This window comes from Burkholderia sp. ABCPW 111 (genome assembly GCF_000773065.1).
Classification (GTDB): Bacteria; Pseudomonadota; Gammaproteobacteria; order Burkholderiales; family Burkholderiaceae; genus Burkholderia; species Burkholderia savannae.
In genome coordinates this window covers 1-56,981 of sequence record NZ_JPWT01000003.1, presented here as the reverse complement: position 1 = coordinate 56,981, position 56,981 = coordinate 1, and the positions used below count along the sequence as shown (strand labels likewise).

Genomic DNA, 56,981 nt, shown 5'->3' with positions numbered 1-56,981 from the left:
GCGGATGCGGTCCGTTCGCCCAGCTCGTCGCCGCCTGAACGACGATCAGTGATGCAAACGGCCATTTGAGCGGGAGCGACAACTTATTCATACGCTGACAACGACATCGGCAACAAAGGGCGCCACTATATCAGCCGATGCGCCGAGCACCGCGAATGTCCCTGCGCGCGCTGCGCGAGCGTAAAGATGTCGGAAACCGAAACGTCTTTCGGGTCTCGCGCGAGCAAACGGGCTGCCGCGCGGATGCGGCGTCGATCTCGCGGATCGCGCGGATCTCGTCAATCTCGTCGATCTCGCCGGGTCGCCGGGACGATTGAGCGCGCGCGCCCGATGTGATTCCATTCGGATGCGGGCGACCGCACGCGCTCACCCGTCGAACACGACAACACTTCACTTCCGAGGACACAGCAGATGGAGACGATCGCCGTAATCGGCAGCAACATGGTCGACCTCGTGACCTACGTCACGCGGATGCCGGCCGACGGAGAAACGCTCGAAGCGCCGAACTTCGAGCTCGGCTGCGGCGGCAAGGGCGCGAACCAGGCGGTCGCCGCGTCGAAGCTGGGCGCGCGCGTCGTGATGGTGTCGAAGGTCGGCGACGACCTGTTCGCCGACAACACGCTGCGCAACTTCGAGCGCGCCGGCATCGACACCGAGCACGTGCGCCGCGTGCCCGGCGTGTCGAGCGGCGTCGCGCCGATCTTCGTGAGCCCCGATTCACGCAACCGCATCCTGATCGTCAAGGGCGCGAACCGGCATCTGAAGCCGGCCGACATCGACGCGGCCGCCGCGAAGATCGAGGCGAGCCGCCTCGTCGTGCTGCAACTCGAGATCGACATCGATACGGTTTACTACGCGATCGACTTCGCCGCCGCGCGCGGCATCCCGGTGCTGCTCAATCCCGCGCCGGGCGCGCCCGGCCTCGACTTCGCGCGGCTCGCGAAGCTCGAGTTCCTCGTGCCGAACGAAACCGAGCTCGCGCTCGTGTCGGGCATGCCGACCGACTCTCCCGACGCGATCGAGCGCGCGGCGGAATCGCTCGTCGAGCGCGGGCTGAAGAACGTGATCGTCACGCTCGGCGACAAAGGCTCGCTCCTCGTGTCGCGCACGGGCGTCGTGCGCGTGCCGCCCGTTGCCGCCGACGCGCGCGACACGACGGGCGCGGGCGACGCATACATCGGCTGCTTCGCGCGCCACTACGTCGCGACGGGCGACGCGCCCGCCGCGATGCGGCTCGCGTCCGCGTACGCCGCGCATTCGGTGACGGGCCTCGGCACGCAGAAGTCCTACGCGGACGCGGCGACGTTCGAGCGCTTCCTGCAGACGATCGGCTTCGACGCCTGACGGACCGCGGGCGGCGCGGGCGGCGCGGGTGGCGCGCGGCCCGTCAGCCGACGAGCGTCTTCCGATAGAGCGCGAGCATCGCGTCCGCGTCGACGCCGACGCACACGTCGCGCGGCGGCCGGCCGTCCCAGTCCGGCGCGGGCACGGTCATCGTCGACGGCTTCTGGATCGTCTCGCCGGCCGCGATGCCGCTCGTCAGCACGCGCACGGGGCCCGTGCGCGTCTTGTACAGCTGCGGCGCGACCACGTACGCAACCGCCGACGAATCGTGCACGTAGATGCCCGCGAGCCCCGCGCTCGCGCGATGAAACGCCTCGTAATGGCGCGACACGTCCCAGACGAAGCGGCCCGCGTCGCCCGCGTCGTCGCGCAGCGCGGCGAGATAGTCGGTCGTCATGATCGTGGCCTGCGTGACGTCGAGCCCGACGACCGCGAGCGGCCACGACGCCGACATCACGATGTCCGCCGCGTCCGGATCGCCCGCGATGTTCGCCTCGGCGGCGGGCGACACGTTGCCGAGCACGCCCGCGGTGCCGAATGCGCCGCCCATGATGACGACCTGCTTGACGAGCGTCGCGACCTCGGGGGCCTCGGCAAGCACGTGCGCGAGATTCGTCAGCGGGCCGACCGCGAGCAGCGTGACTTCGTGCGGATGCGCGCGCACCGTGTCGATGATGAAGCGATGCGCGGGCCGCGCGTCGAGGTTCGGCGCGCGCGCGACGTCCACGGGCTGGCTGAGGCCCGTGTTGCCGAGGCCGTCGTCGCCGTGGATGCCGCCGAGCGGCTCGGGCGCGGGCCGCCGCAGCGGCGCGGCCGCGCCGCACGCGACGGGCACGCCGGGCGCGAAGCGGCCCGCGAGATAGAGCGCGTTGCGGGTCGTCGTGTCGATCGTCGCATTGCCGAACACGCTCGTCACGCCGAGCAGTTCGATGTCCGGATGAAGCACCTGGAACACGAGCGCCATCGAATCGTCGACGCCCGGGTCCGTATCGTAGATGATCTTGTGCAGGCTCATGGGTATCTCGTCGTGGGCGCGACAGGAAACCGCCGCGCGATGGTGGGAAGCGTCGAATGATACCCGTGCTGTCGTCTTGGACGCGCGAATACAACGAATTAACAACCCAGCAAATCATTGTGTTGGGGCAACACTGATTTGATCGCTCGCAGCCCCGCAAACCCTTGTCGGGTCGTGCTCAGTAGCGTGAATCTGGTCTTTAATCAGCGTTTCCTTGGGGCTTTTTGCGGCGCGCCGGCTTTGCGCTGCGCCGCGCGCCGCCCGCGATCGCTCGGCGCATCGGCGATGCGAGCGACGTCGTGCGTGATCCGGAGCGTGGAATCGGCGAGGCGTTCGGAAGCGCTCTGAGGCACGTCTTTTGCCTGCGGGTCCGGCCGGATGCGGCGGGAAAGCGAATCGCCCGAATCGCCTCGACTCGACTCGCCGTATCGAGCCGTATCGAGCCGTATCGAGCGGTATCAAGCGGTGTCGAATCCCGTTCAGGTTCGGTCGCGCATTCGTCCGCCGAGCGAATCGCGCCGCTTCATGCGATCGCATGCGCGGGCGTCGCGCGCGCCGATCGAACCGGCGCGCCTCACACACCTCACGCACGCTCAGACGCACACTCTCGCTCCGGCCGCGGCAGGCCGAGATGGTCGCGCAACGTCGTTCCTTCGTATTCGGTGCGAAAGAGGCCGCGCCGCTGCAGGATCGGCACCACGCCGTCGACGAAATCCTGCAGGCCGCCCGGCAGCACGTCCGGCATCAGGTTGAAGCCGTCGGCCGCGCCGGCTTCGAACCAGTGCGCGATGTCGTCGGCGATCTGCTCGGGCGTGCCGACGATCACCCGGTGCCCCCCGCCGCCCGCCATCTCGCGCAACAGCTCGCGCACCGTGTAGCGATGCCGCCGCGCGCTCGCAAGCGTCGCGTGAAAGAATGTGTGGTTGCCGTTGCCGCCGTCGGGCAGCGCGAGATCGTCCGGCAGCGGCGCATCGGGCGCGAGCCGCTCGACCGGCACGCCGAGCGTGCCCGCGAGCCGGTTCAGCCCGTAGCGCAGCGGGATCAGGTCGACGAGCGCGTCGCGGCGGCGCAGCGCGTCGGCCTCGGTCGCGCCGATGATCGTCGTCAAGCCCGGCAGCACCTTCACGTCGCCGCGACCGAGCCCGGCGGCGGCCGCCTTCAGCTCGCGCGCGTAGCCGAGCGCCTCGTCGAACGATTGCGATGCGCAGAACACCGCCTCCGCGTGCCGCGCGGCGAACGCGCGCCCGTCGGCCGAGCCGCCCGCCTGCACGAGCACCGGATGCCCTTGCGGCGGACGCGGCAGATTCAGCGGCCCCCGCACGCGGAAATGCGCGCCGCGATGCGCGATCGGCCGCACCTTGGCCGTATCGACGAAAACGCCGCTCGCCTTGTCGGCGACGAGCGCGTCGTCGTCCCAGCTGTCCCACAGCGCCTTCACGATTTCGACGAACTCGGCCGCGCGCGCATAGCGCTGCGCATGATCGGGCACCGCGTCGAGGCCGAAGTTGCGCGCGGAGCCGGGATCGGCCGTCGTCACGATGTTCCAGCCGGCGCGCCCGGCGCTCGCGTGATCGAGCGACGCGAAGCGGCGCGCGAGATTGAACGGCTCGTTGTAGCTCGTCGACGCCGTGCCGATGAGGCCGATGCGCGTCGTCGCGCCGGCGATCGTCGCGAGCAGGATCGTCGGCTCGAGCGCGGTGATCGGACGGAAGTCGATCTGATCGACGATCGACGCGTTGTCCGCGAGAAACACCGCGTCGAACTTAGCGGCTTCGGCAATCCGCGCGACGCGCACGTAGTGCGCGACGTCGACGAACGCGCGCGGATCGGCGTCGTCCACCCGCCATGCGGACGGCACGAAGCCCGAATGCAGGATGTTGACGTTCAGATGCAGCTGGCGGCGCGACGGCTGTTTGAGGATCGGCGTCATCGATGAAGTCGGGCGGCGGCGAATCGGCAATGCGGCGGCGGCATGCGCGGGCCGATGCCGCGCCGGGCCGCGGGCAAGGCGACCGAGGCCGCGTCGGCATCCGGCCGCCGGGCCGCTCAGTGCAGTTTCGGAAAACCGTGCCGCTCGGCGAGCAGCTCCAGGATGCGGCGCGAATCGGTGACGAAGCGCTTGTCGCCGAGCGCGAGCGCGTCGTCGGGCGGCGGCGCGTCGTCGCCCAACACGAGCACGGGCAGGCCCTGATGCTCGGCGTCGAGCGCGGCGATCGCCGCCTCGCGCGGCCGCGCGAACGGCAGCCGGCGAATGTCGAGGCGCGCCTGCCTCGACGGATCGCTCGCGAGCAGCCCTTCGATCGGCACGCTGCCGGGACAGACGAAACGCTCGCCCGGGTGTTGGGGATCGGCGAATCCGGGTTCCAGCAGGAGCAACAGATCTCGGCTCATCGGCGGTCGGCCTCGCTCGCGAGGCATGTCGTTGGGAATGCCGGCGATTCTGTGCCGATCGGATGCGCGTCGCCACGAATTTATCCGCAAATCGTTATGCGCGGCGGCGCTAAGCGGGCGGCGGCGATGTCGCCGGTGCGCGGGCACCTCGCGCGGCGCAACAAGAGGCCGCACGACGCGCGGCGGCGCGCCGCGGCGGCGCGCCTTGCCGCATCGCAATATGACTCAACGCGGCGCGGCGTGCCGGGATGCGTCGCGCCGCGCGGCGATGCGGCGATGCACAACGCATCCGGCGCACGCGGATCTCCGCGCTCCGCCGGCTTCGCGTTTCCCCTCCCCCCCAACCGCCCGCCCGCGCCCGGCTTGTCTTATCGCGTCGCCCGGCACGCCTCAATCAATACATTGAACAATGACTCAGTTGACAACGATCAAATCGCGGCGTAGCGTTCATTCCATAACGATCGTTATTTAAAGAGCCGCCGCATTGCGTCGAACGGAACGCGGACGGCTCGACCGCTCGCGTCCGCCCGTGATCGCTCAATCGATGCGGACGCGCCGCTGATTCGCAAAACATGGAGAGACCCGATGTCAGCCATAATCCGCCGTGACGTTCGCTTCGCCCTCCCGCCCGATCGCATCGGCGATTGGCACGTGAACGGCGTGGCCAACACGCACTACTTCAACGCGCTGTCGCTGATGTTTCCCGCGGGAGAGCGCTTTTTCATCGATTCGGTTCGTCATTACCGGGATCGCATTCAGGACCCCGAACTGCTGGAGCAAGTCCGGGGTTTCATCGGACAGGAGGCGATGCACAGCCGCGAGCACGTCGAGTTCAACGACGTCGCCGAGGCTGCCGGCTATCCCGCGCACCGGCTCGACCGCGGCTTCTGGAAGTTCACGCAGTTGATGTGGAAGATATTGCCGCCTCCGCTGCGGCTCGCGCAGACGATCGCGTTCGAGCACTACACGGCGATCATGACCGACATGCTACTCAGCAACTTCGAGCACTTCCACGACTCGGCCGACGCGTACGCGAACATGTGGCTCTGGCATTCGATGGAAGAGACCGAGCACAAGGCGGTCGCGTTCGACGTGTGGAACGCGGTGATGAAGCCGGGCCCGACGCGCTATCTGATGCGCGTCGGCTCGATGCTGATGACGAGCGCCGTGTTCTGGGGAACGAATTTCTATTTCCACATCGCGTTCATGAACGCGCACCGGCGAATGCACGGCAAGGTCACCGGTAAGTGGGCGTTCGCACGGTTCTTCGTGAAAGGCCTCATCCGTCTGACGCCGAGTACGCTCGCGTACTTCAAGCCCGGCTTCCACCCGTGGCAACACGACAATCGCAGGCACTTCGCGCAACTCGACCGGCTGCTCGAGAACATCGACGCAAGCAACGCGCGATACGCGGCGAATGCCGCGCCGCGACGCATTCCGCTGCATCCGATGACGGCACAAGCAAGCTGAACGCCGCGCGCATCGCCGATGCGTCGCGCATCGGCGATCGGCCCGCGCCTTTTGCAAGCGCGAGCGCTTCGACCGTGCGTCGGCGCGCTCGCGTCGATCAATCTCACACGGACAGTGCATTTCATGCCTTCGACTTCGACCCGGCAGCACGACCGGCCGCAAGCCTCCCCATGGCTCTCGCTGATCACGCGCCTGCTCGGCGCGGCCTTCGTTCTGTTCTTCGGCGCGGCGATCGTCACGATCCTGCTCGGCATCGACCATCAGATCGCGGGCGATCCGATCGGCCTTCTGGTGATGCGCCTCGTGCGCTGGGGCGGCGTGCACGGCGGCGGCGAGCACTACGAACTGATGATCTCCACCGTCTATGTCGTGTGGGGCATTTTCCTGTGGGAAGCCGCGAACGATCCGTTCGAGCACCGGCTGTTTCTCGACTTCACGGTCGTCGCGAATGCCGCCCACTTCGGCCTGATGTTCGTGCAAGGCCTGATGATGCCGGGCGAGCTCATCCATCTCGTCGGCGACGTCGCGCTCGGCTGGTTCGCGCTCGCCCTCTTCGCCGCCACGTGGATTCCCGCGCGGAGCAAGGCGGCGAAGCGGCTGGTTGCGAAGGTCGGTCGTTAGCGGTTTGCGGTTTGCGGTTTGCGGTTTGCGGTTTGCGGTTTGCGGTTTGCGGTTTGCGGTTTGCGGTTTGCGGTTTGCGGTTTGTCGTTTGTCGTTTGTCGTTGCCGGCTTGTGATTTGCGGCTCGTGCACGCGTACGAACGATTACGGGAACTCCGCCGTGTGCGCTTCCATCGCATCGCATCATGCCGTGCGCATCATGCCGTGCGCATCATGCCGTGCGCATCATGCCGTGCGCATCATGCCGTGCGCGCCGTCGCGAGACGCGACGGCAGCGCCGATGCGCATCGCGTCAACCGGCACCGCGTCGATCGCCGCGCGACGCTCGTCGCGCGGCGACGTCGAACGGCGCACGCCGTCGCGCGAACCCGCTCGGCCGCATAAGCATCGCATGAATCGTTTGTTGTCCGGGCGGGCTCGCTCCGTTTAACGTCTTTTTTTGCGCCCACATCCCGCCAGGACCTTCGATGGCCATCTCCACGCCCGATTTCACGCTGCGGCGCGCCGCGACGCCCGCCGCCCGGCAGCACGCCGACACGCCCCACGCCGACACGCACGAACGCGCGACCGCCGACGCCGCCCTCCTGTTCGACGACGATCCGCTGATCCGCCGCTTCGCGCCGGTGTTCGATCGGATCGCGCAGGGCGCGGTCGCGCGCGATCAGCATCGCGACCTGCCGTACGAGCCCGTCGAATGGCTGCGCGACGCGGGCTTCACGAAGCTGCGCGTGCCGAGCGCCGCGGGCGGCGGCGGCATCGGCCTCGCGCCGTTCTTCGCGTTGATCGCGCGGCTCGGCGAAGCCGATTCGAATCTGCCGCAGATCCTGCGCGTGCACGGCGGCTTCGTCGAGATGCTGCACGAGAGCCCCGAAGCCACGCTGCGCGAGCGCTGGTTCGCACGCATCGCACGCGGAACGATCGTCGGCGGCGCGACGGCCGAGCGGAGCGCCGTCACGAGCAACACGGTGCGGCTGTCGCGCGAAAACGGCAGGCTCGTGCTCGACGGCGAGAAGTACTACACGACGGGCACGCTGTATGCAGACTGGATCGACGTGACCGCGAACGATGGCGACACGGACCTGCGCGTGCTCGTGCCGGCCGACACGCCCGGCGTCGAGCGCATCGACGATTGGGACGGCTTCGGCCAGCGCCTGACGGGCAGCGGCACGACGCGCTTCACGCGCGTCGAAGTCGAGCCCGACAACATCTATCGCCGCTTCGACGCGTCGGCGCCGCGCACCAACAGCCTGCTGACCGCGTATTTCCAGACGCTGCACCTAGCGAATCTCGCGGGCATCTCGCGCGCGGTGCTGCGCGACGCGGTAGCGTTCACGCGCGAGCGCACGCGCACGTTCGGCGTGCCGGGCGAATCGAGCCCGCGTCACGATCCGCTCGTGCAGCGCGTGATCGGGCGGCTCGCGAGCCTCGCCTATTCGACTCAGAGCATCGTCGCGGCGATCGCGCGCACGCTCGACGACGTCAGCGCCGCGCGCGCGAACGGCAATGCGACCGACGACGCGTACGTGCGCGTCGACATCCAGGCGTTCCAGGCGCAGCAAATCGTGCTCGCGCAGACGCTCGAGGCCGCGACGCTGCTGTTCGAAGTGGGCGGCGCATCGGCGACGAGCGAGACACGCCGCTTCGACCGCCACTGGCGCAACGCGCGCGTGCTCGCCTCACATAATCCCGCGGCCGCCCGCGAAGCGGTGATCGGCAATTACTATCTGAACGGCGTCGGACACAACGAGCGCTTCGGGGTCGCACGGACGGACGCCGCGCGTTGACGCCCGCGCCGTCGCGCCGCGTCGCATGGCGCGAGCGCGGCGGCCGACATGACAATGGATATCGGTTCGGCGCGCTTCGATCGTTTCAAACAAGACGAACGACGACGATCGAACGCGCGCCGTGTTGATGAAGATACCCGGCCGCGCAGCGCGTCACGGCGATCGAAACCTGCCGCGACGCCGCACGGGCGGCGCACATTCAAACGCACATTGCGCACGAATCGGCGATCGCGTGAGCCGACGATCACAAGAACGTACGACTCGCGAACGCACGAACGCAGACGAGCCACGACGAACCGGCGGCAGCGAATGCCGCGCAACCGGTTCGCCCGCGACCCTCGCCGCGTGCGATCGCAGTAAGCACGCTAATCGATCAGGAACGGATCGCGGTCCTGCCCCGTGATCCACGCCGGGGCTCGACCGCGTCCCGTCCACGTCGCGCCCGTCTCCGGATCGCGATAGCGCGGCTTCGGCAGCAAGTCCTCTTTCTTTGGCCGGCCGAGACGAGGCGGGAACAGGTCCTTTTGCGTGAGGCCGTACTCGTCGATCTTTCTACGCAACTCGACGAGCACATCGGGCAGTTCGACCGCGCGCGCGGTCTTCGCCTGATGCTTCAAATCATCCAATTGGGCAAGCAATTCCTTGTATGTTGCCATTACCATTTCCCCGTATGATTCCACTGCCTCTTTTCGACCGACAATCGAATACCATGTTGTTATGTTGAATAGTGCCGAAGTCAGTTTTCAGCTATCATAGCCCAATTAGGCCAAGGTGGACTATTTGGATTCAGCAGGGAGCATTCGCCCATGCTCCCTTCCATTCATCACCCTCGTTATGTCGTTCTGCGCACGCATCTGCGCGCGTTGAGAAGAGCGGCGGGTCTCACCCAGACGCAATTGGCCGAGCGCCTGAGCATCGACCAGTCCTATCTCTCCAAGATCGAACGCGGGGAACGCTATGTCGATATTCTCCTTTATCTCGATTGGTGTCGTCATTGCGGCGTCGAGCCGAACCTCGCGGTATCCGAATTAATCGACGCCGGCGTCTGAATGAAGGGGGCGGCTTCAGCGCGCCATTTGAAGCGATTTGAATCCCGCGCGGCGTTCGTCGCTTCGTTTGTCGGTGCGCTCGTTCGCATATCTTCCATCTTCCGTCGCATCGCGTATCGCACCCATGAATCGCGCGGGTTCGCAGCATGCATGGCGCGCGAAGTGAGTCGCACGCGGATGTTCTTGCGTCGTTTTCGTCGCGTTCCCATTGCGGCCGGCCGGCATGGCATGCGCCGCCGCGCGCGGAATCGCGCACCAAATCGCTCGCACGCCAGTGCATGCCACATCGCACCTCACGCGGCGAAATCGAAAGCGCCCGCAATACGCGAAACGCGCCCCCATCCGAAGCGGAAAATGAAATTCCAATGGAACCGGCACGTGCCGACGTGACGCGCCGCCACACGCGCTCACGTGCGCACCGGCCCGCCGAATCGACGACGAACGCCCCGCCGCGATCGACGGCAGGCGCACGCAGCCTCTCGTCGTCCGCCGTCGGCCAGCGCCTTGCAGCGCTCAACCGTCCGTCGGCGACGTCATCTGAGCGCGCCGTCCCGCCTGGCTCACGTAGTAGTACACGGTCAGCGCGACGATCCACAGCGGCCCGATCACGAGCGCGACGCGCGTGTCGGGCGAGAACGCCATCAGCACGACGACGAATGCGAGAAACGCAAGCGCGACGAACGACGACGCCGGATAGAGCGGCACGCGCAGCGGCAGCCGCGCAAGGCGCTCCGCCGGCACGCGGCGGCGAAAGCGCAGTTGCGCGATCAGGATCACGCACCACGTCCAGATCGCGCCGAACGTCGACACCGACGTGAGCCACACGAACACCTTCTGCGGCGCATAGTAATTGAGCGCGACGCCGACGAACAGCAGCGCCACCGAAATCAGCACGCCCTGCACCGGCACGCCGCGCCGGTTCACCGACGCGAGCCGCTCGGGCGCCTGCCCCTGCTCGGCGAGATTGAACAGCATCCGCGCGGTGCTGAAGATTCCGCTGTTGCACGACGACAGCGCGGCCGTCAACACGACGAAGTTGATGATGCCGGCCGCGGCCGGGATGCCGAGCCGCGAGAACGTCATGACGAACGGGCTGCCCTGCGTGCCGATCTGGTTCCACGGATAGATCGACATGATCACGAACAGCGCGCCGACGTAGAAGATCACGACGCGCCAGAACACCGAATTCACGGCCTTCGCGAGCGACTTCTCCGGATTGCGCGCCTCGCCCGCCGTCAGCCCGAGCATCTCGACGCCGAGATACGCGAACATCACGATCGGCAGCGCGTCGACGACGCCCGACCAGCCGTTCGGCATGAAGCCGCCGTGCGCCCACAGGTTCGAAATGCCGGTCGGCACGCCGCCGTTGCCCACGCCCGCGACGATCATCAGGCCGCCGCCCGCGATCATCAGCACGATCGTCACGATCTTGATCAGCGCGAACCAGAACTCGAATTCGCCGTACAGCTTCACCGCGATGAAGTTCACCGCGCCCATCACGATCAGCGCGGCGAAGGTCCAGATCCAGTTCGGCACGCCGGGAAACCACATGTGCATGTAGACGCCGACCGCCGTGATTTCGGCCATGCACGTGACGATCCACATGAACCAGTAGGTCCAGCCCGTCAGATAGCCGGCGAGCGGCCCGATGTAGTCCTGCGCGTAGCGGCTGAACGCGCCCGCGACCGGATTGTCGATCGCCATCTCGCCGAGCGCGCGCATGATGAGAAAGATCGCGATGCCGCCGAGGACGTAGGTCAGCAGGATCGCCGGGCCGGCCGCGCGGATCGCGGAGGCGGAGCCGAGAAAGAGCCCGACGCCGATCGTCGCGCCGAGCGCCATCAGGTTGATGTGCCGCTCCTCCAGGCCGCGGTGCAGCCGTTCGTCTTGTGAAGTCACCGATGTCTCCTGGCGGCGCGCGAGTGTGCCGCTGTCATGTTCGTGTCGAGGAAAGACCGTTGCGTGCGCCGCCGCGGGCCGCTGCGCGAAGACGGCGCGACGCGCCGGCTCCGATGAACGCGCACGCGATCCGTGATCCGTGATCGCATCGGCGTCGAAGCCGAATCGCGCCGACGATCGCAACGATGCGGCTCGGCGGTGCGAATCGCTCGCGTATCACGTATCGCTACACGCGCCGGAAGCCGCTTCGGGTCGCGTCGAAGCAATGCGCCGCCGCCGCGCCGCACGCGCATCGACGAACGCGCGTGTCGCACGCGCGCGTTCGCTTTGCTTGAAGCGGGCAATCGACGACGATCGGACAAGCGACGCAAGACGCGCCGACGCCCGGATCGACATTGCACGCCCGGCCGAAATGCAGCGGTAATTATATGAAGAATACGGCGCTCGCCGCCAGCCGTTTGTGCCGCGTGCGAGCGGCAAGGCGGCCATGCGCACGCTGCGCTGCGCGCATGGCCGAGGATGCGGCCGATGCCGCGGCAGACTTGCGGTGCGGCGGCGGCTTGCGGTGCGGCGGCGCACGGCGGCCGGCGCTTGGCGGCCGGCGCTTGGCGGGCCCGCCCCGCCATGTGCGCCATGCGCCGCGCCGCGCCCCGCGCGCGCCGCCGACGCGCGTCGCAAGCGCAATGTGCGCCGGCAGCCCGACCGAGGCCCCGCGCTATTCGCCGCGTCGCCGCCGCAGGCCGCTTGCCGCTCGGCTCACGCGGCCGCCGGCCAGAACACGAGCGCGCGCACCTCGATGCTCCGGCGCGGCGCGGCGGTCGCGGGCGTCGTCGGATCGTCGAACGCGGTGTGCGCGGTGAGGCGCGCGCGCCCGTCGTCGAGCGAATCGTAGATCTTCAGCAGCAGCACCTCGTCGGCGCGCAGCCGCGGAAAGTAGAGCCAGCGATGCGCGGGATTCGCGAGAACCGAATACGTCTCGCCGACCTTGTCGCGATAGACGAGATCGCTCGGCACGAGATCGTCCGGCGCGATCGTGCGCGCGTCGCATAGCGCGAGCGGCAGCCGTTCGACGACGTCGAGCGGACGCCACACGTTGACGATCGCGAAGCGGTGCCGCAAGCGCGCCTCGGCTTCGTCCGCGGGCAGATGATCGCGCACGCGGCGCGGCGCCGATACGAACGTCTGATCGTTGTGCACGCGCCGCACCGGCTCGCGCAGCGCGGCCGTCGCGCGCGAGCCTTGCGCGCTGTCGCGCAGCGTGTGATCGAAGATGACGACCTTCTCGGCGCCCGTCGCCGCGCGCAGGAGCGCGTCGACTTCAGCGTAGTAGCGCGAGCGGATCGCCGCGTTGTCGGCAAAATCCGCGAGCGCGCTGCGATGCGCGACGAGCTCGAAGCCGCTCGCATCGAGCCCGAGCGCGCCCGCCGCCGCGAGCGGCCGCGCGTCGCGAATCTTCACGCGCCGCGGCGCGAGCTCGCCCGTCGCCCACGGCGTGCCGGGCGGCGGCTCGAACGTGTACGCCACCGGGCGCGCGACGCCCTTCGCCAGATAGTTGACTTCCGCTTCGATCTCGCCGCCTTCCTGCACAAGCGGCCGCTGTTCGATGACTGTGCTCATCGCGACTACTCCTCGTCAGAACGCTTCGTTGTACGGACGCAGATCGAGCTCCTGCGTCCACGCACTGCGATGCTGCACGTGCAGTTGCCAGTAACTCTCGGCGATCGCGTCGGGCGACAGCAGCCCGTCGGCGCCCGCTTGCGCGGCGCGCTCGGGCGCGGCGCTGCGCAAGCGCTCGCCATCGATGCCGCCGTCGATCACCGCATGCGCGACGTGAATGCCGCGCGGCCCGAACTCGCGCGCGAGCGTCTGCGCGAGCGCGCGCAGGCCGGCCTTCGCCGACGCGAACGCGGCGAACGGCGGGCGGCCGCGCAACGACGCCGTCGCGCCCGTGAACAGCAGGCTGCGGGGCGCGTCGTTGCTTGCGTCGAGCAACTGTGCAAGCGCGGCCTTCGCGAACAGGAAACCGCCGATCACGTTCGTGCGCCAAGCGTTCTCGAACTGCGCGACGCTCAGTTCGAGCGTCGGCGCGCGCACGGCGTTGCCCGCGTTGAACACCCCCGCCCGCAGCGTGCCGAGCGTGCGCACTTCGACGGCGAGCCGCTCGACGTCGGACTCGCTCGCGATGTCGCCGCTCGCGACGTGCGCGACGCCGCCTTGCGCGCGGATCTCGTCGGCGACGGCCGCGACGCGCTCGTGCGTGCGCCCCGTCAGCACGACCGCGAAGCCCTCGCGCGCGAAGCGCCGGCCGACGGCCGCGCCGAGCCCGGCGCTCGCGCCGACGCCCGCGATCCACGCGAGCGGAATGGAAGTGGATGACACCGTATCGATCGTCATATCGGCGAACCCTATATCGTCTGTCGCGCGTGCGAAACGAAGAAAACGAGATATGTTTATCCGGACGGTTGCGAACGCGCTCGTTGATGGAGCGTTGAGCATAGAGCGTTTTTAAAACCCTGTCGGCCGCGCAGTTTTGCGGGTGTTTTACCGGGGTTTCGCAGCAGTTTCGCAGGGGTTTTGCAGGGGCTTTGCGAATGATCGGCGACCGGGAAGGCGACCGGACGGCGGCGCACGATCGGCGGGAAGAGCGAGCGCGGCGCTCGGCATGTTCGTCGATCGCTGCGCGCCGGCGCGCAGCGTTTCCGATCGCCGTGCGCGGATGGTCGGTCGCATCCGGCGACGAACGCGTTCGTGATGCGCGATGGCGATGCGCGACGCAGCGTTGACGCCGCGCGATCAGGCAGGCGCTTCGTGCGGCAACGTGTGCGCGATCGGCGCAATCGACATGCGTCACGCTCACGCTCCGCACGCCCCCATGCTCGAGCCCATCGCTCGTCACATCGTCGCCATCGTCATCCTTGTCGCTCTCGTCGTCGCCCTTGTCGTCGCCATCGTCGTCGCCGCCGACGCTACCGCTGCGTTCGATTTCGACTTCGCCCTCGTCTTCGCCGCCTCGATCTCCGTCAACGCCGATCGATCCGGCGCGTCACCGAACATCGAACGGCCGCCGTCACTCCGCGTATTGCGCCCGCCGCCGAACGAAGCCGCACATCGCGAGCGCGACGGCCGCGAGCGCCGCGCCCGTGAAGAACGTCGTCGGTGCGCCGTGGCGCTCCCACAGCCAGCCGGCGAGCGCGCTCGCCGCCAGCATCGCGATCCCGCCCGCGAGATTGAACACGCCGAACGCGGTGCCGCGCAGGTCCGGCGGCGCGGTTTCCGCGACGAGCGCCGCCAGCATCCCCTGCGTAAAGCCCATGTGCAATCCCCACACGGCGACGCCTGCGAACAGCGCCGTCAGCGACGCGCTCGCGCCGAGCACCAGATCGGCCGCGACCAAGAGCAGCATGCCGGCCGCGAGCGGCGCGCGCGCGCCGAACCGGTCCGACACGATGCCGACGGGGTACGCGGACGCCGCGTACGCGACGCTCATCACCACCATCACGGCCGGAATCCACGCAACGTCGAGGCCCGCCTGCTGCGCGCGCAGCACGAGAAACGCTTCGCTGAAGCGCGCGAGCGTGAACGCGGTGCCGATCAGCACGACGAACCAGTAGCGCCCCGAAAACGCGCGCAGCGCGCGCCAATGCAGCGGCGAGCGGAACGCCCGCGCGGCGGCGGGCGCGGGCGCCGGCTCGTCGACGCCGAACACGATCAGCGCGACCGCGAGAAACGCCGGCACGACCGCGAACCACAGCACGACGCGAATGTGACCGGCGAACGCGAGCATCAGCGCAATCGCGAGCAGCGGCCCGGCGAACGCGCCGACGGTATCCATCGACTGGCGCAGCCCGAAGCACGCGCCGCGGATCTCGGGCGGCGCGATGTCGGCGACGAGCGCGTCGCGCGGCGCGCCGCGGATGCCCTTGCCCACGCGATCGAGGAGCCGCGCGGCGGCCACCGTCGCCGGGCCGCCCGCAAGCGGGAACAGCGGCTTCGTCAGCGCGGCGAGCCCGTAGCCGAGCAGAAGCAGCGCCTTGCGCCGGCCGAGCCAGTCGCTCAGCGCGCCCGAGAAGATCTTGACGATCATCGCGCTCGCCTCGGCCGCGCCTTCGAGCACGCCGAGCGCCGCGACGCTCATCCCCATCGTCGTCACCAGATAGATCGGCAGCAGCGCATGAATCAGCTCGGACGACACGTCCATGCACAGGCTGACGAAGCCGAGCGCCCAGACGGTGCGCGGAATCGGCGGACGAGCGGAGGAAGCGGGACGCGCGGGCATGGGCGGGTTCGTGATCGGTCGTCGAAATGGAATGCGCGCGAAGCGTCGAAGCGATCCGGCCGGACGATGAAACGGCGCGGCGGCGGCGCGCCGGGCCGCCGCGCTCGCCGCGCGGCTAGTCCGTCACGCCTGCGCGCATCGGAAAGCCGCCGTCGCCCGGCACGACAGGCGGCGCGACGTAGCGCGCCGCGTCGAAATCCGCGGGCAGCGGCTCGACCGGATAGCCGAGCTTCTCCCATGCGTCGAGGCCGCCCTTCAGCGCGAGCGCGTGGCGGATCTGCTTGCGCTGCAGTTGGCTCACGATGCGCTTGGCGGTTGCCTCGTTCGGGCACACGCAGTAGACGACGATCGCACGTGTCGTCAGGTCCGGATGCAACGAATCGGGCGAATCGAGATCGAGCGGATACGCACCCGCGATCCGGTACGCCTCCTTCTCGCGCACCGCGCGCGGCCGCGCGTCGAACACGACGGGCGGCGCGGCCGATTTCAGCATCGCGTCGAGCTGCTGCGGGCTGATGCGGATCTTCGCGAGCCAGCGGCGAAAGCGCACGCGCATCGCCCAGCGGTACAGCAGGAACGTGACGAAGATCGCCGCGAACGCGTCGAACAGCGTGCCGCCGCTCGCGCTCACCCACTGCATCAGCCGCACGATCTCGTCGTGCAGCGCCGCGCCGCCGAAGAGCCACACGCTCGCCCACAGCGACGCGCCCGCGACGTCCCAGAGCAGGAACACCCACACGGCGACGGCCGTCGTGCCGAGCAGCGGCGCGGACACGAGCCCGAGGCCCGGCAGGAATTTCGCGAGCACGAGCAGCGGCGCGCCGTGCTTTTCGAACACCTTGCGCGCGACGCGCAGCGTCGCGTCGAGCGACAGGGAGAAACGCACGAGCGCGTTGAGGAGCCGCCGGCCGCGCGCGCGCCCGGCGAAGAACCACATCGAATCGGCGAGCACCGTCGCGGCGACCGCCGCGCAGAGCATGCTCGCATAGGACGCCTGCCCCATCGCCGCCATCGTGCCGCCGATGATCAGCATCGGCACGGCAGGAACGGGCATGCCGAGTTGCGTGACGAGCACGCTGGCGAACACGGCCCACGGACCGAGCGACGCGGGAATAGCCTGGGGAAAATGCCACACGGGCGCACCTCGAACGCGACGAATGCCGAGCCGGGTGGCGTCGGCGCGCGCGGACCGCCGCGGCGCCGGCCGCGAAGCGAGCGCGGCGTGAATCGGCATCCCGCATTCTAAACGCGTTTCGTGACCCGTTCGCGCGGACGAGCGCGCCCCCGCCCGGCTTCGGAAAACCGGGCGCATCGCGACGGCCGTCGAAGGCGGCGGCGTCCGCGGCGCGCAAGGCCCGCGCGCCGCCCGGCCGCCAGCCTATTCGGACACGTCGATGATGACCTTCAGCGCGCGCGTGTTCGCCGCGTGGCCGAACGTCTCGTACGCCTGTTCGATGTCGGCGAGCGGAAAACGGTGCGTGATCAGTTGCTTCGGATCGAGCCGCCCCGCGCCGACGGTCTTCAGCAGCATCGGCGTGCTCGAGGTGTCGACGAGCCGGGTCGTGATCGTGATGTTGCGGTCCCAGAGCGTCTCGAGATGCAGGTCCGCCTTCACGCCGTGCACGCCGACGTTCGCGATCACGCCGCCCGGCGCGATGATCTGCTGACACAGCTCGAACGACGCGGGAATGCCGACCGCCTCGATCGCGCAATCGACGCCGTCGCCCGTCAACGCCTTCACCTCGGCGATCGCGTCGACCTGGCCGTTGTCGATGCACGCGGTCGCGCCGAAGCGCTTCGCGACCGCGAGCCGGTTCGGGTCGGGATCGATCATCACGATCTGCGCGGGCGAGTAGAACTGCGCGGTCAAGAGCGCCGCGAGCCCGATCGGCCCCGCGCCGACGATCGCGACCGTGCCGCCCGGCTGCACGCGGCCGTTCAGCACGCCGCATTCGAAGCCGGTCGGCAGGATGTCGGACAGCATCACGAGCGCTTCCTCGTCGGCGCCCGGCGCAATCCGGTACAGGCTCGTCTGCGCGTGCGGAATCCGCACGTATTCGGCCTGCGTGCCGTCGATCCGGTTGCCGAGAATCCAGCCGCCCGTCGTGCAGTGCGAATACATCCCGCGCCGGCAGTATTCGCACTGCCCGCACGACGAGATGCACGAGATCAGCACGCGGTCGCCCTCCTTCAGCGTGTTGACCGCAGCGCCCACGCGATGCACGACGCCGACGCCCTCGTGGCCGAGAATGCGCCCCGGCTCGCAGCTCGGCACGTCGCCTTTCAGGATGTGCAAATCGGTGCCGCAGATCGTCGTGCGCGTGACGCGCACGATGACGTCCGTCGGCGCCGCCAACTCCGGCATCGGGCGCTCGTCCAGCGACTTGCCGCCGGGCCCGTGATACACCAGCGCTTTCATGTCGTCTTCTCCGCTCGCGGGGCGTGGGATGCCCCTCGCGCCTCACTCTAGGCGCTTGCCGCGCACGCCGGTTGACGCGCATCAAGCGGCGCGGCCCGCCCGCGTGCGGCGCCCGGGCGCGGGCGGGCGGCCGGACGGGTTTTGATCTGAGTCAAGCGCCCCGCCCGCGCGCTTCATAGACTGGGGGCATACGCACAGACGGCGCCAGGCGCGCCGGTACCAAGGAGAACGAGCGATGAGCTACAAGAGCATCCTGGTCCATCTCGACACGAGCGACCGCGCGCGCACGCGGCTCGAAACCGCGCTGACGCTCGCGCGTCAGTTCGGCGCCCACCTGACGGCGGTCTTCGCGATCTACACGCCCGAGCCCACGTCGTTCTACGTGATGGCGGGCACGGCCGACTACTTCGCCGACCAGGAGAAGCGGCGCGGCGAGAAGCGCGCGGCGCTCGAGCGCCTGTTCCATGCGGAACTCACGCGCGCGAACGTGCAGGGCCAGTGGATCGTCGCCGACGCGCGCGCGAACGACGCGGTGCCGCACTACGCACGCTACGCGGATCTCGTGATCGCCGGCCAGACCGATCCGGACGATCCGGAAACCTACGTCGACGACAGCTTCCCCGATACCCTCGTGCTGTCGGCGGGCCGCCCGGTGCTGCTGCTGCCGTACGCGGGCATGCCGTCCGCGATCGGCACGCGCGTGCTCGCCGCGTGGGACGGCAGCCGCGAGGCGACGCGCGCCGTCCACGACGCCGCGCCGTTCCTCGCGCTCGCGACGAAGACGACGATCGTCACCGTCAACGGCGCCGCGCAGGAGCCGCCCGGTGCGCGGATTCCGGGCGCCGACATCGCGCTCACGCTCGCACGGCATCACGCGAACATCGACGTGCGCGATCTCGAACGCTCGCGCGACTCGTCGATCGGCGACGTGCTGCTGTCGCACGCGTACGAATCGGGCTCGGATCTGCTCGTGATGGGCGCATACGGCCACGCGCGCTGGAAGGAGCTGATTCTCGGCGGCGTGACGCGCACGATCCTGGCGTCGATGACGGTGCCGGTCCTGATGTCGCACTGAGCGGCGCAAGGCGCGCGTTCGCAGCCGCCCGAAGAGGCGCGCGGGCGCAAGGCCGCGCGGGCGCGCATCGCGCGGCCCGCAGTTCGCGCTGGGTAATGGCCGTCCCGGCGCGCGATGCGCGACCGGAAACGGCCGAAAACGAAACGGGTGTTGGGAGACAGACATGTATTCGATCATTCTTGTCGCGCTCGACGGCAGCGAGACGGCATCGCACGCGCTCGACGCGGCGCTGCAGCTCGCGGTCGACACGAACGCGCGGCTCGTGCCCGTCTACGTCGTCGACATGCCGGTGTTCGCGTTCGACACGCCGGGCTACGACCCGTCGATCCTCATCGACGCGTTCCGCGAGGAAGGCCGGCGCGTGCTCGACGACGCGCAGGGCCGGATGACGCGGCGCGGCGTCGCCGGCGCGCCGCGGCTCGTCGAGGTCGAGCCGCCGGGCGAGGACGTCGCCGAGCGCCTCGAGCGCGCGGCGCGCGAGATCGGCGCGAGCCTGATCGTGATGGGCACGCACGGCCGGCGCGGCGTCCGGCGGCTGATGCTCGGCAGCGTCGCCGAGCGATTGCTGCGGCACGCCCGCTGCCCCGTGCTGATGATTCCGGCCCGCAGCGCGCCGGCCGACGACGCGAACGCCATTCATCCGACGGAGGCCGTGAGATGAAATTCAAGACTTTGCTCGTCCATGTCGACGACAGCCGCCAGAGCGACGCGCGCGCCGAGTTCGCGCTCGACCTCGCGCGGCGCTGGGACGCCCACGTGATCGGCCTGTACGTCGTGAGCCAGGATCTGATGCGGCCGCTCTTTCGCAGCGACGAAAGCCTGCGGCTCGCGGCGAACGAGGCGCAGCACGCCGCGCGGCGCGACGCCGCGCAGGCGCGCTTCACCGCCGCGGGCGCGCGCGCGGGCGTCGGCTTCGAATGGCGCGCGCCGGCCGGCCCGCCCACCGACGTCGCGACGCTGCATGCGCGCCACGCGGACCTCGTGGTGCTCGGCCAGCCCGATCCCGGCGACGACGCGGCACACATCGAGCCGCATTTCGTCGACGACGTCGTGATGAGCTGCGGGGTGCCCGCGATCGTGCTGCCGTTCACGGGCGCGATGCGCACGTTCGGCGAGAACGTGCTGGTCGGATGGGACGGCAGCCGCGAAGCCGCGCGCGCGGTCACCGATGCGCTGCCGCTCCTCAAACGCGCGCGCTTCGTGACGGTGGAGAGCGTGCTGCGGCGCCGCAAGACGGGCGCGGATCTCGCGCCCGCCGGCATCGACGTCGCGGCGTACCTCGGACGGCACGGCATCCAGGCGTCGTTCTCGGCGTCGGCGCACGTGCCGGGCGTCGAAACGGGCGCGGCACTGCTCAACCGCGCCGCCGACCTGCATGCGGACCTGCTCGTGACGGGCGCATACGGCCACACGCGCACACACGAGCGCGTGCTGGGCGGCGTGACCCGGACGATGCTCGAATCGATGACGGTGCCGGTGCTGCTGTCGCACTGACGCCGCGCCGTCACGGCGCCGGCGAGCGGCATGGTCACCGGCGCCCCTGCGTCAGGCCGGGCCGGGAGCCCGGCGCCTGAGTTCGCCGATCCGGCGCCGGCCGATATGCGCGAAAAGGCTCGATTTCCGGCCCCGTTTCCGGTTACCGTCCGTTGTCGTTCGTTGCCGTTCGTCCGTTGCCGTTCGTGCGCGGCGGGCGTTGCATAGGTTGCACATCGCATCGCCCGCGCGACTTTCGTCATATGCCGAAGCCGACGATTCGCACGGCCGCCGCGCTCGGCGAATCAGCGGCTTCGCGACCGCGCGCCTTCGCTCGCCGCGCATGCCGTTTCCGCGGCGCACCATCCCAATGCGGCCGATCGCGTCGCGGCGATCCGCGTCACGACGCGAGTTCGTCGTGGCGACGCAGCAGCACCGGCCGGTCCGCCATCCGGAGCAGCGATTCCGCCACGCTGCCGAGCAGCAGCCTGCGTATCCCGTGGCGCCCGCTCGTGCCCATCACGATCAGGTCGGCATCGGATTCGGCGGCCGTGCGCATCAGCACCGCCGCGACATCCTCGCCATACGAATCGATCGCTCGCACCGAGCCCTCGACGTGCTGCTCCGCGAGCCGCCCCTTCGCGTCGGCGAGCACGCGGGTCGCGATGTCGGCCGCCGAGTTGTCGTCCTCCTGCGGCTCGATGTACGCGGCGTTGACGTCGACGAGCTGCGGCTTGTGCTCGACGACGCAAACCGCCGTCACCGTCGCGCCGAACGTCTTGGCGATCTTGATCGCTTCGTCGAGCGCGACGCTCGCGCTGCGGCTGCCGTCGAGCGCCGCGAAGATTTTTTTGTACATGGTCGACACCTCCGGAAAACCTCACTCGAATCGCGTGCGAGCACGCCCTGCGGAGAGTCTCGCGCGCCGCGAGCAGGCCACCGTTGACGAGGATCAAGCGCGCGCTCGGGCACGCGCATGCGCCGGCACATTGCGCGGCGCGCATGCGGCGCTGCCGCATTCGCGGCACGCATTGCGTCAATCCCATTAGCCAAAAGCAATCAAATCGAGCACAATTTCGTCTCAATATTGATGAAATGAGGCTGCGGCACTCTTGCGACTGCGTCCGAGCGTTCGGGACGCCGCGTCGCTGCCCGCCTCGACCGGGGAGGATCTTGACGACCGCTCATACGACGGTTCGAAACGAACGCGCGCACGCCGCGCCCGGCGCCGGTTCGCCCGCGCGGGCACGCGCCGCCGCATTCGCGGCTGCCGACGCCGGCACGCCTGGCGCCGGCCGGGCCACGCGCGCGCCGGCCCGCACGCGCGGCGCGCGGCCGCGCGTGCGCACGACGCCTCGCGCCATCGAAACCGCCGTCCGCCGGCCGCCTTCCCCGATGCAATCGATTCGACAGGAAGATTTCCACCCATGATCAAGGTTCTGATTGCCGACGACCACGCGCTCGTGCGCGACGGCTTGCGCCACATCCTGCAGAACGCATCCGGCTTCGAGGTCGCGGGCGAAGCGTTCGACAGCGCGACGACGATCGCGCTCGTCCGCTCGACGCCCGCGCAGGTGCTCGTGCTCGATCTGTCGATGCCGGGACGCAACGGCGTGGAGCTCATCAAGCAGATCAAGGAAGAAAAGCCCGCGCTGCGCATCCTCGTGCTGACGATGCATGCGGAGCAGCAGTACGCGGTGCGCGCGTTCCGCGCGGGCGCGTCCGGCTATCTGACGAAGGAAAGCGCGAGCTCGGAGCTCGTCGGCGCGGTGACGAAGGTCGCGTCTGGCGGCGTCTACGTGAGCCTCGCGATGGCCGAGCGCTTCGCGCAAAGCCTGAACGAGCCGGCGGAAACGCTGCCGCACCACCGCCTCTCGGACCGCGAATTCGATGTGTTCCGCCGGATCGCGTCGGGGCAGACGCTCACGCAGATCGCCGACGAGCTGTGCGTGAGCGCGAAGACGGTCAGCACGTACAAGACGCGGATTCTCGAGAAGATGCAGATGCCGCACGAAGCGGCGCTCGTGCGCTACGCGCTGCGGCACAAGCTGATCGACGACCCGGACGAGGATTGACGGCCGCCGCCCGGGCCGGCGCGCGGCGTCGATGCGGCGCTTCCACGCGCGACGGAGCCGCGGCACGCGGACGCGCGCCGTGTCTTGCCGTGCTCGGGCCTACATGTTGAATGCTTTCGACATCTTCAGCTCGATCCAGGTCATGCCGGCGCGCAGCCCCTCGACCATCGCGTCGCGCTCGGTCGGAAATGTCCGGCCGTGCCGGAACGCGTGTTTGAACGCCCCGCCCGGCGCGCCGTGCATCACCTTGATGTCGCACACGTAACCGCCCGGCACCGGCGACGTCGTCACCTCGACCGTCCAGTCGCCATCCTGAATGTTGCCTGACAACGTCATGTCGTTCTCCTGCCGAACCGGCCGCCGCGTCGCGTCGCGAAGCCGCGCGGCGCGCGGGCGCTACTCGTAAAGAAATCGAAAGAACCCGCTGTGCAGCAGGACCGGCTTGCCGCCGATCTCCGTGAGCATCCGCTGCGCGGCGTGCTCGATCTTCTTGCGGTGCAGGTTGAACGCCGCGAGCAGATCGTCCTCCTTCAGCGATTGCGCGCCGAAATGATCCTCGAGCGCCTCGGCCGTGATCGCGCACTGCACGTACGCCTCGTCGACGAGCGCGGGAAACGCGACGACGAGATCGCGCGCGCAATATTCGGGCGGTGGATCCTGTGGAAACGAAACCTTCATGACCGACATGACAACCTCCTGTAGCCGCTGCCCGGCCGGGCAGCGGACCCATCGATGCCTCAGCATAGAGCCGCGGCGCCGCGCACGCTTGACCCACGTCAATCGGCCGCGCACGGCGCACGGTTGATCTGCGTCAACCCGCCGGCACGCCGCGCAACGATGATCGTTTCATCGCTCGCGCCGGCGCCGCGAGCGTCGAACGATGGGGCGAGCGATGACACTGAAAGCGAATCTCGAGGGCGTGCGCGACACGTATCGTCTGTGCTTCGTGCGCAGTCCGTGGGCCTATTTCACGTGCCTGCCGCTCGATCGCCAGTGCGGCGACCGCTGGAGCGAGGCGCCTTACGAGCTGTACGCAGGGCCGCCTTACGGGGACAGTCCGGACCAGATCCTGCGCGTCGCGTTCGACGGCCCGCTGCTGCCGCCCGAGGCCGGGCGCGGCGCGCTCACCTGCAGCGTCGTCGACATCAACGAAGGGCTCGCGCCCTGGCTTCGGACCGAAAGCTATTTCGGCGGCGAGCCGCTGTCGATCGCCGCGGGCGCGACGCTCGGCACGTTCGTCGAGACGATCGAGAAAGCAGGCGGCACCGTGTTCATTCCGCTCGCGTGGGGAGAATTGCCGCTCGCGGACAAGCGCGCGCATTCGGCGGTGGAGCCGGGCTGAACGGCGAGCCCGCGATTCGGGCAACCGGAATGCGCCGGGCGGGCGGGCCGCCGGCGATCGCTCTCGGCCCCGAACGCCGCGACAACTGAGCTCTTGCGACGATCGCGCCGCGCGCGGGCGCGGCATGGGCAAGCGCCCGGGTGCACGCATTCCTCGGCGAGCGTGCCGCTCGATGCGCAACACACGCCAGCGCGCGCCGCGTGCAAAACGTGCGCTTCAATACGCTCAGCGCTCGTCCTTCGGCGTCGGATTGAGCAGCACGACAAACGCGGCGACGCCGAGCGACAGCGCGACCACGCCATAGAGAAATTCGGCGTTGCTGTCGAACAGCAGGCCGCGAACCGCCTCCATCATCCCCGCGAGCGAAATGAACACGGCGATGGTCGCGAGAACGACCCGATATTTGCGCACCATGACGGTCTCCTGGCTTCGTGTGAGCGGCCGCTCGATCCTGCGCGGCCGCGCCGCCGGTGTCGTCACGCGCGATCGACGCTCGTGCTTCCTATCCAGCCTTTGCGTATGATCGCCCGTCGCGCGACGGCGGCCTTGACCTGAGTCAAGCGCCGCCCGGGCGCGCGAACGTGCCGGGCGCAGCGTCGGAAACGCGCGTAGAAATGCGCCTCCACACGCGTAAAAAGCGAAAAGCGTCGCTGTACAATGCACGGGCATCATCGCCGCGCCGCGCCCGCGCGAACGGGCGCGGACGATGCAATCGCCAACGCGCGCCGCGCGTTTGTCTGCGTCGAACGGCAACCGTAGCCTCGTGGGAGATTCATGGATTCGGACATCATGCACATCGGCGGACGCATCCGCCGCCTGCGCCGCGAGCTGAAGAAAACGCTGCTCGAGATCGCCACCGAGGCAAACCTGTCGGTCGGATTCCTGTCGCAAGTCGAACGCAACCTGACCGGCATTTCGATTTCTTCGCTCGTCAACGTCGCCAAAGCGCTGCGCGCGCCGCTTGCCGCACTCATCGACCAGCCCCGTCAGGATCAGCCGGATTCGCACCAGGGCAGCCGCGAGTCGTATTCGATCCGTCCGACGCAGCAGCGCTACGAGCGCCTGTCGACCACCTTCGCGGGCAGCCAGCTCAATGCGGTCAAGGTGTCGATGATGGAAGGCTACTGCTCCGAATGGGTCGCGCACGCCGGCGACGAATTCGTGTTCGTGCTGTCGGGGCGCGTCCAATACACGGTCGGCAAGCGGGACTACCCGCTCGGCCCCGGCGATTCGCTGCACTTCAACGCGCACGAGCGGCATCGCGTCGTGAACGTGGGCAACGAACCCGTCGAGCTGATCGCGGTCGGCACGCTGCCGCTCTTCGGCGACGGACAGCCCGCGTTCCCTTCGCTGCCGGGCGAGCAGAAGCGGCCGCGCGCACGCGCGGCGCGCGGGAAGGTCGAGCCGACGCAGGCGCAGGCGCCTTCGACGCAAAAGGCCGGACGACGCAAGCAGGCGCCGGCCGCGCGCACGGCCGCGACGAACGGCGCCGTGCGGCGCGGCGCGAAGAAAACCGCCCGCTGAATGCCGAGCAAGCGATGCCGGCACGCCGGGGCCTATCCTTGTAGCGCGTGCGGGCTTCGATTCCGCGACGCTCGGGCGCGCGTCGCCGTTGAACGGCACGCGCGCGCACGGCAATCGCGCCCACCGCTCGCATAACGCTCGGTCGTCCGCATCGCATCACGATTCGCATGCGGCTGAACGCATGCTCGAACGCGTCGCGCGACGCATGCGCTGCGTCATCGCGAATTTCCGCATCAGCGATCGATTCAATCATCACATTCATTTCAATTTCAATGAAATGAATCGCTATATTTTTCAATAATTCAAAACAAATAATCCGCCCCATCCTAAACGCGGTTCCCATTCAATTTTTATTTCCCGCCATCATATTTATTTGCATATTTTTTGCATCTTTAATACGATTTCCCGCGCGGACGGCGAGCGATGCATTCATTTCGCGGCGCTCGATCGCCGGCCCGCCGTGGGAAGCTGCCTGTCGATCCCGGACGAACGCAACATTCATCGCGAACCGGATCGACAAGAATGCCGACAAAATCGTATCAATCATTAATTTGGCGACTTAAAAATCACGAATAAAGCATCGTAAAAAATCGAAGCGGCACACGGATATCGCTCATAGACCCGCGTCGAAATTCGCCTGACGGGGCCCGCTCGGTGCCGGGAAGCGCCGTCGACGGCGATCACTGGAAAAAAAACGAACCCACTATGGAAAACAAGCAAGTCGATGTACTGATCAACGGCAGCGGCATCGCAGGCGTCGCACTGGCGTACCTGCTCGGAACGCGCGGCCACAGTGTCACGGTAGTCGAGCGCGTGGCGCGCAACCGCGCGCAAAACGGCGCCGATTTGCTGAAACCTTCCGGCATCGACGTCATTCGCAAGATGGGGTTGCTCGACGACGTCTTCGCCGCCGGCGGGCTCAGGCGCGACGCGATGAAGCTGTTCCACGACAAGGAGCCGATCGCTTCGCTCGACTATCGCGCGTCCAGCGCGCTCGGCTTCTTCATCCTGATTCCGTGCGAGCAGTTGCGACGCCTGCTGCTCGTCAAGCTCGACGGCCTGCCCAACGTGGATTTGCGCTTCGAGACGTCGATCGAGCGTATCGAGCAAGATGCCGCCGGCGCGGTGACGTCGCTCGGGCTGAGCGACGGCGGCACCGTCGCGCCCAAGGTGCTGATTGGCGCCGACGGAGCGCGCTCGACGGTCCGCACCGACATCCTGCGCATCGATGCCGAGCGCATTCCCTATGCGACGCCGATGGCGTTCGGCACGATTGCGCTGACCGACAGCGTTCGCGCATGCAACCGGCTGTACGTCGATTCGAGCCGGGGCCTCGCGTATTTCTATCCGATCGGCAGCGAAGCCACGCGCATCGTGGTCAGCTTTCCCGCCGACGAAATGCAGGGCTATCTCGCCGACGCCACGCGCACGAAACTGATCGCGCGCCTGAGCGAGTTCGTCGGCGACGAGAGCGCCGACGCGATGGCCGTGATCGGCGCGGAAACGCCGTTCCCGTTGATCCCGCTCGGGCGGATGAACGTCGGCTGCTATCACAAGCAGAACGTCGCGCTGCTCGGCGATGCCGCGCACAGCATTCACCCGATCACCGGCCAGGGAATGAATCTCGCGATCGAGGATGCCGGCGAGCTCGGCCAGTGCCTCGACGCGTACTTGAGCGGACAGTCCACGCTCGCCGATGCGCTCGGCCGGTTCGAGCGCGCGCGGCATCCCGTCAACGAAGCGGTGATTTCCTACGGCCACGCGCTGGCGACCACGTACCACGATCGCTCCGCGCTCCTTGCGAGCTTCCGTTCGCAATTGCAGACGAGCGGGCGCGATTCCGCGTTGCTCGGGACGGCCGTCGAAGCGTGAGCGAGGATGACCGGATATTCCGAGTAATCGCTGCGGATGTGTCGTGGTGTCGTGGTGTCGTGGTGTCGTAACGTCGTGGCGTCGTGGCGTCGTGGCGTCATGTCGCGTCGCCATGTCGCGCCGTTGAGTCGCTTCGCCTCGTGGAGCGAGCGGACTGCGCGAAGCACGGCTCCCGCGATGCCGCGCGAGCGAATCGCCCCACCGTGACGGGGATGCATCGGCATCAAAGCCGCAACGACTCGTACCGGCGATTCGTCCTGGCCGAGCGCCGGCGAACGGGAGGCGGCCCCATGCCGCCCGTTCTCGCCCTCGGCCGGACGAACGGCGCGATGCGCGCGGATACCGCGCATGCGCATCGAACGCCGCTTTCGCCAGTCCGGTCGCGGCGTTGCGGCGTTGCGGCGTTGCGGCGTTGCGGCGTTGCGGCGTTGCGGCGATTGTCGTGTCGCGCCCGTCGTGCCGCTCGATCGCGCATCGCCGCGCGCCATCGCGGGCCGGCTTTCGCGACCGCACGTCGGCCGCGCGACGTCTCTCATCGTCCGATCGCGCACTCGTACCGCATGACATGCGGCAGCATTCGATGCGACGCCGTTAACTCTCTCTTAAGGCGGATTTGTCAAGCTTCAGTGGCCGGCTGCGAGCACGCCTGCCCGCAGCGGCGACAAATGGAGGTATGCATCGTGAAATCCGCTCTGAAAACGGCCGTACTCGCGCTCGCGCTCGCCGTTCCGGCCCTGTCGTTCGCGCAGCCGTCGTCCAACGGGCCGCTAACGCGCACGCAAGTGCGCGACGAGCTGACTCAACTCGAAAGAGCCGGCTATCAGCCTTCGAAGAACCAGTATCCGGCCAATATCCAGGCGGCCGAAGCGCGTATCGCGCCCGCCAACGGCCGCGCCGACCTGTCCGGCTACGGCGGCTCCGCCGGCGGCGCGATGCAGTCCGGCCAGCGTGTCTCGCCGACGTCGGGCGGCTGGGACGCGCCCTATCGTCATCACTGATCGACGCGCGGGCCGGCTACGCCGGCCGCGATAGGCGCCGCCCATCGACGGCGCTCGCCCGATGCGCTGACGACAACCGCGCACACCGCGCGCTCTCGCGCGTTGGCTGAGCGAACGCGCCGCGGGCGGCAGGCATTCGTGCCGTCGCCGGCCGCCGGCGCGCCCGCCCCGAACTCGACGGCGCGGGTGAACAGCGCACGATCATCGCGCCCCATCGGGTTCGCTTCGTTCGCGCCGCCGTCGTCCCGCGCGCGTGCTCAGGCAGTCGCGCCGGCCTATCTCGCCGTCGGCAGCGGCGGCTCGCCCGCCGTCGTCGCATCGCGGGCCCAGTCGGCGAACTCGTTGTCGTAGCGGCCGCCGATGTAGGCGACGTAGTTCTCGTAGCCGTCGTAATCGCCCGTGCGGAAGCGCGACACGATCGTATCGACGTCGGCGCGATGGCGCTCGAACATGAAGCGCGTCGCCATGTAGCCCCACCGGTATGCGCGCGCGACGTAGTCGCTCGACGAGTAACGCGTCGCGAGCACGTCCGAGAAACGGTATGCGCCCGTGCGCGCGGCGTCGATCGATTCCTGATCGTCGTTCTTCCTCGACAGATATTCGGCGACGCCTTCGATCCACCAGACGGTCGGTTTCACGGTGCTCGCCGCGAAATCGCCCGCCATGTCGTAGCGGCCATCGAGATAGTGCGTGAACTCGTGCTCGAGGTTCCAGACCTTGAACTCGGGCCGCAGCCACGACGCCTCGTGCGCGATGAAGCGCGCCTGATTGCCGGGCGCCGACGGATCGCCTTCGAGATACATGCCGCCGTTGTCGGTGCTGATTCCGTAGATTACCGAAGCATATTTTCGGTAGTTCTCGTAGTCGTCGAAGATCACGAGCTCGATCGTGTCGTTGCGATCGCCCGCGACCGGCTTGCGCCCGGTCTTCATCATCCGGTGGAAGTAATCGTCCTGCTGCGCGACCGCCGTACACACCGACTGCAGCTGCGGCCCGGTCATGTCCTGCGCGAGAATGCGCACGCTCGCGCTGCATGCGTGACGGTGCGTGAGCACCGCATCGGTCAGCCGCTTCTTGTAGTCGCAGGTGCCGTAGTCCGCGCAGTTGCCCGCGTCGCCGTAGTCGACCGCCTCGGCCGCCGCCAGCCACAGGTCGCTGCCCGCGCCCGTCATGCTCGTCGATCCGAGCATGTCCTGGATCATCTTCTTCACGCGCGGCTTCTGCGCCGGATAGCGGAGAAAGCGATACGTTTCGCGCGACGCATCGGCGAGCTGGTAGGCCGCGCTCGTGTTCGACAGGCTCGCGCGGTTCGCGGTGACGAAACGATTGAGCGTCTCCGGCAGTGTCGCGTCGCTGTCGAGCATCTGCTGCGCGCCGCTGCGCTGATGCGCGTAGAAGAACACCGTCAGCAAGCCGGTGAAGCCGCCCGCCGCGCTCCGCTGCAACAGCGGCGCCGCCGCTTGCGGGTTCGTCGCGCTCGCGGTGTAGAACGCGATGCGATCCTTCAGCGTCGGCAGGTAGTACGCCTCGTCCCGCATGTTCGTGATGAGCTTCATCAGCTCGTTCGCGGTGCTCGGCGCACGCGAATTCTCACGATAGAGCGCGTCGCCCTCGAGGCTGTGCCGGATATACGGGCGCAGCCGATCGGCGAGTTCCGGAAACGGATTGACGAGACCCGATACATCATATTGGTAATAAGCGGAACGCAAATAAATCAGCAAATTGACAAAAATCAAATTGCTCGCGTCGTAGCGAGATGCCTCCTGTGTAAAACGGCTCGCCACGGCATACACGTTTTCCGCGCTGAAAATCTGCGTGGCCAGCGATTTATCGACCGAGAACAAACCGTAATGGCATTCATAATCCGGGAGATTCGCGATGTAATCGGCGAGCGCCGCGCCGCGATACTGGGTCATCGCCGACATGTCGCGGCAATCGGCGCCCGGCGCCCCGTGCTTGCCGTTCTTGCCGTTCCTTGTCGCCTTATTCCGCCGCGACGGCTCGATCAGCGTCGCGCGATCCTGCTTGCTGAGCGGCAAATTGTATTCGGCCTGCTCGGGCGAGACCGGCAGGTTCTGCGGCACGCGCGGCATGCGCGCCTGCTTTTGCGGCGCCGGCTGCGTATTGGCCGCCGCCGATCCGATCAAACCCGCGAATACCGACATCGCGACGACGGCGGACCAGCGACGGGTCTTGCGACACACCTCCGTTATTAGCATTTGACTTGCCCTCGGTTATTTTGGATCGCCGAAGATATAACACCGATGATTAACAAGTCAATTTAATGATCGAGCAAATTAATGCATTTTAACAGACTGAATTATTCAAGCATTAAAATCGATTTTTATAACAATCCAGCCGGAAGCATCGCCGATGCGCGAATCAAGTCGCCACGTGAAGCCGGCTCGCGTGAAGGCGACTCGTGCGCATTCGCCGGCCGCCGGCTCATCGCTTCAATTCGCCCGCGCGCTCATCGGGCGTTCCGCGCTCGATCGCCACCTCAACGCGGATTGAATCGGCATCTCGACATACCTGTAGCAGACCCATCCCGCCGCGCAGACGACGAGCGCCACCGCCGCCGCCGCGCACCATCCGCCGACCGTGCCCGCGCCCGGATGAATCTTCAGGATCTTCTCGGCCACGCCGATCACGTACGGATGCAGCAGATAGATCGAATAGCTGGCCGCGCCCAGATTCGCGAGGATCGCGTTGCGGCTGGACACGCCCGATTTCTCGAGCCCGAGCAGCGAAGCAATCAGCACGAACGCCGGGACGCCGTACTGCAGCACGCGCTGGAAACCGACCGGATCGCCGAATTCGGGATACAGCGCGACGACCAGCAACGGCGCCGCGATCGCGCCCGCGCCGAACAACCCGCGAGGCGCCGCGTCGAAGGCGCGCGCGCGGGTGATCCAATAGCACGCGACGCCCAGGCAGAATTCGATCACGAGCGGCTGCGCCAGATAGTCGGCCACCTGGCTCCCGGCGCCGACCGCCTGCGAGGACAGGCAGAACACGATCAGCGCCGCCGAGGCCGCGATCGTCGCGTATTGCCGCCTGACGACGACGAGCGCCGCCGCCACGACGACGTAGAAGAACATCTCGAAGTCGAGCGTCCACCCGTTTCTCAACAGCGGCCCCCAGTTCCCGTTTTCCTTGACGTACGGCACGAAGAACATCGACTTGAAAAGATAGGCGACGCCGTCCGTCGTCGTGTTGAGCCATTGCGGCCTTACAACGGCAATCGCATACACGCCGATCGTCAGCATCCAGTAAAGCGGCACGATCCTGATCACGCGCTTGATGAAGAACGCATTGCCCTCCTTCGGCGCGACATAGGACATGATGAAGCCGCTGATCACGAAGAAGACGTCGACGCCGACCTGCCCGAACGGCATGACGCCGAGGTGATACGCAACCACGCACAAAGCGGCGACGGCTCGCGCAGCCTGAATGTTGCTCAGCAATGGGCCGGCGGGATTCTTCATGATGCTCTCGACTCAAATCGTCGGAGCGTCGCACGATTCGCCTGCGCGCACGCGACAAAACCCGGTGCGGATTCGCCAATTTTCGGCGCGCGCCGCGTTTGGCGCGTCTTCGCCAAGCACGCATGCGTGCGCGCCCGCGTGCCGGCAGGCCGCTCCGACTGGGACCGACGCGGGCCAACGACGGGGCGGTGCAGGCGCTCGCGGATCAGTGGATCGACAACATCGTCGCAATTCGCGACGGCCGGCGGCGCAACGCCGGACATCGGAAAAACAGCAGGGTTTCGCATCGCCGCGCTTATACCAACGGCGATCGACGGCGATCAACGGCGAACGTGAGCCGAGACGGCCGCCAGCCTGCGCAGCCGCCTCGGAGCCCGGAACGTCGAATCCAGGGCGTCAGACTCTGCGCCGACGCTCAGCCGTCTACGCCATTCGGCCCGCTCACGGTCAGGCTGCCTGCGACAAGGCTGGAATCGACTGCGAGACCCGTTGCGCCGCAAGCGCCACGTGGGCCGCGTGCTCGCTCAACTCGGTCTCGCGCTGCACGCGTGCGGGTAGCGCCGTCGCGGGTGGCGCCGTTGCGGGTGGAATACCCAGCAATGGCACCGCGTTGCCCACCGGCGTCGCAGAGGCTTCGCTCAAGCGCTCGACGACTGGCGCCAGCGACGCCTGAACCACCTTGAACCACCTTGAACCACCTTGAGCCGCTAGTGATCGAGCATTCCCGCGGCATCGTCACGCTCTTTATTGTCGACGGACAAATGGCGGCACACCTGACAGGATTCGAACCCGCATTCCCCAGCCCCCCTCCCAAAGGGGGCCTTTCTCACTCAAACGAAATCGACGGTCAGCGCGTGATATTCGCGCTCGCCGGACATGAAGCGATGGGCGGGTTTATATCCGAGTTTTGCAACCGCATTGAGCGATCGCTCGTTATCGACGGCAATGAAGCTGATCGCGGCACTGAAACGCGTTTTGGCCGACGCCGTTGCAAGATCGATCATTTTCTCGAGAATGCCTTTTCCGCGCGCCACCTGGCTCAGGCACATCGGCCCGAATAGGCAGGCGTTTCCTGAAAAATCGCTGGAGGCGGCGTCGCGCTCATCTTCGAACGATGCGGCGAGCGCGTCGATGATCGCATTGCCGCGCCATTGGTCAAGACGCGAAATGCAGAAAAAGCCGGCGAATTCCGCCTGTTCGTATGCGACGACGATGCCGGCGTCGGTCGCGAGCGCCTCGATCTTGGCCTCGGGAATCTCGGCGGACAGAAAGCCGTTCTTGCGCTCGGCTTCGGAGAGATTCGCGATTTGATTCGCTTTTTGCAGAGAAATAATGTTCGGATAATCGCCAGAACGGGCCATTCTAACCACAGTCGCTTCAGTCATTTCGGTCTATTTTTGTTTTAAACGTAAAACTGATATTTTATAGACAATTACACATAGACATCTAGAATATTCATACAAACTCAATGGCGATGGTACGTATTTTATACGGTTGATTTTTCAAAAAATTAGCCAAAGCGCCTTGATTTCGATTCATCCATCGCCCGAGCACGTTGCGGCGACCTCGGCGCGCCTGTCAAGCCCCGCTCGGCTCCACGGAAAACCCCGCGCCGCTCATCGCCAGCCAGCCCGCCATTTCCATTCACATCGGTCGGTTGGAATTCTCCGTGCGATTAGATCAAGAGCTTCCGTCAGAGGGCAATCGGGCGATTAAGCAGAACGACGAGCACGACGAACCGAACCGATCGACCACCCGCCCGCTCTCGCGCACCGGCGCCGCCGCTCGACGGGCGGGCTCAAACTAGCTCGCGCCCAAGCCGAACGCCCCGTTTCTCTGCTGGCCCGCGCACCGTCGCGCCCGACGCATCAGCTCGCGATCGCCGGATTCCCGAGCGAAGCGGCACGCACTCACAGCGCATCGAGAAACTGCTCGAGCGCCGCCTTCATCTTGTGGATCGCCGCGTCCGGCAGCAGCATCACGAGCTTCGCGACAAAGCCGCCATGCTCCAGCGTGAAGTGCACTTCGAGCAGCAGCGCGACGTCCCATCGGCCGAGATGCGCATCGCCGAGCGCCGTCGCGAGCGAGCCGGGCGGCACGAACGTCGGGCGCAGGAACGTGAGCCGCCGATCGAGCTGCTCGAACACGCCGTGCACGCACGCGCCGACTAGCAGGCTCGCGATGTCGGACAGCGCTTCGTCCTCGATGTCGTCCGTCGCATCGTCGTAGCCCATCAGCGCCTTCAGCTCGCGGCGTCCGTCGCCGCCGAACAGCACGAGCGCCTCGCCGCAGATGTCGGACTGGAACGACTGCCGCACGGGCCGCGGCGTGTCGGCGCGCCGCTCGCACTGCTGCAGCTCGTCGAGCAGCTCGCGCGCGCTGACGAGCTTGATGTCCGGCACCGACAGCGTGACGAACGCGCCGAGCAGCTTCGCGAGCGCCGCGCCCGCCCGGCCCATGCCGATGTTCGAGATCTCCTGAAGAGCGTCGCGATGCGCTTCGGTCAGCGCGATGTCATTCATACAGGCCATACCCTTTGAGGATCGGGACGATTCGCTCCGGGCTCACCGGCTTCGCGACGAAGCCGATCGCGCCGCACGCCTTCACCCGCTCGCGCGCGCCGGACTGGATGTCGGCCGACACGACGATGACGAACGCGTTCAGGCCGTCGTCGCGAATGCGCTCGAGCACCTGGAAGCCGTCCATCACCGGCATCGTGAGGTCGAGAAAGATCACGGCACCCTTGCCGGCGCGGTATTGCGACAGCGCCTCCGCGCCGTTCGACGCCTGCGTGATCTCCACGTCCCAGTCGGGCGGCAGCGACTTGATCAACAGCTTGCGGGCCAACGTCGAATCGTCGACCACCAGCACGGGCAACGCCATGATGTCCTCCTCAGGAAGCGGCGCGGGCGGCGGCCGGCGCGGAATCGGGCTCGACGCCGGCTCGCTCTACCGGCAGCGTCACGCGAAACGTGGTGCCGGCGCCCAGCCCGCTCGACACCGCGATCTCGCCGCCATGCGCGCGCACGATGCCGTAGGCGACCGACAGGCCAAGCCCCGTGCCCTTGCCGACCGGCTTGGTCGTGAAGAACGGCTCGAAGATCCTCGGCAAGTGCTCGGGCGCGATGCCGCAGCCCGCATCGGCCACCTCGAACCAGACGCGTGGCGGATCGCGCGCGTCGACGCCGGTGCGGATGCCGATCGTGCCGCGCCGCGCGTCGCCGTGCGCGCCGTCCGCGCGCATGATCGAATACGACTGCGCGGCGTTGACGACGAGGTTCAACACCACTTGATTGATGTGCGAAGGAATGCATCGGACGAACGGAAGCTGCGCGTACTCGCGCACGAGATCCGCCGCGTATTTGATTTCGTTGCGCACGATGTTGAGCGTCGATTCGATGCATTGATGGATATCGACCCATTCCCACTGATGCGCGCTGTCGACGCGAGAAAAATCGCGCAGGTCGACGACGATCTTGCGCACGCGCGCGAGCCCCTCCTTCGATTCGTCGACGAGCGTCGGCGCGTCTTCGCACAGATAGTCGAGATCCGCGTCCCGCGCGAGCGCGGCGAGCGCCGGCCCGAGCTGCGGCTGCCGCTCGGCGACGAGCCGCTCGATCGCGTGCGCGTGGTCGATCAAAGTACCGAGATAGCCGCCGAGCGCATTCAGGTTCGACAGCACGAACCCGACCGGATTGTTGATCTCGTGCGCGATGCCGGCGGCGAGCTGGCCGATCGCCGCGAGCTTCTCCGATTGGAGCAATTGCTGATGCGCGTGCGCGAGCTGGCGGTTCAGCTCGGACAGCTCCGCATGGCGCGCGGTCAGCTCGGCGAGCGCGTCGGTCAGCCGCTTCTCGCGATTTTGCAGCGCATCGTGCGCGATGCAGATGTCCGTCACGTCGACGATCGTCACGCCGACCGCGGCGACGCCGCCGCTCCCGCCGTCGAGCGGGATGAAGCTGCAGTTTTGCCGCATCGCGTCGATCGTGCCGGTGATCGGCCGCGAATGATCGAAGCGGAACAGATACGGGCGATGCTCCCACGCCGTGTACATCGCGACGCCGAGCACGAACACGCTTTCCAGCTTCTTGCGCAGCCAGCGCTCGGGCAACGCAGGGAAGAGCGAAAACAGGTCCTGGCCGATCGCGTCGTCGCGCGATCGGCCCGTGTGGTACTGCATGAAGCCGTTCCACGCGAGGATGCGCATGTCGCGGTCGACCGAGAACACGCCGCAGTTGAGCTGCTCGACGATGGCTTCGGACATCTGCAGGCTGGCGGACTCGGACATGACGCGGGTTCGGTTGGTGCGAAACGCGAAATCGGGCCGCGGATGGGCGGCGGGCGGGCGGCGGGCGGCGGGCGTCGCGCGAAGCGCCCGGCGCCGGACACCGCCTCCGATAATCCGGATTACGGACGGGCCGCGCGTCGGCCTCATGCGGGGAATCCCTGCATCGGCGCGCGCCGCTGCGGCGCGGAAAAAGCGGGCCGGACCGGCACAACCGCGCGCTCGCGGCGATCCACGCGGACTCGCGCACCGCTGGAGCGTCCGGGGTCTCGAGATCCGCTGCAACATGTCGCATCCGACCGAACGCAACAGCGCATCCCGCCGCGCCGTCACCTCCGACCCGAGACGATCGCCCGCGGCGCGCGGTGCGGCCAAATGCTTGGCAGCCGTTGCGCCGAACGCTGATTCGCAGAGCCTCTCACCGGTACATCGCTGCACCGCAGGTCGACAACATCGCGTCCCCGGCGATGTGTCCGCTAGCCCGCTCGACGCTCTTCGGCGAATATCGCGCGACGCTCCAGCAGCCGGCTGATCAGCGCGGCGAGCGCGACAACCGTTGCGCCTATCAGCAGCGCCAGGCGGTAGCCATCATTGAGCGCCGTAGCCGTAGCCGCAGCCGCAGCCGCGTACTCGATGTGCCCGGCATGCGCGTTCGCGCGAGTCGCGGCGACGCTCGCAAGAACGGCCAGCCCCATCGCGCCCCCCAGCATGAACGTGGTGTTGATCACCCCCGATGCGACGCCGAGTTCAGCGGGGTCGACATCCGTCATCGCAGCCAGAAGAATCGGATTGGCCGCCACGCCTGCGCCCATGCCGATGAGCAGCATGCCGGGCAGCACGTCTTTCACGTAATCGCCATGAACCGGAATATGCGCGAAATGCACGAGGCCGGCCGCGATGAGCAACAGCCCGATCGTGATCGGCTCGCGCGCGCCGAGCCGGATCACGATTCTCGCGGATAGACCGAGAGCGAACACGCCCATGACGAGATCTACCGGAAGGAACGCAAGGCCGATCTCGAGCGGATCGTAGCCGAGCGCGCGCTCCATGTAGAGCGCGGTGAGAAAGAACCACGCGAAAACTGCTCCGGACCATATCGCACGAACGACATTCGCCACCGCTATATTGCGCTTCGCGATCATTGCCAATGGGATCAACGGGTGGTCGACATGCGTTTCGCCGTAGACGAACAGCGAAAAGAGGACAACCGCAATCGCGATGCTCGCGAGCGTCTCGGTCGATGCCCACCCGGCGCCGTTGCCCGCCTTCACGAAACCGTACACCGCCGCCATCAACGAAGCGGTGATCGTGATCGCTCCCGCGCAGTCCAGCTTGATCCGCCGCGAGTTCGGGACGGCATCGCACGCCGGCAACAGCCTGATGCTCAATACGCACACGATCGCGCCGAGCGGAAGATTGATGAGAAAGATCCACCGCCAGCCAAGCACGCTGGTCAGGATTCCGCCGACCAGCATGCCCAAGGCTCCGCCAAACGCACAGACGAACCCGTACACGCCCATCGCCTTCGCGCGGTCCACGCCTCCTCTGAACAGGAACATGATGAGCGACAACGCCGTCGCCCCGACGGCAGCTCCGCCGATCCCCTGGGCCGCACGTGCGACGATCAGCAATTCGCGCGATTGCGCGACGCCACAGGCGACCGAGGCGGCCGTAAATAGCGTCAGCCCGACGAGAAACATCTTGCGATGTCCGTACAAGTCTCCGAGCCGGCCGCTCAGCAACATGCAGCCGCCGAACGTCAACGTGTATGCATTGACGACCCATACGAGAGAGGCGTCCGAGAATTCGAGATCGGCCTTGATCGCCGGAAGTGCGATATTGACGACGGTGGTGTCGAGCACGATCATCAACACGCCTGAACACAGGACATAGAGCGCCATCCAGCGCCGCTTTTCGAGAATGTCGGAGGGCAAGAAACGATGGTTTGTCTGGGACATGGGACCCCGTTGGACGCGCGTCGGCCGGCGTCGTGAAGCGATGCGCACGAATGGACGAAAATCCGGAGAACGAAGACGGCAACCCGCGCGCCGGATACGCAGTACGAAGTAAAAGATCTCTCGGCGATCGAGCGGAAAGACACGCTGCGGGCACCTCGCGCCACGCGCGTCGCCGAGAGGCAACCGTTCAGTCGCCGGGGATGGCGAGCACCGGGTCGCGCGACGCCGCGATGTCCTCCAGCGCGCTCATCTGCTGCTCCAGCGATTGCGCCAACAGTTTGAGATCATTGCCGAACGCGATGAAGCGGAAGCCCTGGCTCGCATAATGCCGCGCCAGATCGAGGCTGTAGGCAAAGATTCCGGGGATCTTTCCATGTCGCCGGCACGCATCCAATGTCCGCGCGATAGCTTCGTCCATGCGTGGCCCCGTAACCTGGCCGGGTTGCCCCAGATCGCAGGCAAGGTCGCCGCAGCCGACGAACAACACGTCGATGCCGTCCACCGCCGCAATATCGTCGGCCGCCTCGACCGCCTCTGCGGTTTCAATTTGCGCGATTATCAGAAGCGAATCGTTGGCGGTGGCGAAATAGCCGGGCAAGTTGCGAAAATACCCGGAGCAACGAATGGGATTGACGCCGCGCCGGCCCTTCGGCGGGTAATACGCGCTGTCCACGATCGCCCTGGCCGCCGCGGCCGAATCGACCTTGGGCACCATCAACCCCAGCGCACCACTGTCCAGCGCGGCCTCGATCAGTTGCCTGTCGTTGCGTGCGACGCGAACCATGCCTGTCGTACCGGAGCCGTTCAGCGCCTGCAACACATGAACCAGATCCTTGCGGTCGGCCGGCGACGCCTCCATGTCGACGAGGAGCCACGGCAAGCCGCGGGTCGCGCAGCACTCGGCGATCAACGCATTCGCGGACACGAGGAACAGGCCCAGGCTGACTTCGCCGGCTCGCAATTTCTCCTTGTTCGGATTGCGAAGCAACAGCAACGGGTGATGCCGAGCGTCATTCGACATGATCGCCTCCTTGAATTGCGTGGCCGGCCAACGCTTCGATGGCCGCCAACGTGGTCGTGGGTAGTGTGAGAACCGTCTGCGCGGCGGCAACCCGGCTCCGCTGATTCGCGCCCTCTCCCGCCATTCTCGCCGGCTGGCCGGACAGGCCCGTTTCCCGGCAATGCGCGGCAATGGCCGAGGCGGCGGATCGAGCCGCGGCGAGGCCGGGAGGAAGGCGTGCGGGGTCGATTGCGATGAACATGCCGCCATTTCCCGGCTCGCCCGGCTGGGCGACATGGTCGGCGCCCGCCAACGCGCCCGCGAACATCTCCATCGCGACGGCCAGCGCGTAACCTTTGTGGCCCGCCAATTTCCCGCCGAGCGGCTCCATCGTGGCCTGCGGCGGAGTCGCATAGAGCGTGGACGGGTCGAGTTCCGATTGGCCTTCCGCGTTCGTGAGGCAGCCCGGCGGCAGCGGCCGGCCTTCCAACGCCGAGCGCCGGATGTAACCTTCCGACACGGCGGACGTGCTCATGTCCAACACGATGGGGTCCGCATCGTCGGAAGGAAAAGCCAACAGCAATGGATTGGTGCAAAGCCGCGCCAGCTTGCCGCCGGGAGCGGCGACTCTCAGGCCCCGCCCCCGGAAATTGCAGAACCCCATGACGGCAAGCGGATGCTCGCTCGCACCGGCGAGCGCTCGGCCAATTGCCGCCAAGCGGCCCAGATGGGGCGCTTCACGAAGGCAAACCACGGCCACCGCATGGTCACATGCCTGCTGCCGCAGCGCGTCGACGATCGCTCGACGCACCAGAACGCCGAATGCGCGATGCCCGTCGACGATGGCGACATTGGCGTCACATCGAACAATCCGGGGGCGCGCGGCGGGGTCCAATCGGTTGGCGCGAATGTCGTCGACGTAGTCGACCAGTCGAAGCAATCCATGCGACGGATAGCCGACCAATTCGTTTTCCAGCAAATCGGCGACGACCTGCGCGCTCAGCTCGCTCGATACGCGATGCCGGATGAGCGCGCGTTGCGCCAATTCGCGCATGCCGGCGACGGAGATGACGGCGGCGCTCATGAGAAGACGGTCTGGCTCGTTCCGACGTCGCTCAACGCCGACACGCATAGGCGAAATTTCCCGGTAGGCGACTCAGGCATTCGGTCCAGCTGTTCGAATTCGATGCGAAACGGATAGCCCGTGTGATGATGAATGCGCTCGACGATGGCGTCGCGCCGCTCGCGGGTGATGCCCGCTGGCGCGAGCAGCCGGATTCGCAGTTGATCGGCGACCTCTTGCACCACCTGAAACCACTCGATCTCCTCGAAGCTCATGATGAGGAACGAGAAGAAATACGCATCGACATAGGCGCCGTCCGGCGTGACGATCAGATCCTGCTGCCGGCCCGCCACGTGGCTCATGCGAGGCAATCCCATGCCGGATGCGCAGTGGCCGGACACGGGCGACGCGAGATCGCTGGTTTCATATCGGATCAGCGGCATCGCGAAATTGTTCAGCGTGGTCAACACGACTCGCCCGACTTCGCCCGGCGCGCAGGCTGCACCATCGTCGCGAATGAACTCCTCCGCGACGTTTTCCACCTGGATGAGCATCCCGTCATGTCTCGGACTTTCGTGCGAAACGATATTGGATTCGCGTGAACCGTACTTGTCGTAGATCTCGCATCCAAAAATTCTCTTCAGCCGTTCGCGAACGATGGGAGGAAGCGGCTCCGAGGTGCCCTGAATCGCCCTCAATGCCGGAACGGCCAGAGATTCCCGCTCGGCTTGCCGAGCGATGAGGTGCATCGCGTTGGTATAGGTGCTGATCAACACCGGATTGAAGCGCGCGAGGCTGCGCGTGAATTGAGCGATCAGGTCCGGCGACAGGCGGAACGTGTTGAACTCGCGGCGATTGCTCAATACGTTCCTCAATCGGTCGGACACGCTCTTCAAATCCCAGTAAATCGAGGACCCCCATAGGAGCGCGAAAGGCTCGCCGATTTTCCAGTTCGCGCACCACTGATAGGTGCGTAGCTGATGGGCCCTCATCCACAATCGAAAGTTGCGGTCCTGCACGAAACGCGCGCGCCTGCCGGTCGAGCCGCTGCTGTAGTTGACCTGCAGGCTGCCGCGATCGGCGCGACTCGAAATCAGATCGTCCTGATGGGTGATGAGCGCCTGGCGAGTCAGCAGCGGTAATTTCCGTAAATCGGCGAGCGAACCGAAATCGTCGGGCACGAGGCTGCGCTCTCGGAAGATGCGCGTGTAGTAAGGCACGCTCTCGTAAGCATGAGTCAACAGCGCGTGCAGCTTCTTCATCTGAAGCTCGCGGCAATCCCTCGGCGACAGATACTGGGTCTCCTCGAGCCAGCGCAGACGATGGGCGACATCCGATCGCCCTTGAAATTTTTCACATCGCCAATACAGATTACGAGCCAAATTCGGATTCAATGTCATGATTGATCTCGATTGAAGTCGCGATAGCGTCCGAGCAACGCGTCCACTCCGGCTTCGAAGATCCGCCAATCGGATCTCGACAGGCATTGCCGCGCCGCGAAGAAGTACTGTTCTTCCAATGAGCCGTTGAACCACGACGCGAGAATGGCCGAGTGACTGAACGACGCGGACGTATCCGTGATGTCCTGGTTGGCATCCCAGTCATAGAACAATACCGGCCCGACATGGTCGATGTGATCGCGCAACGCTCGCAACAGCGTTTCCGGCGCGAGCTTGTCCAGCACGAACAAGTAGCTCGGCAGGTAGATCAGGAAGCGCGCCGCCAGCAGATCGAGCCTTCGGTCGCCATAGGCAAAGCAGCTGTCCTGGTAGCGGTAGCCGGCAAGCACGCGCCGTTCGGCGTCAGTCGGACGTTTGCGCGGGGTCGACGAGAACTGATCGAATTCCGTCCGGCCATCGACGAGCTTCAATCCTTGCCATATCGACTCGACGGAACGGGCCAGCCGCCCCGGCTGGCCCGGCACCGGAATAGCGGGCTCGGGCCAACACAGGAACGGGTTGAAAAAGCGATATGGCCGCATGTTCGCCGGCGCGCCGTTGAAGCTGTCCACCATCAGGCAGGCTGACGCATCGTCCAACATGACGGCAAGCGCATCCTGGCGCGACAGGGAAAGAGCCGGACTGGGCATCGGCTGGCTCAATCGGCGGCGGCGTCGCCCGCGCGATAGACGCGACGCTCGTCGCCACGCTGATATACGTGCGCGTCGCGCCCGTGTTCAGTCAGCCGCCATTGCGGGCGGGCCGTGCGATATTGATTGTTTCTTTCCCAGTCTTGCAGCTTGAGGCCCTGCCGCTGAGCCTCGCTCAGCAGATAGTCCGGAATGACGGCAAACGGAACGACCACGAAACGCGCGCCGGTGGAGGCATAAAGCGCCAATTCGTCCAGCCGCGGCAAATCGCTCAGGTAAATGACGAGATTTCCATCCTCGCCGCCTTCGTGCGTCGCTAGCAGGTTGAGCGCCACGTTCCAGTCCGCTCCTTGCCACTCGGCCACGACGGCCTGATTGTCCTTGACGATGCAGGCCGCGAATGAGTCGGGATGACCATCCACCTTGTCTTGCAATGGGCGCAGCCACTCGCTGTGCGTCTTGAAGCTCCACTGATACGCGAGATCCTCCTTTTCGAGCATCATGGTGGCCATGTTGTATCGCGTGAGCGGCGCCTCGATCTGATCCCGCTCGACTTGAAATCCCTCAGCGCGAAGGAAGGCAAGCCGAGCGCGGTTGTTGGACATCAGCAGGATCTTCTCCACGTCCAGAAAGCGGAGGATTGCCGCAACCGCTTCGTAAGACCGGCTGTCCAAAGGCGCATGAAAGCGTTTATAGACTTCGTCGGTGTCCAGATGATGGTTCTGCCGGTAGTCGTAAATTCTGAAGTGCTTTTCTATGCCCAGCCCTCGCGCATCCTGATCGATGCCGTAGATGACGAGTCCCCCGTTGCGCTGCACGATGCGGCGAAAAGCCTCGTCGAGTTGGAAGCCGCAGTCGCATTGCTGCGAATGCATCACGTGGCCAAAAAAACAGGCGGACTCGATGCGAAGCGGGACGGCATCCAGTTCGGACAGATCGTTGAGCGCGGCGCTCGCCCAACGCTTCCCCTGAAATTCGAAGTAATGCAGCGAGAAATAATGAACGGAATCCTCGATCTTCAGCGGCAAGCGAACCGGCCCCACGATCAACTCCAATTGATCGACGGTGTTGACAGTCATTGTCTTCTCCTTTCAGCCATGAATTTCGTGAAGTTGGATGTCAGATGCGGCGCGACAGAAGTGCGCGAGCGCGAGTCGGCCTGCCTGAAAAAATGCAGGGCGCAACGTCTTCCGCGGCCGCGAAGCTGCACAGTTCTCCCATGCGCCAGTTCGCGACTGCCTCGACATTCGCTCGGGTGGGCGCAATCGGAGCGATCACGCACTTGCGCGCAGCCAGCATCTCCTTGGCTTGCGCCTCGGTTTGCGCGAAAGAGACCAGTGAACGCACTTGGGAATGGACGAGCCGATTCACCGATGCTTCGACGTCGGCCAGCGCCTTCGAGAGCACGTCGGGGAGATCGTCGTTTTCGTCGATCGCCAGCTCCTGCTCGTTGTCCGGCCGGCATAGTCGGATTCGGGCGGCGTCCTGCACGTGGCGTCGGCCAAAGTAAAGCAGCAGCAGCGGTACCCCCCGAGCGCGCAACTGCTTGATGCGCGCTTTCATCACCTGTGCGTCGGCCACGAAATCGATCGTCGCGCGAAGCCCGCGGGATTTGATTTCGTCGAATGTCGATCGCAGCGCTTGACGTTCGTCCTCGAATTGACTCCGAGCCAATACCGCGATCTGGATCGGAGCCAGATTCGGATGAACGATCAACGATCCATCGGCAAGCGTGGACAAGCCAAGCTGCGCATACATCATGCGTCGGCTGACGAACCCGTCGACCTGCCACGCATGCCGGCGCTGCTCGTTCTTGCCGAAGCCGATATCGTAGCGGCGCGATATCCTTTGCCCTTGGCAATACACGGCGGACGTTTGCACGCATTCGCCGCTGAGCAATGGCGTGTCGCCGCCGACACCCCATTCATACAAATCGTTGCGATTGCCCCATGGAGGGCGAACGCCGATGAACTGGGGAAGCGGCAGCGCATCGCTCATTTCCAGCAGGCCTCGGGCCAGCCTCCGAATGTCGTCCGACGCGGCCGCTTCAGTCGCATGACAACAGTGAAACTCGAATACGTCAGGCGCCTCGAGCGCCGAAAATACCCCCTTGCCGCTTCGATCCGCGGAGCTGATTGGCCGGAAGTAACGTGCGCGCTGGTATAGCCGAATCGGCAACGTATCGAATCGGCTAACCATATGCCGCCAATGATTCGCGATCACTTGCTCCCCGGTCGGTGTCAGGACGCCGCGCGTTCGGTCCTCCTTCGAGTCCTGTTCAGTTCCGACGCGCAGCAAGCAACGCCGCAGATCCAGCAGGTCGGCCATGGGGCTGAAGCAACTCTCGGGAACCACTTGCGGGTACGCGTATTCCTGAAGTTCCAGCTCTCCATAAATACCCCGAACGAGTTGCGCGAACCGCTCGCACAACTCGACGCCCCATGGAAGAACAACGACGGCGCCGGGCACTGCGATTATGTCGCTATCGCAAATCTCGGCCTGTTTGAGCCTTCGTGTGAATTCACCCAGACTGAGTTTGGTCGAACCGGCGATTTTCCCCTCGGACCAAGGCAATTGGGACGACTCCTGCCGAACGTCATTCAGCCAGGTAGGTATTGAGGGTAATTCACCAGTCAACGCGTCATGAGTGACTTGGACGGATAAAGATCCGGGACGAACATCGCTCTGCATGGGATGGCGATCTTATTCGGTGACGAGTCTTTGAATCTTGCGGGTTCGATATTGGTTTTCCCCTGCCAGGGATTCTCCATTCACCAACGTTCGATTTATCATCGGGTGAGTTTCGTGAGTAGGTCCGAAATCGGAATCCGGGTGATATACGACGATTCTCAGACAATCCTCTTCGGTATGGAAGCTATGAACCTCGTCACGCGGCAAAATGAATATCTTGCCGGCGGTTAGCTCGTGCCTCTCGTCCTTGGACAAACAATAGCCGCAACCATCGATCACAACGCCGATCCGTACGGATGGATGGGTATGCGCCGTCTGATCGAGATGAGGCGGGACATACAGATAGTTGAGGCAGGGATCGCCTTTGATGACCGGCGCGACAAGCAAGCTGTCCGAGCATCCGTCGATATATTTGAGCCGGCCCAGAATTTCGACCGGGCCGCCGGACATGTTGACGCCCTGATACTCGTTCCGGATGCACGCCATGCCGATAAACGGACTGAGGCGCGCGGGGCCCGGCACTGAAAAGAACATGCCGGACGTCAAATCCTGCGTGAAACAGGGATGATAAATCGTCAGTATTCCCTCTTGGACATAGCCGTAAGCGGTACTTCCGTCATCAACGTCTATTTCATGTCCGCCGGCCGAAACTTTAAGGTCCGTTGGAAAATCTTGATCCAGATCATGAGATGTCGCATGCACTTCCACATCCAAAAGATTCATGTGAACTCCATTTTCCCTGGTTGAAGATCGTTTATTTCTCGCCGAGAACTAGTACCCCCACCCCTCCAATAATGCACATCGGCAGTTCATAGTTCTTAGTTCTTATCCAATTGAATTAGCAGTCAACCAAATCTAAAGGAATTGAAATCACGTTGCAAGCATTGCTTTTGATATTTTCCGTATTAAGTACATCATGCAATTCCGGCGCAACCAATACTTCTTTAAATCGATACGCATTTATGAACTTCCTGAAACCCGGATATCTCGCGAATGATATTGATGTTCCGAATGAATTCGGCTGCACCGCCGTTGCTTCCGGAACATTGCTCCCGGAATATCGCGGTTCATTGAGTGAAACCGCCGAGAACGTGAAGGCGACCGCGCGCGCCGACATCCGGCGGCAAGGCAGCCGGGAGGAGGAAGCGCATGGACAAAGCCTGCTGCGAGCGTGGGGATGCCAGGCCGGCAATCGACGGAGTCGAGTGCAATGGCCGAAAGGAAAAGTCGCGCACCGTCGCGATATCCGAACATGATCGGCCGCTGCGAATAGGACGGAGCGCGCGGCCGACGGCCCGTCAAAGGGCAGATCGGCACGTACGTCCGCCGCCATTCGAGCGCCGGGTGGCGCCGAGCGTCCGGCAAGACGCATCCGCAGCAAACGCTTTGACGGTTCGCGGCCGAAGAAGCCGGGCTGACCGACCCGCGATCAACGAACGCTCAAGCGCGCCTCGAGCAACTTACCGAATGCGTCGCCGAACGCATCAGAGCCGTCGCGAACGATACGGCTGCCGTCTGCGGCCTGGAAATCGACGCGCGTTGCACGCAAGCCGAAGCGCGCGACGACCTGCTCCGAACTCCGGCCACATACGGGCAAGAGGCAACCGGCCGGTTGCGCACCGATCAGGCCAATCAGGTTCGTCATCGCGGGCCTTCCCGGCAAGCCTTGGCGCTCAGTTGCCGACGGCCTCGGCGCCAACGTCGCGTCCCGATTCCGCAGCGGGTCGCGCATCCGGACGATACCGCTCGCCGCCGGTTGACCATGATCGTGAGGCCGCGCGCCAGGCAACGAGCCAACGAGCCCGACTCGATCAGCAGCCAGGGAGCTTGGAGTCAAGGGTTCAAGCAAACCTACTGAGGCGGAACCGCTGGCCGACTGCAGTTCGGCCGAAAGTCGGCAACGCCAAGGGCAGCGAATCGTGCCGCATTGCCGGAATCGAATGGAGTCAAACCGGATGAGGGCAGCCGTGCCGGGCGAAATCGAGAAGCACGTCGCAAGCTACGCGAGCGCGAGCGACAAACGTGGCGTCGTCGTCCGCCCGCCTCCCGGCATCGCATTCCCACGCAACCTGCTCGATGCGCGCCGAGTGGCCGGTCGGCACGTGCGCCGTTGGCATCCATGGTCATCAGTCGCGACAGCGAATTGGATCAGCGCATCCTTCGCATGACGCGCCGGACGCAAGGCGATCGATGTACGGCTCCGCTTCGCAAAGCACGTTGCACAGCCACTCGCCGCGTGTTTCGCAGGTGCCGATGCATCCGCGTCCGGTGAAAGCGGACACCCCGTATCCGACGAGTGCCCACGATCGCGATCGCAAAGTCTGCGCCCTCGCATGAGAGGCGTCGCGGATGACGCCGCGATCGAGTCTCGCGCGCAACGTCCCGCGCCCCAAACCCCGCCGATCACGAACGAATCGACGCCCCGCGCTCCGCGAGCAGCTCGCGCAGGATACCGCGGTGACAACGCGCCTCGTTGTCGCAATAGCAACCGATCGCGAAATTCGACGTCGCCGACAACGCGGCGAGCACGTCGAGCACCTTGCTCGCGTCGCCATGCTTCATCTCGGCGCGGAACTTGCGCGCGAACGCCTTCCATTCGGCGTCGGTTTGCGCCGCCAGCGCTTCGGAGACGAGCTCCGGACTCGGCGACAGCGTCGGCAGCCAGACGTCGTAATAGTCGCGCGACGCGAATTCTTCCTTCGGCACGCCGCGCGGCGGACGGCGCACGGTGCCGATCCGCAAGCCCTCGTCGCCGGCGCGCGGCTTGCCGAGTTGGACGATGCTGATGCTCATGCTGGACTCCCGTTCAGAGTGGCCGGCGCGCACACGTTCACGCAAAGCCCCGGCGGACGATGCACATCCATCGCCGCCGGCCCACGGCTCATCGTCTTACGCAAACGGCGACACGACAGCGACACGACAGCGGCACCGAGGCGGCAGCCACGTCGCGCCGCCGCCCGCGCCTGTCGATGCGGCACCGGCGCGCGGCCGAAGGCACGCAGCGCAGCGCCGCTCCCCAAACACGCCGGGCGCGCCGCAACCCGGCTTCCCGACCGGCCCCGCGCGCCCGCGCGCGTCACCGCGTCAAACGCCGCTCGCGATCACGGCGCCGATCGCTTCCGCGACGATGCCGACGTTCGCTTCGTTCAGCCCGGCGACGCACATCCGGCCCGAGCGCAGCACGTACACGCCGTGCTGCTCGCGCAGGCAATCGACCTGCGCTTCAGTGAGCCCCGTATACGTGAACATTCCGCGCTGCTTCACGTAGCGCGACAGCGCCTCGCCGTGCACGTGCGCGCGCAGGCCGTCGTGGATCGCGCTGCGCATCTTCGCGATGCGCCGGCACATCGCCGCGAGCTCTTCCTCCCATTGCGCGCGCAGCGCGGGCGTCGTCAGCACCCGCGCGACGATCTTCGCGCCGTAGGTCGGCGGATTGCTGTAGTTCGACCGCACCGCGCCCGCGAGCTGGCCGAGCACGCGCTCGGCCGCCGCCGCGTCGTCGCAGATCACCGACAGCGCGCCCACGCGCTCGCCGTACAGCGAGAAATTCTTCGAGAACGAGTTCGCGACGAACGCAGGCACGCCGCGGCGCGCGAGCTCGCGGATCGCGAACGCGTCGGCCGCGAGACCCGCGCCGAAGCCCTGATACGCCATGTCGACGAACGGCAGCAACTCGCGCGCCTGCAGCACGTCGATCAGCTTCAGCCACTGCGCGTCGTCGAGATCGACGCCCGTCGGGTTGTGGCAGCACGCGTGCAGCAGCACCACGCTCTTCTTCGGCAGCGCGTCGATCGCGGCCAGCATCGCGTCGAACTTCAGGCCGCCCGTCGCCTCGTCGTAGTACGGGTACGTGTTGACCGTGAAGCCCGCGCGCTCGAAGATGAACCGATGATTCTCCCAGCTCGGATCGCTGATCCACACCTGCGAATCCGGGAAATAGCGCTTGATGAAGTCCGCGCCCACCTTGAGCGCGCCCGAGCCGCCCAGCGTCTGGACCGTCGCGACGCATCCGGCCGCGCGCGCGGCGCTCTCCTCGCCGAACACGACCGCCTGCACCGCGTCGCGATACGACGCGAGCCCCGTCATCGGCAGATACGGCTTCGGACCGGACTCGCGCTGCACGGCGGCCTCGGCCTCGCGCACGGCGCCCATCACCGGAATCCGGCCGTCGTCGTCGAAATAGATGCCGATGCTCAGATTGACCTTGCGCGTGCGCGGATCTTTCTGAAAGTTCTCGTTCAGCGTGAGAATCGGATCGCCGGGGTATGCATCGATATGTTCAAACATGGCGGTTTCTGACTGATGAAGAAAAATCGGGGTCAACGGGCCGAGACGCCGTCGCCGAGCGCATAGCCGGCGCCGCGCTGGCGGAACCGGTAGCCGATCGCGAGCACCGCCAGCCACACGGGGATCAGGTAGACCGACAGGCGCAGATCGGGCGTCCGGAACATGACGACGAGGATGGCCGCCATGAATGCGAGACAGAGATAGTTCGTCAGCGGATAGCCGAGACTCTTGAAGCGCGTCTGCTCGCCCGCCGCGCGCTTGGCCTGACGGAACCGCAGGTGGATCACGCTGATCATCGCCCAGTTGATGATGATCGCCGATACGACGAGTCCCATCAACAGCTCGAACGCCTTGCCCGGCATGAAATAGTTGATCACCACACAGAGCGCGGTCGCGAACGCGGACATGCCGAGCGCCGCGATCGGGATGCCGCGCCGGTTCACGCGCGCGAGCGCCTGCGGCGCGTTGCCCTGCCGCGCGAGGCCGTACAGCATCCGGCTGTTGCAATAGACGCAGCTGTTGTAGACCGACAGCGCGGCAGTCAGCACGACGACGTTCAGCACGTTCGCGGCGACGTCGCTCGACAGCGCGTGGAAGATCAGCACGAACGGGCTGCCGCCCGTCACGACTTTCTGCCACGGATACAGCGACAGCAGCACGCCGAGCGCGCCGATGTAGAAAATCAGGATGCGGTAGATCACCTGGTTCGTCGCGCGCGGGATGCTGTGCGACGGGTCGTTCGCCTCGGCGGCCGTGATGCCGACGAGCTCGAGCCCGCCGAACGAGAACATGATGACCGCCATCGCCATCGCGAGGCCGCCGATGCCGTTCGGGAAGAAGCCGCCGTGCCGCCACAGGTTCGCGACGCCGGCGTCCGGGCCCGCGTGCCCGGCCAGCAGCAGATAGCCGCCGAAGCCGATCATCCCGACGATCGCGGCCACCTTGATGATCGAGAACCAGAATTCGGTTTCGCCATACGACTTGACGCTCGCGAGGTTCACCGCGTTGATCGCGACGAAGAACACGAGCGCCGAGATCCATGTCGGCACGCCCGGCCACCAGTACTGGACGTAGATGCCGACCGCCGACAGCTCGGCCATGCTCACGAGCACGTACAGCACCCAGTAGTTCCAGCCGGACAAAAAGCCCGTGAAGTGCCCGCAGTATTTGTTCGCGAAATAGCTGAACGAGCCGGCGACGGGCTCGTCGACGACCATCTCGCCCAGCTGCCGCATGATGAAGAACGCGACGACACCGGCGATCGCATAGCCGAGCAGCACCGACGGCCCCGCCATCTGAATCGTCTGAGCAATGCCGAGAAAAAGCCCCGTGCCGATCGCGCCGCCTAGCGCGATCAGCTGAATGTGGCGGTTCTTCAGCCCTCGCTTCAGGCCGTCGTTGTCCTGTTCTGAAACCATGTCTTCTCCGTCTCATCCGCCCTTTCTGGAGGCGGTGCGCCTTCGGACCCGGCCGGGCGCCGTGCACTTGTTTCCGGCCGCGCGCGGATGTCGCGGCGAGCGGCCGGGCTGGGGATGCCGAATTCCTGCGCGGCGTGCGTCGTCGTGCGTCGGGCGGGAAAACCGCTCCCCGCCCGTGCGTGCGTGCGTGCGCGCACCGATTTTTCATTGATCTCGCGCAAAAATCGGGGCTCAGTTTATCGCCGGCAGGATGAAATGGGGTTTCGTAAGCCCTTCATGCAAACCCTACATTATGAGATAAAATTGCATCCGGGAGACAGCTAAGGAAACAAAAATGCAAGAACCGCTTCTTGATCGCATCGATCGCCATCTGCTCGAGATCCTGCAGGAAAACGGCCGCATCTCCAATCTGGAGCTGGCCAAGGCCGTCGGGCTGTCGCCCGCGCAGACGCTGCGGCGGCACCGGCGCCTCGAGGAACTCGGCGCCATCAAGCGCTACGAAACCCGGCTCGACGCCGACACGCTCGGCTTCGGCGTCACCGCGTTCGTCCAGGTGACGATGGAGCGAGGCCACATTCGCGACTTGTCGACGTTCCAGAAGCTCGTCTCCGAGCTCGCGCAGATTCAGGAGTGTTTTTCGGTCACGGGCGATATCGACTACGTGCTGAAAGTCGTCGCCGCGGATCTGAAGGGTTTGTCGACGTTCCTGCTCGACACGCTGATGCGCATCCCCGGCGTGAGCGGCGTGCATTCGAGCGTGTGTCTCGACGAGATCAAGTGCACGAGCGCGATGCCGCTGTAGCCGCGCGAACGGGCGCGGAAACGCGCCGCGCTCGAGAGAAGCGCGCGCCGCGAATGCACGCGGGTCGACCGATGAGGCTCGTCGGGGAGAACGGTAGGGTCGCGGCCGGCTCCTAGGGGGAAATGGCCGCGGCCGGCAATCGTCGCGATGCATAAGCCGCCCGCATCAGCGCCGATCGATCGAGCGATGTTTTGATGTCCTGCTGTCCTGAATCGGGCCGCGGCTCGCACCCGCAATCAACCGCGGCGTGATCCTCGCAGTCGGCAGCCGACGCCGACGGTCCGGCAGCGCGACCGCGCAATCCCGAGCCGACCCGGCGCGCCATTCATTTCCGTGATGCATGCGCCCATAGACCCGCCGCAATTCGCGCCGGAAAAAGTCTGTGGCCGAGCCCGTGGCGCTCATGGGAAATTGCTCGATCAACTCTCATCGACACGGCTTGCTCTTCGAATATTTCGTCATGCCGACGGCTTAATTCTCGGCGCCTCGATATATTCAATTCGGCATATGCGCTTCTTCCCCAATACGCCAGACCACCGCCGATTCCGATAGAAGAGGATCGTCGCGGCCGGCGCAATGGCGTCCGGAGCGTATTACTCATCCACTCTCGAAATCGTTCCTGTCGAGCCCGAATGGGGACTGCCGGCCGATCACGCATTTCGGTTCGTCGCCCCGCCCCGGAGCGCCCATGCCGGCGAGCGGCCGCAAGCATTCGCCGACCGTCCCGGCATGCCGTAAGCAACCGAATGACGCCAATTTCGCGAGTGACGCAAACCCCAATAAAGGTGCGCTTCGATTTCTCTATTTATTTGAAAACGGATACGGCATGTCCTAGTCTGTAAATGACCAAGACACCGAAAGCTCCGGCCTGTTTAAACGCCTTCCTTCGGTTAGATCTGCATGGTTCAATTCATCTTGCGGCGCCGAAGACAATACAACGACGCGCATCGACCAAGAATGATTGCCGCGCATACGCGCATGCCGACTCATCGGATTCAGTTCAAAAAAATGAACTACAAAGGACAATAAACGATGAAAACCGACGATTTTGATTTCGGCCTTGATCGGAATGCCATGCCGACCGATCCCGCCGAATTGCGCGGCAGGCGTCGCGACAGCGGCAAAATGATCGTTCTCGATCGCGCGGCGGCAACGATCGAGCACACGGTCTTCTCGACGATTTCCGACCATCTTCATCCGGGCGATCTCCTGGTGTTCAACGACAGCTACATGCTGTCGAACACGTTGTCGTTCCAGCATGCCGACGAATCGGCCCATGTGATCGTGTACGGTCACGAGCCGGACGGAACCAACATCGTCGAGCTCCGGTCTTCCCTGTCGCCGAAAGCCGGCCTCACGCTGACCTCCACCGACGACGACCGCCTCACCTGCACGCTGCTCGCGCCACAGCCGGACCGACTCTGGCGGGCGCGATTCGAACCCGCCGAGGAATTGGCTCGCGTCCTCGATCGATACGGATGGCGCTGCGACGACGAGCTCCAACTGAACCCGGCTTACTGGAGCACCAGGCGCGACGCCTACCGCTCCGTCTATGCCAAGAAGCCCGGCTCGCTGGAAATTCCTTCAGCAGGCCTGCATTTCTCCGCCGACGTGCTAAAGGAAATCGCCGAAAAAGGCGTGGAATTCGCTTACGTCACGCTGCATGTCGGCGCGACGGAAATCCTCGCGGTTCGCCATATCAGCGAGGACGAGATCGAGCATCACAAGGTGAGGCCCGAGTACTTCGAAGTGAGCGCCGAGGCAGCCGAGCAAATCAACCGCGCGCGCGCGGAGAAGCGCCGCATCATAGCCATCGGCACGACGGCCATGCGAACGCTGGAATCGCTCGCGGCGCATGGCGAGCCGGGCGCCGCCCTCCGCGCCCAAGCGGGATGGACCGAGCTCTACATCTATCCCGGATTCGAGTTCAAGATCGCGGACGGGCTGCTCACGAACCTGCATCGCCCGCGATCGAGCCACATCGTGCTGACCGCGGCTTTCGCGGGCAAGGATCTCCTCATGCGCGGCTACGCGGAGATTCTCGAGATGGGGGAATACGAATTCGACATGTTCGGCGACAGCATGCTGATTCTGTAACGGCATGACACGGTCGACGGAGAGCACGCGACGAGACAAGCGCATCGACACCGTCGTGATCGGCGCCGGTCACGCGGGCCTTTGCATGAGCTACGTCCTGCAGCGCGAGAGGCGCGAACATGTGGTGCTGGAGAAGGCGCGCGCACTCGAACAATGGCGCTCGGCGCGCTGGGATTCGTTCAGAATCAACTCTCCGCTCGCCTATTCACGGCTGATGGGGCAAACCGACGGATTTCCCAGCACCCGGCGAAGCATCCCGCTCGAAGAGATCGTACGGATGTGGGACGCATGCATCGCACAGCGGCGCTTTCCCATTCGCGAGCACTGCCGGGTCTGCTCGGTCGAGCGGATCGAAGGCGGGCGTTTCCGGATACACGTCGAAAGCGACGATGGCCCGCAGCGCTACGACGCGCTGAACGTCGTCGCCGCGCCAGGCAATTATCAACTCGTGAGCATTCCCGACTTTGCGCGGCATCTGCGCACCGACGTGCAACAACTTCACGTCGGGACATATACGAACCCTTCGGCCGTCCAGGACGGCTCGATTCTGGTGGTCGGCGGCGGACAAACGGGCGTGCAGCTCAGCGAGGAACTGGCCGGGGCCGGCCGCCGCGTGTACCTGGCGACGTCGAGAGTCGAGGGAACCCCACGCAGCTACCGCGGCGAGGACATCATGTTCTGGCTGGACCGCATCGGGCTGCTGCGCGCGCCGGCGAGCCCATTCGCGCATTCCGCCGGGCAACACGACCGCATGCCCATCGTCGGCCACGATCATCCGATTTCTCACCATTCATTGGCTCGGCTCGGCGTTCAATTGTTAGGGCGACTGAACGGCATCTCGCCGGACGGCGCAATCGCGACGTTCGACGAGGATCTGCACGCCAACGTTGCATGCGCATCGCAAGGCTGCCGGGAACTGATCGATCGCATCGAGCGCTGGATCGCAAGCCGCAACGCGAGCGAGCGGGCACGGTATCCGCCACCGACCATCGAGCCGGCATGGCAGCCCTATCCCCCGCTGCTCGCGTCGACTCCTCCCGCGCGCCTGGCGCTGCGCGAGCACGGCATCCGCGCCGTCGTGTGGGCGACAGGCTGGCGCACCGACCTGAGCTGGCTGCGGATCGACGCGGTCCGCCGGGCACTGAATTCTCGCGGACTGCCCGCATCCTGCGAAACGCCGGTCGAAGGCTTCTTTTGGCTGGGCTTCCACGGACTTCGTACGCAGTCCTCTGGAACGGTAGCCGGGTTCCATCTCGACGCGCCTTATATCGCCGCCCGGCTGCGACGCCGCGCCGACACGCGATCATGATGCGCGGCTGCGAGCACGTCATCGTCAACGCGGGGCGCGTCGGCGCCACCGTCCGGCGTTGCTTCGGCATCGTATCGAAACGCGCCGCGGCCATCGGCCCCGACGCGTTCGACGAGCCCGACAGTGGGCCCACGCATCGGCCCCCCTTCGCCCGCCATGACGACGCTGGCGGAATCGCGACGCAGCTTTCTCTCGATCGCGTCCGGGCAAGACTCGTCCGTCGCTCGACGGCCGAATGCGCGCGGCTTCAACAGGCCGGCGGGGCGCGGCCCCATCGCGTGTTCGAACAACCGCTCAGCGAATCTCCGTGTTGACGATGGCCTCGACCAGCGTCTTGCCGACGCCGGTGAGCGCGACCGTGCCCTCCGCGGGTCGAATCGTCGCGAGCCCTCGCTGCTCCAGGCTCTGAAACACCGGTTTCCAGCGCTGATCGAAGAGCGAGCTGCCGGCGAACCTCGCGCGATGCCAATCGTCTCTAAGCGGCTGGCACGTGGTGAGCGCGCGGCGCATCGAGCTGGCGATCTCCTCTTCCGCGCTCATTTCCGACTGCTCGAGCGGCAATTCCCCGCTTGCGATCGCATCGACGTACTCTCCCGGCCGCGTCACGACGTTAGCCGCGCAACGCCGAGTCGCGGAACTGCCCCCCAACCCGATTCCGACTTCGGCGAACTGCTTGTCCTGATCGAGGACGAGCGACTTCCATCGTCCGCATCCGGTTTGCGGCTTCTGGAAATACATGGTCGGATACTCGAAGAGCCCGGCGTCCTCCAGCAACGCGACTGCCGCCTCGCGCATCTGATATTGCTCGCCCAAGCTCGGCCAGCGATGGCCCTCCCGCGATGCACGCGCCCTGCTCGCCGGGCTCTGCCACCTGGCGGGAACGCCCGCGATCGCGGTGCCGGTTTCGCCGAACGCGCGAAGGTGCAGCTTCGTCATCACGACCGTGCTGTAACCCAGTTCCAGCATGCGCCGAACGTCGTGACAGAAACCCGCGACACGTTGATCGAGCAATCCATAGATCAGATCGCCGTCCACCCGCTCGAAGCCCAACCGGAACGCGTCGCGAATGACCGCCCGGGCTTCCTCGGCCGTGTGTTCTCGCCCGGCGAGCGCAACCAGCCGATCGTCGAAAGACTGAATGCCGTAGGTGATCTTTCGGCATCCTTTTTCATGGAGAAGCGCGAGCTTGTCGCTCGTGAGGCTGTCTGGGCTGCCCTCGATGCGAATGGTGGTGCCGGCGTTGAACCCGAAATTCGACCGGTAGAAATCGAGAAGCTCGGCCAGCAGATCGTCGGGCAAAAGAGTGGGCGTTCCGCCGAACAGGCAAAACTCTCCAACCGGAGCGTCGCGTAACGCAGGCACCCGCGTCAGCCACAGCCTGGCCTCGGCGATGTTCAGCTCGACCCAGTTTCGAGCCTGCTCGCGAAACGCCGCCGCATCGCGCTTGCGCATGACGATGGGAAATTGACAGAAGTAGCAATGGTATTGGCAAAGCGGAATCGTCGCCCACAAGAAATAGGGATTTCGTTCCTCCAGCTCGGCCTGAAGATTTTGAAGAAACCGTTCGCGGGAGCACGCCCTCGTACCCGGAAACACGTGCGAACCGAACGGGTCGCTCACGACGTATCGAAGAAGATGATCGTTCTCGGGCCGGCACAACACGTCCGCCGCACGCGGCCGCGGATAATCCCCGTCGACGATCATCAGGCTCTCTCGAGGACTCACACGTTCTAGCATCAGGATGGGCGAGCTGGACATCGATGGCACCTCCTAGGGCCTGTTCCCGCTAATAACGGGCTTGCGCTGGCCGCCAGAAGGGCCGAGCGCAAGGATTGCGACGAAGCGAATACTCGACGTATTCGCGAGGA

Annotated in this window: 53 protein-coding genes (1 of these 53 running past the window's edge); 18 read left to right on the top strand and 35 right to left on the bottom strand. The window is 65.9% G+C overall.

What is annotated here, in order from left to right:
* Positions 1 to 91, bottom strand: partial view of a hypothetical protein gene (locus X946_RS03200; protein WP_038744015.1) — the beginning only. 395 nt of this gene lie to the left of the window's left edge; the window shows 91 of its 486 coding nt (coding positions 1–91); the start codon lies at positions 89 to 91; its stop codon lies off the left edge, out of view.
* A 64-nt stretch (positions 92 to 155) separates the two neighbouring features.
* Between X946_RS03200 and X946_RS34910 the strand changes: the two genes are divergently transcribed.
* Positions 156 to 317: a hypothetical protein gene (locus X946_RS34910; RefSeq protein WP_161788629.1), complete on the top strand. Its 162-nt coding sequence runs from the start codon at positions 156 to 158 to the stop codon at positions 315 to 317.
* A 94-nt stretch (positions 318 to 411) separates the two neighbouring features.
* Complete coding sequence (gene rbsK / locus X946_RS03195) at positions 412 to 1,344, top strand: ribokinase (RefSeq protein WP_038744013.1); 933 nt, start codon at positions 412 to 414, stop codon at positions 1,342 to 1,344.
* A gap of 43 nt (positions 1,345 to 1,387) precedes the next feature.
* Here rbsK and X946_RS03190 read toward each other — a convergent pair whose 3' ends face one another.
* From X946_RS03190 to X946_RS03180, 3 genes are all read right to left on the bottom strand, one after another.
* Entirely contained in the window at positions 1,388 to 2,359 is a 972-nt protein-coding gene (locus tag X946_RS03190; RefSeq protein ID WP_038744011.1) for a nucleoside hydrolase, read from the bottom strand.
* Positions 2,360 to 2,942: 583 nt separating this feature from the next.
* Entirely contained in the window at positions 2,943 to 4,289 is a 1,347-nt protein-coding gene (locus tag X946_RS03185) for an LLM class flavin-dependent oxidoreductase (RefSeq protein WP_038744010.1), read from the bottom strand.
* Positions 4,290 to 4,405: 116 nt separating this feature from the next.
* On the bottom strand, positions 4,406 to 4,750 hold the full coding sequence (locus X946_RS03180; protein WP_038744008.1) for a DUF3088 domain-containing protein: 345 nt from the start codon (positions 4,748 to 4,750) through the stop codon (positions 4,406 to 4,408).
* A 585-nt stretch (positions 4,751 to 5,335) separates the two neighbouring features.
* On the opposite strand from X946_RS03180, the gene X946_RS03170 reads away from it, so the two are divergent.
* The 3 genes from X946_RS03170 (at position 5,336) to X946_RS03160 (ending at position 8,624) form a co-directional block, all read left to right on the top strand.
* Entirely contained in the window at positions 5,336 to 6,220 is an 885-nt protein-coding gene (locus X946_RS03170; protein ID WP_038744004.1) for a metal-dependent hydrolase, read from the top strand.
* A 123-nt stretch (positions 6,221 to 6,343) separates the two neighbouring features.
* On the top strand, positions 6,344 to 6,841 hold the full coding sequence (locus X946_RS03165; protein ID WP_038744175.1) for a DUF6632 domain-containing protein: 498 nt from the start codon (positions 6,344 to 6,346) through the stop codon (positions 6,839 to 6,841).
* Between the two features lie 466 nt (positions 6,842 to 7,307).
* Positions 7,308 to 8,624, top strand: a complete 1,317-nt coding sequence (locus tag X946_RS03160; RefSeq protein WP_038744003.1) for an acyl-CoA dehydrogenase family protein — start codon at positions 7,308 to 7,310, stop codon at positions 8,622 to 8,624.
* Positions 8,625 to 8,989: 365 nt separating this feature from the next.
* Here the strand turns inward: X946_RS03160 and X946_RS03155 are convergent, their stop codons facing one another.
* On the bottom strand, positions 8,990 to 9,280 hold the full coding sequence (locus tag X946_RS03155) for an H-NS histone family protein (RefSeq protein ID WP_038744001.1): 291 nt from the start codon (positions 9,278 to 9,280) through the stop codon (positions 8,990 to 8,992).
* 150 nt (positions 9,281 to 9,430) lie between these two features.
* Here X946_RS03155 and X946_RS03150 point away from each other — a divergent pair, with 150 nt between their 5' ends.
* A complete protein-coding gene (locus X946_RS03150; RefSeq protein ID WP_038743998.1) occupies positions 9,431 to 9,673 on the top strand; it encodes a helix-turn-helix domain-containing protein in 243 nt (80 codons plus the stop codon).
* A gap of 513 nt (positions 9,674 to 10,186) precedes the next feature.
* On the opposite strand, the gene X946_RS03140 is transcribed toward X946_RS03150, so the two are convergent.
* The 6 genes from X946_RS03140 to X946_RS03110 all read right to left on the bottom strand — a co-directional run bounded on the left by X946_RS03140 (position 10,187) and on the right by X946_RS03110 (position 18,267).
* Positions 10,187 to 11,572 carry an amino acid permease gene (locus X946_RS03140; protein WP_038744173.1) on the bottom strand — a complete coding sequence of 462 codons (1,386 nt, stop codon included), beginning with the start codon at positions 11,570 to 11,572 and terminating at the stop codon, positions 10,187 to 10,189.
* 756 nt (positions 11,573 to 12,328) lie between these two features.
* Entirely contained in the window at positions 12,329 to 13,189 is an 861-nt protein-coding gene (locus tag X946_RS03135) for a CmcJ/NvfI family oxidoreductase (protein ID WP_038743993.1), read from the bottom strand.
* A gap of 15 nt (positions 13,190 to 13,204) precedes the next feature.
* On the bottom strand, positions 13,205 to 13,966 hold the full coding sequence (locus X946_RS03130) for an SDR family NAD(P)-dependent oxidoreductase (RefSeq protein ID WP_038743990.1): 762 nt from the start codon (positions 13,964 to 13,966) through the stop codon (positions 13,205 to 13,207).
* Between the two features lie 673 nt (positions 13,967 to 14,639).
* Positions 14,640 to 15,848, bottom strand: a complete 1,209-nt coding sequence (locus X946_RS03120; protein ID WP_038743986.1) for an MFS transporter — start codon at positions 15,846 to 15,848, stop codon at positions 14,640 to 14,642.
* Between the two features lie 115 nt (positions 15,849 to 15,963).
* Positions 15,964 to 16,983 carry a VTT domain-containing protein gene (locus tag X946_RS03115; protein ID WP_038744170.1) on the bottom strand — a complete coding sequence of 340 codons (1,020 nt, stop codon included), beginning with the start codon at positions 16,981 to 16,983 and terminating at the stop codon, positions 15,964 to 15,966.
* A 243-nt stretch (positions 16,984 to 17,226) separates the two neighbouring features.
* Positions 17,227 to 18,267 (bottom strand): zinc-dependent alcohol dehydrogenase family protein, encoded by a 1,041-nt coding sequence (locus X946_RS03110; RefSeq protein WP_038743984.1) that lies wholly within the window; start codon positions 18,265 to 18,267, stop codon positions 17,227 to 17,229.
* Positions 18,268 to 18,502: 235 nt separating this feature from the next.
* Between X946_RS03110 and X946_RS03105 the strand changes: the two genes are divergently transcribed.
* The 3 genes from X946_RS03105 to X946_RS03095 all read left to right on the top strand — a co-directional run bounded on the left by X946_RS03105 (position 18,503) and on the right by X946_RS03095 (position 20,836).
* Entirely contained in the window at positions 18,503 to 19,342 is an 840-nt protein-coding gene (locus X946_RS03105; protein ID WP_038743982.1) for a universal stress protein, read from the top strand.
* Positions 19,343 to 19,505: 163 nt separating this feature from the next.
* The gene (locus tag X946_RS03100) at positions 19,506 to 20,003 is read left to right on the top strand and encodes a universal stress protein (RefSeq protein ID WP_038743980.1); all 498 of its coding nucleotides are present in this window, start codon (positions 19,506 to 19,508) and stop codon (positions 20,001 to 20,003) included.
* Entirely contained in the window at positions 20,000 to 20,836 is an 837-nt protein-coding gene (locus X946_RS03095) for a universal stress protein (RefSeq protein WP_038743977.1), read from the top strand. The genes X946_RS03100 and X946_RS03095 overlap by 4 nt, the downstream gene beginning before the upstream one ends.
* A 379-nt stretch (positions 20,837 to 21,215) precedes the next feature.
* Here X946_RS03095 and X946_RS03090 read toward each other — a convergent pair whose 3' ends face one another.
* Positions 21,216 to 21,674, bottom strand: coding sequence for a universal stress protein (locus tag X946_RS03090; protein ID WP_038743976.1), 459 nt, complete (start codon positions 21,672 to 21,674; stop codon positions 21,216 to 21,218).
* A gap of 568 nt (positions 21,675 to 22,242) precedes the next feature.
* Between X946_RS03090 and X946_RS03080 the strand changes: the two genes are divergently transcribed.
* Positions 22,243 to 22,890, top strand: a complete 648-nt coding sequence (locus X946_RS03080; protein WP_038743971.1) for a response regulator — start codon at positions 22,243 to 22,245, stop codon at positions 22,888 to 22,890.
* A 99-nt stretch (positions 22,891 to 22,989) separates the two neighbouring features.
* Here X946_RS03080 and X946_RS03075 read toward each other — a convergent pair whose 3' ends face one another.
* Both X946_RS03075 and X946_RS03070 read right to left on the bottom strand, forming a co-directional pair.
* Positions 22,990 to 23,226 carry a hypothetical protein gene (locus X946_RS03075; protein ID WP_038743969.1) on the bottom strand — a complete coding sequence of 79 codons (237 nt, stop codon included), beginning with the start codon at positions 23,224 to 23,226 and terminating at the stop codon, positions 22,990 to 22,992.
* A gap of 60 nt (positions 23,227 to 23,286) precedes the next feature.
* Positions 23,287 to 23,577, bottom strand: a complete 291-nt coding sequence (locus X946_RS03070; RefSeq protein ID WP_038743967.1) for a DUF1488 domain-containing protein — start codon at positions 23,575 to 23,577, stop codon at positions 23,287 to 23,289.
* Positions 23,578 to 23,782: 205 nt separating this feature from the next.
* On the opposite strand from X946_RS03070, the gene X946_RS03065 reads away from it, so the two are divergent.
* The gene (locus X946_RS03065; RefSeq protein WP_038744168.1) at positions 23,783 to 24,232 is read left to right on the top strand and encodes a hypothetical protein; all 450 of its coding nucleotides are present in this window, start codon (positions 23,783 to 23,785) and stop codon (positions 24,230 to 24,232) included.
* Between the two features lie 225 nt (positions 24,233 to 24,457).
* Here the strand turns inward: X946_RS03065 and X946_RS03060 are convergent, their stop codons facing one another.
* Entirely contained in the window at positions 24,458 to 24,646 is a 189-nt protein-coding gene (locus tag X946_RS03060) for a DUF2964 domain-containing protein (RefSeq protein ID WP_038743965.1), read from the bottom strand.
* Between the two features lie 360 nt (positions 24,647 to 25,006).
* Between X946_RS03060 and X946_RS03055 the strand changes: the two genes are divergently transcribed.
* The gene (locus X946_RS03055) at positions 25,007 to 25,756 is read left to right on the top strand and encodes a helix-turn-helix domain-containing protein (RefSeq protein ID WP_038743963.1); all 750 of its coding nucleotides are present in this window, start codon (positions 25,007 to 25,009) and stop codon (positions 25,754 to 25,756) included.
* 343 nt (positions 25,757 to 26,099) lie between these two features.
* Here the strand turns inward: X946_RS03055 and X946_RS33065 are convergent, their stop codons facing one another.
* Positions 26,100 to 26,303 carry a hypothetical protein gene (locus X946_RS33065; RefSeq protein ID WP_145986892.1) on the bottom strand — a complete coding sequence of 68 codons (204 nt, stop codon included), beginning with the start codon at positions 26,301 to 26,303 and terminating at the stop codon, positions 26,100 to 26,102.
* Positions 26,304 to 26,461: 158 nt separating this feature from the next.
* On the opposite strand from X946_RS33065, the gene X946_RS03045 reads away from it, so the two are divergent.
* Together X946_RS03045 and X946_RS03035 are read left to right on the top strand one after the other, a co-directional pair.
* Positions 26,462 to 27,628, top strand: a complete 1,167-nt coding sequence (locus X946_RS03045) for an FAD-dependent monooxygenase (protein ID WP_038743959.1) — start codon at positions 26,462 to 26,464, stop codon at positions 27,626 to 27,628.
* Positions 27,629 to 28,308: 680 nt separating this feature from the next.
* A complete protein-coding gene (locus X946_RS03035; protein WP_038744166.1) occupies positions 28,309 to 28,626 on the top strand; it encodes a DUF4148 domain-containing protein in 318 nt (105 codons plus the stop codon).
* 275 nt (positions 28,627 to 28,901) lie between these two features.
* Here the strand turns inward: X946_RS03035 and X946_RS03030 are convergent, their stop codons facing one another.
* The 14 genes from X946_RS03030 to X946_RS29935 form a co-directional block, all read right to left on the bottom strand.
* Entirely contained in the window at positions 28,902 to 30,845 is a 1,944-nt protein-coding gene (locus X946_RS03030) for a collagenase (protein WP_038743955.1), read from the bottom strand.
* A gap of 234 nt (positions 30,846 to 31,079) precedes the next feature.
* Positions 31,080 to 32,114 carry an acyltransferase family protein gene (locus X946_RS03025; RefSeq protein ID WP_052144992.1) on the bottom strand — a complete coding sequence of 345 codons (1,035 nt, stop codon included), beginning with the start codon at positions 32,112 to 32,114 and terminating at the stop codon, positions 31,080 to 31,082.
* An 830-nt stretch (positions 32,115 to 32,944) separates the two neighbouring features.
* Positions 32,945 to 33,499 carry an acetyltransferase gene (locus X946_RS03020; protein WP_060822893.1) on the bottom strand — a complete coding sequence of 185 codons (555 nt, stop codon included), beginning with the start codon at positions 33,497 to 33,499 and terminating at the stop codon, positions 32,945 to 32,947.
* 525 nt (positions 33,500 to 34,024) lie between these two features.
* Positions 34,025 to 34,636, bottom strand: coding sequence for a chemotaxis protein CheC (locus tag X946_RS03015; RefSeq protein WP_038743951.1), 612 nt, complete (start codon positions 34,634 to 34,636; stop codon positions 34,025 to 34,027).
* Complete coding sequence (locus X946_RS03010) at positions 34,629 to 34,997, bottom strand: response regulator (RefSeq protein ID WP_038743949.1); 369 nt, start codon at positions 34,995 to 34,997, stop codon at positions 34,629 to 34,631. Before X946_RS03010 ends, X946_RS03015 begins: the two co-directional genes overlap by 8 nt.
* A gap of 10 nt (positions 34,998 to 35,007) precedes the next feature.
* The gene (locus X946_RS03005; protein ID WP_052144991.1) at positions 35,008 to 36,402 is read right to left on the bottom strand and encodes a PAS domain-containing sensor histidine kinase; all 1,395 of its coding nucleotides are present in this window, start codon (positions 36,400 to 36,402) and stop codon (positions 35,008 to 35,010) included.
* Positions 36,403 to 36,875: 473 nt separating this feature from the next.
* Positions 36,876 to 38,333 (bottom strand): MFS transporter, encoded by a 1,458-nt coding sequence (locus X946_RS03000; RefSeq protein WP_442854584.1) that lies wholly within the window; start codon positions 38,331 to 38,333, stop codon positions 36,876 to 36,878.
* Between the two features lie 211 nt (positions 38,334 to 38,544).
* Positions 38,545 to 39,378, bottom strand: a complete 834-nt coding sequence (locus tag X946_RS02995) for an HpcH/HpaI aldolase family protein (RefSeq protein ID WP_052144989.1) — start codon at positions 39,376 to 39,378, stop codon at positions 38,545 to 38,547.
* Positions 39,368 to 40,441 carry an Ldh family oxidoreductase gene (locus X946_RS29460; RefSeq protein WP_052144988.1) on the bottom strand — a complete coding sequence of 358 codons (1,074 nt, stop codon included), beginning with the start codon at positions 40,439 to 40,441 and terminating at the stop codon, positions 39,368 to 39,370. Before X946_RS29460 ends, X946_RS02995 begins: the two co-directional genes overlap by 11 nt.
* On the bottom strand, positions 40,438 to 41,820 hold the full coding sequence (locus tag X946_RS02985) for a phenylacetate--CoA ligase family protein (RefSeq protein ID WP_161788628.1): 1,383 nt from the start codon (positions 41,818 to 41,820) through the stop codon (positions 40,438 to 40,440). Before X946_RS02985 ends, X946_RS29460 begins: the two co-directional genes overlap by 4 nt.
* A complete protein-coding gene (locus X946_RS02980) occupies positions 41,817 to 42,509 on the bottom strand; it encodes a DUF6939 family protein (RefSeq protein WP_145986894.1) in 693 nt (230 codons plus the stop codon). Before X946_RS02980 ends, X946_RS02985 begins: the two co-directional genes overlap by 4 nt.
* Before the next feature lie 8 nt (positions 42,510 to 42,517).
* Entirely contained in the window at positions 42,518 to 43,588 is a 1,071-nt protein-coding gene (locus tag X946_RS29455) for a hypothetical protein (RefSeq protein ID WP_052144987.1), read from the bottom strand.
* 40 nt (positions 43,589 to 43,628) lie between these two features.
* On the bottom strand, positions 43,629 to 45,083 hold the full coding sequence (locus X946_RS33055) for a hypothetical protein (protein ID WP_152611610.1): 1,455 nt from the start codon (positions 45,081 to 45,083) through the stop codon (positions 43,629 to 43,631).
* Between the two features lie 129 nt (positions 45,084 to 45,212).
* Positions 45,213 to 45,923: a cupin domain-containing protein gene (locus X946_RS29935; RefSeq protein WP_081989311.1), complete on the bottom strand. Its 711-nt coding sequence runs from the start codon at positions 45,921 to 45,923 to the stop codon at positions 45,213 to 45,215.
* A gap of 239 nt (positions 45,924 to 46,162) precedes the next feature.
* Between X946_RS29935 and X946_RS33050 the strand changes: the two genes are divergently transcribed.
* On the top strand, positions 46,163 to 46,456 hold the full coding sequence (locus tag X946_RS33050; RefSeq protein WP_152611609.1) for a hypothetical protein: 294 nt from the start codon (positions 46,163 to 46,165) through the stop codon (positions 46,454 to 46,456).
* A gap of 173 nt (positions 46,457 to 46,629) precedes the next feature.
* Here the strand turns inward: X946_RS33050 and X946_RS02945 are convergent, their stop codons facing one another.
* The 4 genes from X946_RS02945 to X946_RS02930 all read right to left on the bottom strand — a co-directional run bounded on the left by X946_RS02945 (position 46,630) and on the right by X946_RS02930 (position 50,905).
* Positions 46,630 to 46,845: a hypothetical protein gene (locus X946_RS02945; RefSeq protein ID WP_145986896.1), complete on the bottom strand. Its 216-nt coding sequence runs from the start codon at positions 46,843 to 46,845 to the stop codon at positions 46,630 to 46,632.
* Positions 46,846 to 47,603: 758 nt separating this feature from the next.
* Positions 47,604 to 47,993, bottom strand: coding sequence for a DUF488 domain-containing protein (locus X946_RS02940; protein WP_038743932.1), 390 nt, complete (start codon positions 47,991 to 47,993; stop codon positions 47,604 to 47,606).
* Between the two features lie 291 nt (positions 47,994 to 48,284).
* Entirely contained in the window at positions 48,285 to 49,487 is a 1,203-nt protein-coding gene (locus X946_RS02935) for an amino acid aminotransferase (protein ID WP_038743930.1), read from the bottom strand.
* A 32-nt stretch (positions 49,488 to 49,519) separates the two neighbouring features.
* A complete protein-coding gene (locus tag X946_RS02930; protein WP_038743928.1) occupies positions 49,520 to 50,905 on the bottom strand; it encodes an amino acid permease in 1,386 nt (461 codons plus the stop codon).
* 334 nt (positions 50,906 to 51,239) lie between these two features.
* On the opposite strand from X946_RS02930, the gene X946_RS02925 reads away from it, so the two are divergent.
* The 3 genes from X946_RS02925 to X946_RS02915 all read left to right on the top strand — a co-directional run bounded on the left by X946_RS02925 (position 51,240) and on the right by X946_RS02915 (position 55,113).
* The gene (locus X946_RS02925) at positions 51,240 to 51,707 is read left to right on the top strand and encodes an Lrp/AsnC family transcriptional regulator (RefSeq protein WP_038743926.1); all 468 of its coding nucleotides are present in this window, start codon (positions 51,240 to 51,242) and stop codon (positions 51,705 to 51,707) included.
* 1,032 nt (positions 51,708 to 52,739) lie between these two features.
* Positions 52,740 to 53,804: an S-adenosylmethionine:tRNA ribosyltransferase-isomerase gene (locus tag X946_RS02920; protein WP_038743924.1), complete on the top strand. Its 1,065-nt coding sequence runs from the start codon at positions 52,740 to 52,742 to the stop codon at positions 53,802 to 53,804.
* A gap of 4 nt (positions 53,805 to 53,808) precedes the next feature.
* Positions 53,809 to 55,113, top strand: coding sequence for a flavin-containing monooxygenase (locus tag X946_RS02915; protein WP_038743922.1), 1,305 nt, complete (start codon positions 53,809 to 53,811; stop codon positions 55,111 to 55,113).
* Between the two features lie 294 nt (positions 55,114 to 55,407).
* Here the strand turns inward: X946_RS02915 and X946_RS02905 are convergent, their stop codons facing one another.
* Positions 55,408 to 56,871: a radical SAM protein gene (locus tag X946_RS02905; RefSeq protein WP_226383196.1), complete on the bottom strand. Its 1,464-nt coding sequence runs from the start codon at positions 56,869 to 56,871 to the stop codon at positions 55,408 to 55,410.
* Positions 56,872 to 56,981 lie beyond the last annotated feature (110 nt).

Excerpts from the sequence above, each read along its gene's own strand:
- X946_RS34910 (WP_161788629.1), top strand. The coding sequence starts at position 156 with ATGTCCCTGCGCGCGCTGCGCGAGCGTAAAGATGTCGGAAACCGAAAC.
- rbsK (WP_038744013.1), top strand. The coding sequence starts at position 412 with ATGGAGACGATCGCCGTAATCGGCAGCAACATGGTCGACCTCGTGACC.
- X946_RS03190 (WP_038744011.1), bottom strand. The coding sequence starts at position 2,359 with ATGAGCCTGCACAAGATCATCTACGATACGGACCCGGGCGTCGACGAT.
- X946_RS03185 (WP_038744010.1), bottom strand. The coding sequence starts at position 4,289 with ATGACGCCGATCCTCAAACAGCCGTCGCGCCGCCAGCTGCATCTGAAC.
- X946_RS03180 (WP_038744008.1), bottom strand. The coding sequence starts at position 4,750 with ATGAGCCGAGATCTGTTGCTCCTGCTGGAACCCGGATTCGCCGATCCC.
- X946_RS03170 (WP_038744004.1), top strand. The coding sequence starts at position 5,336 with ATGTCAGCCATAATCCGCCGTGACGTTCGCTTCGCCCTCCCGCCCGAT.
- X946_RS03165 (WP_038744175.1), top strand. The coding sequence starts at position 6,344 with ATGCCTTCGACTTCGACCCGGCAGCACGACCGGCCGCAAGCCTCCCCA.
- X946_RS03160 (WP_038744003.1), top strand. The coding sequence starts at position 7,308 with ATGGCCATCTCCACGCCCGATTTCACGCTGCGGCGCGCCGCGACGCCC.
- X946_RS03155 (WP_038744001.1), bottom strand. The coding sequence starts at position 9,280 with ATGGCAACATACAAGGAATTGCTTGCCCAATTGGATGATTTGAAGCAT.
- X946_RS03150 (WP_038743998.1), top strand. The coding sequence starts at position 9,431 with ATGCTCCCTTCCATTCATCACCCTCGTTATGTCGTTCTGCGCACGCAT.
- X946_RS03135 (WP_038743993.1), bottom strand. The coding sequence starts at position 13,189 with ATGAGCACAGTCATCGAACAGCGGCCGCTTGTGCAGGAAGGCGGCGAG.
- X946_RS03130 (WP_038743990.1), bottom strand. The coding sequence starts at position 13,966 with ATGACGATCGATACGGTGTCATCCACTTCCATTCCGCTCGCGTGGATC.
- X946_RS03120 (WP_038743986.1), bottom strand. The coding sequence starts at position 15,848 with ATGCCCGCGCGTCCCGCTTCCTCCGCTCGTCCGCCGATTCCGCGCACC.
- X946_RS03110 (WP_038743984.1), bottom strand. The coding sequence starts at position 18,267 with ATGAAAGCGCTGGTGTATCACGGGCCCGGCGGCAAGTCGCTGGACGAG.
- X946_RS03105 (WP_038743982.1), top strand. The coding sequence starts at position 18,503 with ATGAGCTACAAGAGCATCCTGGTCCATCTCGACACGAGCGACCGCGCG.
- X946_RS03100 (WP_038743980.1), top strand. The coding sequence starts at position 19,506 with ATGTATTCGATCATTCTTGTCGCGCTCGACGGCAGCGAGACGGCATCG.
- X946_RS03095 (WP_038743977.1), top strand. The coding sequence starts at position 20,000 with ATGAAATTCAAGACTTTGCTCGTCCATGTCGACGACAGCCGCCAGAGC.
- X946_RS03090 (WP_038743976.1), bottom strand. The coding sequence starts at position 21,674 with ATGTACAAAAAAATCTTCGCGGCGCTCGACGGCAGCCGCAGCGCGAGC.
- X946_RS03080 (WP_038743971.1), top strand. The coding sequence starts at position 22,243 with ATGATCAAGGTTCTGATTGCCGACGACCACGCGCTCGTGCGCGACGGC.
- X946_RS03075 (WP_038743969.1), bottom strand. The coding sequence starts at position 23,226 with ATGACGTTGTCAGGCAACATTCAGGATGGCGACTGGACGGTCGAGGTG.
- X946_RS03070 (WP_038743967.1), bottom strand. The coding sequence starts at position 23,577 with ATGTCGGTCATGAAGGTTTCGTTTCCACAGGATCCACCGCCCGAATAT.
- X946_RS03065 (WP_038744168.1), top strand. The coding sequence starts at position 23,783 with ATGACACTGAAAGCGAATCTCGAGGGCGTGCGCGACACGTATCGTCTG.
- X946_RS03060 (WP_038743965.1), bottom strand. The coding sequence starts at position 24,646 with ATGGTGCGCAAATATCGGGTCGTTCTCGCGACCATCGCCGTGTTCATT.
- X946_RS03055 (WP_038743963.1), top strand. The coding sequence starts at position 25,007 with ATGGATTCGGACATCATGCACATCGGCGGACGCATCCGCCGCCTGCGC.
- X946_RS33065 (WP_145986892.1), bottom strand. The coding sequence starts at position 26,303 with ATGATTGATACGATTTTGTCGGCATTCTTGTCGATCCGGTTCGCGATG.
- X946_RS03045 (WP_038743959.1), top strand. The coding sequence starts at position 26,462 with ATGGAAAACAAGCAAGTCGATGTACTGATCAACGGCAGCGGCATCGCA.
- X946_RS03030 (WP_038743955.1), bottom strand. The coding sequence starts at position 30,845 with ATGCTAATAACGGAGGTGTGTCGCAAGACCCGTCGCTGGTCCGCCGTC.
- X946_RS03025 (WP_052144992.1), bottom strand. The coding sequence starts at position 32,114 with ATGAAGAATCCCGCCGGCCCATTGCTGAGCAACATTCAGGCTGCGCGA.
- X946_RS03020 (WP_060822893.1), bottom strand. The coding sequence starts at position 33,499 with ATGACTGAAGCGACTGTGGTTAGAATGGCCCGTTCTGGCGATTATCCG.
- X946_RS03015 (WP_038743951.1), bottom strand. The coding sequence starts at position 34,636 with ATGAATGACATCGCGCTGACCGAAGCGCATCGCGACGCTCTTCAGGAG.
- X946_RS03010 (WP_038743949.1), bottom strand. The coding sequence starts at position 34,997 with ATGGCGTTGCCCGTGCTGGTGGTCGACGATTCGACGTTGGCCCGCAAG.
- X946_RS03005 (WP_052144991.1), bottom strand. The coding sequence starts at position 36,402 with ATGTCCGAGTCCGCCAGCCTGCAGATGTCCGAAGCCATCGTCGAGCAG.
- X946_RS02995 (WP_052144989.1), bottom strand. The coding sequence starts at position 39,378 with ATGTCGAATGACGCTCGGCATCACCCGTTGCTGTTGCTTCGCAATCCG.
- X946_RS29460 (WP_052144988.1), bottom strand. The coding sequence starts at position 40,441 with ATGAGCGCCGCCGTCATCTCCGTCGCCGGCATGCGCGAATTGGCGCAA.
- X946_RS02985 (WP_161788628.1), bottom strand. The coding sequence starts at position 41,820 with ATGACATTGAATCCGAATTTGGCTCGTAATCTGTATTGGCGATGTGAA.
- X946_RS02980 (WP_145986894.1), bottom strand. The coding sequence starts at position 42,509 with ATGCCCAGTCCGGCTCTTTCCCTGTCGCGCCAGGATGCGCTTGCCGTC.
- X946_RS29455 (WP_052144987.1), bottom strand. The coding sequence starts at position 43,588 with ATGACTGTCAACACCGTCGATCAATTGGAGTTGATCGTGGGGCCGGTT.
- X946_RS29935 (WP_081989311.1), bottom strand. The coding sequence starts at position 45,923 with ATGAATCTTTTGGATGTGGAAGTGCATGCGACATCTCATGATCTGGAT.
- X946_RS33050 (WP_152611609.1), top strand. The coding sequence starts at position 46,163 with ATGAACTTCCTGAAACCCGGATATCTCGCGAATGATATTGATGTTCCG.
- X946_RS02945 (WP_145986896.1), bottom strand. The coding sequence starts at position 46,845 with ATGACGAACCTGATTGGCCTGATCGGTGCGCAACCGGCCGGTTGCCTC.
- X946_RS02940 (WP_038743932.1), bottom strand. The coding sequence starts at position 47,993 with ATGAGCATCAGCATCGTCCAACTCGGCAAGCCGCGCGCCGGCGACGAG.
- X946_RS02935 (WP_038743930.1), bottom strand. The coding sequence starts at position 49,487 with ATGTTTGAACATATCGATGCATACCCCGGCGATCCGATTCTCACGCTG.
- X946_RS02930 (WP_038743928.1), bottom strand. The coding sequence starts at position 50,905 with ATGGTTTCAGAACAGGACAACGACGGCCTGAAGCGAGGGCTGAAGAAC.
- X946_RS02925 (WP_038743926.1), top strand. The coding sequence starts at position 51,240 with ATGCAAGAACCGCTTCTTGATCGCATCGATCGCCATCTGCTCGAGATC.
- X946_RS02920 (WP_038743924.1), top strand. The coding sequence starts at position 52,740 with ATGAAAACCGACGATTTTGATTTCGGCCTTGATCGGAATGCCATGCCG.
- X946_RS02915 (WP_038743922.1), top strand. The coding sequence starts at position 53,809 with ATGACACGGTCGACGGAGAGCACGCGACGAGACAAGCGCATCGACACC.
- X946_RS02905 (WP_226383196.1), bottom strand. The coding sequence starts at position 56,871 with ATGTCCAGCTCGCCCATCCTGATGCTAGAACGTGTGAGTCCTCGAGAG.